This is a genomic window from Mesorhizobium sp. M0011, from assembly GCF_040324155.1.
In the GTDB taxonomy this organism is placed as follows: domain Bacteria; phylum Pseudomonadota; class Alphaproteobacteria; order Rhizobiales; family Rhizobiaceae; genus Mesorhizobium.
This window is the reverse complement of the sequence record NZ_JAMYVQ010000016.1, coordinates 113492-157071: the sequence shown is the minus strand read 5'-3', so window position 1 is coordinate 157071 and position 43580 is coordinate 113492. Positions and strand designations below refer to the sequence as shown.

The following is a 43580-nucleotide window of genomic DNA, read 5'->3' as shown; positions in this document are numbered from 1 at the left end:
AAAAACTAGCCGCACCCTAATTATCAACACTATATTGTCGGGGGGTCCTGGTTTTTTTTATAATCAACCACCCATATAAACCCAACACCCACAAAAAAAAACCCGCGCCCCTTGCCGCCCCCGCTTCCGTCTCGGGAGGAGACTTGTATTTAGGCAGCGGTCTTGGCCTCGATCTGCTTGGCCTTGGCCGAAGACGCCGTAATGGCGATCTTGCGCGGCTTCAGCTCCTCGGGGATGTTGCGCTTGAGGTCGACGAACAGAAGGCCGTTCTTCAGCGAAGCACCGACAACCTCGACGTGGTCGGCAAGCTGGAAGCGGCGTTCGAAAGCCCTCGAGGCAATGCCGCGATAGAGCAGCTCAGAGCCTTCGCCGGTACCCTCGTCCTTGCGCTCACCCTTCACGGTCAGCACGTTGCGATGGGCTTCGATCGAGATTTCCTCGTCCGAGAAACCGGCAACGGCCATCGAGATGCGGTAGGAATCCTCACCGGTGCGCTCGATGTTGTAGGGCGGATAGGTCTGCGCGCCATCCGGCTGCGCAAGCGAATCGAGCATCGTGAACAGACGATCGAAGCCGACGGTAGAGCGATAAAGCGGGGAAAAATCAACGTGACGCATGAGGTGTTCTCCTGTTGAGCAACATGGTTTGCGTATGGCCGGTGCGAAACCCTTGAGCGGCGTTTCGGATGGGCCAGCGGCCCCGACATTGGCGACCGCACGAGACATTTGGGGAGCGCTGGAAAGCATTTCAAGATTTCACCTGGCGGCAAAAGCCACGGCGGCCGGTCCCTTGATGAACGGCAGATGAACCGGCACTTCGGCGCGCGTTCAGGCAGCCGGCGCTAGGGTGCATTTCAGGATCAAGGACTGGCGGCGCCGATTGCACAACAGGCACCGCAACGAGGCCGACCGGGTGTAACGTCCCTTCCTCCCGGATCGACAGAGGCCGGAAGCACGCTTTCGAGCGGCTTCCGGCCTTCCCTGGTGCAGCCTCCCCTTCACCGGGAATTCCTTGGCTTTTGGCGCATGGGCGTCTATCACCTTAGCGGAGCCGGCCAGCGCAGGCGGGCATGCGAGACGCCGAGCACGAAGCGCCGAATGACGGATCTTTTCACCGAAAACTCCCTTTTTCACGAAATCGAGGGCAATCCGCGGCCGGAAAACGCCACCGGCGGCTTCTTCACCACGCGTGACCGCAAGAATATCCGCTACGGCCTGTTCGGCGCAGTCGCTCGCCCGATGAAGGGCACCGTGGTCCTGCTCACCGGCCGCAACGAGTGCATCGAGAAATATTTCGAAACCATCCGCAACCTTGCCGATCGCGGCTTTGGCGTCGCCACCCTCGATTGGCGCGGCCAGGGCGATTCCGACCGGCTGATCCGCGATCACCAGCGCGGCTACGTCAGCAGCTTCCGCGACTACACCGCCGACCTCGAACAATTCTTCGAGGAGATCGTGCTGCCCGATTGCCGCGGACCGTACTACATCCTCGCCCATTCGGCAGGTGCCTTGATCACCCTGCTTGCCGCCCCGTCGATGGTGAACCGCATCCGGCGCATGGTGCTGATCGCGCCCTTCCTGACGCTGCCCGACCTGCCGGTCTCGATCTCGACGGTTCGCCGCGTCTGTTCTCTGTTCTGCGCTCTCGGCCTCGGCCGGCTCTATGCCGCCTGGGGTCCGCGGCCGAAGGTGACGGCCCCTTTCGAGACCAACAAGCTGACGTCTGACCCGGTACGCTATCGACGCAACACGCGGCTCTATGAAGAACATCCGCAACTGGCGCTTGGGGGTCCGACGATCCGCTGGCTGCGGGCAGCCGCGAAAGCCTCCGAAGCTGTCAGCGACCCCGACTTCATGGCAGGAATTCAGGTCCCCCTGCTGATAATCGCCGCCGGCGCCGACCAGGTCGTCTCGACCAGGGCCGTGGAAACCTACGCCAGGCGTCTGCGGCTCGGTTCGCTGCTGATGATCGATGGCTCCCGTCACGAAATCCTGCAGGAAGCCGACATCTACCGCGAGCAATTGCTCGCCGCTTTCGACGCCTTCATTCCCGGGAGCGACGACCCCACAGCCTGACAGGCGCCGGTCGCTGGCCCGCTCCCCAAGGGGTGCCGCCGGCAGTAAAACGACTGCTTCAAGCGGTCGGCATCACCTGAATGGCAGCGGACGCTCGTTTAGCCGCGCAAGGCGGCCATGGCGGCGGCATGAAGCTCCGGCGTCGCCGCCGCGAGCACATCGCCGCCCTGTTCCGCCGGCCCGCCATCGAATGTGGTGACGACGCCGCCTGCCTTTTCGATGATCGGGATCAGCGCCACGATGTCGTAGGGCTTCAATCCGGGATCGGCGACGATGTCGACGCTTCCCGAGGCGATCATGGCGAAGGCATAGCAATCGGCGCCGTAGCGGGCGAGCTGGATCTGTCTTTCGAATGCATCGTAACGGTTGCGCGCCTCGCCCTTGAACAGGGCCGGCGTGGTGGTGAACAGCGTCGCCTGGTCCAACTTCGTCGTCTTGCGGGTCGTCAGTTTTCGCGGCCCGCCTGGCCCCTCATAATGGGAGCCCGAGCCGTTGGCGTAGAACAGCTCGCCGGTGAAGGGTTGCGCCATCATGCCGGCAACGGCGTCGCCGTCGATCGTCAGCCCGACCAGTGTGCCCCACACCGGCAGGCCGGAAATGAACGCGCGCGTGCCGTCGATCGGGTCGATCACCCAGACATGCCGGCTCGAAATGTTCTCGCTGCCATGCTCTTCACCAAGAATGCCATGGTCGGGATACTCAGCAGAGATCAGCGCCCGGATGGCGCGCTCGGCCTCGCGATCGGCCTCGGTGACCGGATCGAAACTGCCCTGTTCCTTGTTGGCGACCGCACCTTGGCTGCGAAAGCGCGGCAAGGTCTCCGCCGCTGCCACCTGCGCGATGCGGCGCATGAAACCGACACTGATGTCCAACTGATTCTCCCGCACTGCAGCATGTCCGAGCCGTGCTCTGCCGCCAATTTCGTACCAAAACAAGAGTGTTCGACGACTTTTCCGTGACGGCATCTGTTGCCCGGATGTCACACGAGCGTCGTCGAAACGCAATTTCCACATCAGAGTGAATTAAAAAAGCCTCAAGGTCGCTTGACATTTGTGCAGCGCACAATACCCTTGATCTCGGACAGGGTTTCCTGTCCATGCCCTCCTTGGGCGTTTCCTCCCTAGACTTCGACCGTATCGTGCAAACGATGCGGTCTTTTTTTACGCCGCGATTTCACTCTGCGGCCAACGGCCGGTCGCTCACTCGGCGGCTAGCGGCAGGTCGATGAAATGATGGTCGGGCATCGACATCAGGTCGGCTGAGAACCGCGTCAGATCATCGGCCAGCGCATCGAAGCCGGCGGCCTTCTCGAATGTCCGCTCGTTCATATAGAGCCCGCGATTGACCTCGATCTGCAGCGCATGCAGATGGCGCGCCGGGCGGCCGTAATGCTCGGTGATGAAGCCGCCGGCATAGGGCTTGTTGTGGGCAACCGAATAGCCCATGGCGCTGAGCAGGCCGATCGCGGTCTCGGTCAGGGCGGCGGTTGCCGAGATGCCGAAGCGGTCGCCGATGATGAAGTCGGGCCGCAGACCGCTGTCGCCGACACGGATGCTCGCCGGCATCGAATGACAGTCGATCAGCACGGCAAAGCCGAACCGCGCATGGGTTCTGGTCAACAGCCGCTTCAGCGTCTCGTGATAGGGCTTGTAGACGGCCTCGATGCGGGCGATCGCTTCGGCCAGCGGCAGGCGGCCGGAATAGATGTCGAGCCCCTCGCCCACCAGCTTCGGCACCGTGCCAAGCCCGCCGGCCACCCGCGCCGAGCGGATGTTGCAGAAAGACGGCACTGGCTCGGCGAACATGCGCGGATCGAGTTCCCACGGCTCGCGATTGACGTCGAGATAGGCGCGCGGAAAATTCGCTGCCAGCAACGGCGCGCCTAGCGCCACGGCGCCGCCGAACAGCTCATCGACGTAACAGTCTTCCGACCGGCGGATGGCGTTGCGGTCCAGCCTTGCCATGGCAAGGAAGCGCTCCGGATAGTAGCGGCCGCTATGCGGTGAGTTGAAGAGGAAGGGGACGCGCTGCTCGACGCCCGACCGGATTTCGAAGGGTGGAAAGACCGAAAAATCCTCGGCTGCCGTCTTCAATTTGAACGAACCCGAAAACACCAGTGCATCATGATGTGAAAGTGCCACCTTGCAAGCCTCGTGTCCAGCATTTCGGCCGCAGCACACGCCCGGCAAATATGGATCATCCCCGTCAGCGTTCACTTGATGTTTACCCTCACCTCCTCATATACAGGATGGTTAACGGGCTTGCCCAACGGCAATCTCGGGCGGGTGATTCGGACGGGATATCATGGCACGCATTCTTCTGGCGGAAGACGACGACGATATGCGTCGGTTCCTCGTCAAGGCGCTGGAGCGCGCCGGTTACCAGGTCAGCGATTTCGACAATGGCGCCAGCGCCTATGAGCGGCTGCGCGAGGAACCGTTCTCGCTGCTGTTGACCGACATCGTCATGCCGGAGATGGACGGCATCGAACTGGCGCGCCGCGCCACAGAGATCGATCCTGATTTGAAAGTCATGTTCATCACCGGTTTCGCCGCCGTTGCGCTGAACCCGGATTCCAAGGCGCCGAAAGACGCCAAGGTGCTGTCGAAACCGTTCCATCTGCGTGACCTCGTCAACGAGGTCGAGAAGATGCTGCAGGCGGCCTGAGCCGTTTTTTAAGCGAGGCGCCGCACCTCTTCGCCACTGCGGCGAGACGACGCCTTCTTTCCTTTTTCCTGCTATTGACGCGCTGGATCAAAAATGGTGTATGCGCGGCTTCGGATGGGCGTGTAGCTCAGCGGGAGAGCACTGCATTGACATTGCAGGGGTCACAGGTTCAATCCCTGTCACGCCCACCATCCAACCAGACGATCAGACTTGAATCGGCATCCTGGCCCGCTCACCCGAGCTGGACAATTTTCGTTCGCCCAAGGGAAGCTGGACACTGGCGAGTTTTTCGAGCGCAACGCGCCCGTCCCGGCGTTTGACCGGAACGGGCCGCACTCGATCAGATCATTGCGGCGCTGGATCAGGCGTATTTCCCGGCCTGTCGCCGCCGCCCTTGCCTTCGCGACAAGGCTCTCCGAGACCGCAGCATTTGCCGTTGTAGGTGACGCCAGGCTTCAGCTTGTCGCATTCCCTGGGAGCGGTTGTCTTGCAGCCGGCCAGCACCGAAACGGCGATGGCGGCCAAAAGGACGTTTCTTGAAACAGTAAACATCAGACGTTCTCCTTGATGGACCATGTTTGGACACATCGCTTGGTCGCGCCTCGAGAGAAATTGGTTCACAAGAAAATTGGTGACGCGAAAACCACCCTCGCGGTCGTTCGACAGCGGAAACACCTGGGCAGGCGCAGCAATCGCGTGGCGACGCGTCCTCTTCGACCGGTCAGCCTTTCCGCGCTTCAGATGCCCGCGACGGTGCAAAGGCTCTTCATTCTGGCTACCGCCAGATCGGGATCAGCGAGCAATCCTGCCTGGTCGGCAAGGCGGAACACGTCGGCATAGTGACGGATGCCGCGCGCCGACTGCATACCGCCAATCATCGCAAAATGGTCCTGATGGCCATTCAGCCAGGCCATGAAGACGATGCCGGCCTTGTAGTACTCGGTCGGCGCCTCGAAGATTTTTCGCGATAGCGGCACGGTCGGCGCCATCAATGTGTCATAGCCGGCGCGGTCACCCTCCGCCAGTTTCGCCAGCGCTGCATTGGCGACCGGCGCAATCGCATCGAAAATACCGAGCAGTGCGTGCGAGTGTCTTTTCTCGTCGCCGGCGATCAGTTCGGGATAGTTGAAATCGTCGCCAGTGAACATGACGACGCCGTCCGGCAGACGGTTCCTCAGCGCGACCTCCTTGCCGGCATCGAGCAGTGAGATTTTTATCCCCTCCACCTTGCCAACGTGGCGTTCGATGATGGCAACAACTGTATCGAGAGCAGTCTCGAAATTCTCGCTGCCCCAATAGCCCCTGAGCGCCGGATCGAACATGTCGCCCAGCCAGTGCAGGATGACCTTGCCGGATGCTTGGGACAGGATGCGGTCGTAGACGCCGACATAGTCGTCCGGCCCCTTGGCCACTGCCGCCAGTGCCCGGCTGGCCATCATGATCGCCTTGCCGCCCAAGCCTTCGATGAAAGCGAATTGCTGCTCATAAGCGGCGATCACATCGTCCAGCGTCCTGGCGGCGGCGGGCGCCAGATGGTCGGTGCCGGCACCCGAGGCGAGATCGGCGCCATCGACGGTGCGTGCCTCGGCGATCGAACGGCGGATCAATTCCTGTGCGTTTGCCCAGTCGAAGCCCATGCCGCGCTGCGACGTGTCCATCGCTTCGGCGATGCGGAAGCCTAGCCGCCACAGATGGTGACGGAACGCCATCGTCCTGTCCCAGTCGACCACCGGCCTGGACCACGGATCGGTCATGGCGAGCGGATCGGCAACGACGTGCGCGGCGGCATAGGCAATACGGGAAAATCGCGCCCCCACCATCGGCTGCACGGGTTCGCCGATCAGCGTGTAGCGGGTGCTGCCGCCACCTTCACCAGGCAAGGAAATGTCCATCCATCTCTCCCTTCGCAACGCTACTAAATGGAACGTTCCAATAAATCAAGAACCTTTAAGATTCGGGCTCCACGGCAGGAAGAATGCTGCATTGCAACACAAATCCTTGTGGAGCAAGCCATTTGAGTACGCACAATCGGCGTTCGAGGCGCGGGAAAATCCCGATTGACTTACGAGCGGAGCGGAGATTAGAACGTTCCAATAGTTTGGGCCTGCAATCGAGGAGGATGCATCTGGATGGCCAACCGGGCCAAGGCGACGATATTCGACATCGCCCGCGAAGCAGGCGTGTCCAAATCGACGGTATCGCTCGTGCTCCAGGGCAGCGGACTGATCCGGCCCGAAACAGCGAGCAAGGTGCGCAAGGCGATCGAGGATGTCGGTTACGTCTACAACCGCGGCGCCGCCAATCTGCGCAAGGCGCACTCCAACGTCATCGGCATGGTCATCAACGATCTGACCAATCCTTTCTTCGCCGAACTGGCGGTCGGCATGGAACGCGTCTTTCAGTCGGCCGGCATCGTGCCGTTCATCGCCAACACGGCGGAAAATCCGGTGCGCCAGGAAGAAGTGCTGAAGTCGCTGATGGAGCAAGGCGTCGCCGGTCTCATCGTCTCGCCGGCTCGCGGCACGACGCCGGGCGCCTTCAGGCGGATCGAGACGGCGGGTCTGCCGGTTGTCTTCGCCATGCGCCGGCTTCCCGAGAGCCGCATCCCGGTGATCGCGCCCGACAATCATCGCGGCGCCTATCTCGCCACCGCGCATCTGATCGGCAAGGGACATCGCCGGCTGGTCTTCTTCGGCGGCTCGTCCGACCTGGTGGTCTATCACGAGCGGCTTGGCGGATTTCGCGAAGCCTGCGAGACGCAGGGCATCGCCGCCCGCGACGCACTTGTCGTCGAGGGCGAGACCAGCCGCAGAGGTGGTATAGCGTGCCTGGAAACCGCTCTCGCTATGGCTGAGCCGCCGACCGCGGCGCTCTGCTTCAACGACGCCGTCGCCTTTGGCGCCATGCTGGCGCTGCGCAAGCGTAGGCTTGAGCCGGGAACTGATTTCGCCATCGTCGGTTTCGACGACGTGGCCGAGGCCGAGCATTACATGCCGGCGCTGACCAGCGTCGCGGTGGACTCGGCCGGCCTCGGCGAACGCGCCGCCCATGTCATGCTGAAAATGATCCAGTCGCGCACCACACGCGCCGAGGACCATATCGGCGCGGTCAATCTGGTCGTCAGGGAAAGCTGTGGCCCGGATCGCCGCACCCGAAACAGGACGGCCGGTTCGGGGAGCATGAATTGAGCAAGGTCGTTTCGGCAGCGCAGGCGGCGGGCCTGATCAAGGACGGCATGGTCGTATCCGTGTCGTCGTCGAGCGGTCTCGGCTGTCCGGACGCGGTGCTTGCCGCGATCGGCGAACGCTTCGATGGGGAAGGCCACCCAAAAAATATCACCACACTTCACCCGATCGCCGCCGGCGACATGTACGGCATCAAAGGCATCGACCATCTGGCCAAGCCCGGCCTGCTGAAGCGTACTTTGTGCGGCTCCTACCCGTCCGGCCCCTCCTCTTCCGAACCGCCGCAGATCTGGAAGATGATCGGCGACAATTCGGTCGCCGCCTACAACGTGCCGTCCGGCATCCTGTTCGACATGCACCGCGAAGCGGCCGCCAAGCGGCCGGGCGTGCTGACCAAGGTCGGTCTCGACACCTTCGCCGACCCGCGCCACCAGGGCTGCGCCATGAACGCCGCCGCCAGCGAGCCGATCGTTTCGGTGCAGCAGTTCGACGGCGAGGAATGGCTCTATTTCCGCTCCATCGTGCCGCAGGTCTCGATCATCCGCGCCACGTCAGCCGACGAGCGCGGCAACCTCACCTACGAGCATGAGGGCGCCTATCTCGGCGGCCTCGAACAGGCGCTCGCCGCTCGCAACAATGGCGGCATCGTCATCGCGCAGGTCAAGCGTGTCGTTGAAAACGGTACGCTGAAACCGCATGACGTGCGCGTGCCGGGCGTCCTGGTCGACCATATCGTCGTCGCGCCCGACCAGTTGCAGACGACGCTGACACCCTATGACCCGGCCATCTCCGGAGAAATCTTCCGGCCGCTGTCGAGCTTCCGCACGCCGGAGATGAACGTCCAGAAAGTGATCGCGCGCCGCGTCGCCATGGAGTTGCGCGACGGCATGGCCGTCAACATCGGCTTCGGCATTTCCGCCAATGTCCCTCGCATCCTTCTCGAGGAAGGACAGCACGGCAAGATTACCTGGGTGATCGAACAGGGCGCGGTCGGCGGCGTGCCGCTGCTCGACTTCAAATTCGGCTGTTCGTCGAACGCCGACGCCTTCATGCCCTCGCCGCACCAGTTCGTCTATTTCCAGGCCGGCGGCTTCGACGCTTCGCTGCTGTCCTTCCTGCAGATCGATCGCCATGGCTCGGTCAATGTCTCGAAGCTTTCGGCGCGCCCGCATGTCACCGCCGGCGCCGGCGGCTTTGTCGACATCACCGCACGGGCGAGGAAGATCGTCTTCTCCGGCTTCTTCAACGCCGGCGCCAAGCTGTCTCTGGCCGATGGCGGTATCCGCATCGAGCAGGAGGGCAAGGTCAAGAAGGTGGTCAACGAGGTCGAGCACATCTCGTTTTCGGGGAAGCGCGCGGTCGCGCAGGGGCAGGACATCACCTATGTCACCGAGCGCTGCGTGATGAGGCTCACGCCGGAGGGCCTGGTCGTCACAGAACTCGCACCCGGCATCGATCTACAGCGCGATGTGCTGGCGCAGTCGGAAATCCCGTTGGGCGTTGCCAAGGACCTCAAGACGACACCGGCAGCCCTCTATCAGGAGCAACCGATAGGCCTGTCACTGAATGGCGGCGCCTCGCTCGGAGGCGCGCATGGCTGAGCCTCTCGTCACCTTCAAACAGGATGGCGCCCTCGGCATCGTCACGCTGCGCCGGCCGGAGAAATTCAACGCACTGGATATCCCCATGCTTCGCGCGCTCGAAACAGCGCTCGACGAAGCGGAAGCGGCCGACGGCGTGCGCGTCGTGCTCATCCGTGGCGAAGGCAAGGGCTTCTGCGCCGGCGGCGATGTCGAGGCGTGGGCGCGGATGAGTGCCGCCGATTTCCAGGTGCAATGGGTGCGCTATGGCCACCGCGTCTTCGACCGCTTGGCGCGGCTGCGGCAGCCGACCATCGCCGTCCTGTCCGGCCATGCGCTGGGCGGCGGCCTGGAGTTGGCTGTGGCTTGCGACTTCCGCGTGGCGGAAACACAAGTGAAACTGGGCTTCCCTGAAACTTCGATCGGTGTCGTGCCCGGCTGGTCAGGCACGCAGCGCGCCGTGCGCCGCTTCGGCGCGCAGACGGTGCGCCGCATGGCGCTCGGCGGCGAGATCTTTCTCGCCCCCGAGGCACTCGCTCTGGGCATCGTCGACCGGGTGGTCGCGACTGGCAAGGCATACGACGAAGCAAGGGCGTGGGCGGAAAAGATCGCCGAGCGCGGCCCGCTGGCGACCGAAGCCGCCAAGCTGATGATCGCGGTCGCCGAAGGCGAGGAAAGTGCCGCCGCCACCGAAGCGCTGGCCAGCGGCTTCATCGCCCTGACCGGAGATCTCAAGGCCGGCGTCGATGCCTTCAAGGCCAAGCAGAAGCCAGCCTTTTCGAGATCCTAGAGGAAAACAGATGAACGCCCCCCTCAAGATCGCCATGCCGGCCGAGGCGGCTGCGGCACCGAAAGCGTACAGACTGCTGATCGACGGCAAGCATGTCGATGCCCGCGACGGCCGCACGATTGCTCGAAATAGCCCCGGCCACGGCTTCACCGTCTCGCACTACGCGCAGGCCGGCGCGGCCGAAGTGGAAGCCGCTGTGCAGGCCGCCCACAAGGCGTTCGAGACCGGTCGATGGCCGCGCATGAAGGCAGCTGAGCGTGCCGCGATCCTGCTCAAGGCGGCTGACCTGATCGAGGGCCGGCTGGAAGACATCGCCCGGCTCGATGCACTGGAATCCGGCAAGCCGATCGCCCAGGCGCGCGGTGAGATTGGCGGCGCCGTCGACATCTGGCGCTACGCCGCCTCGCTCGCCCGCACGCTGCACGGCGAAAGCTATGCCAATCTCGGCGATGCCATGCTGGGCGTCGTGCTGCGCGAGCCGATCGGCGTCGTCTCGATCATCACGCCGTGGAATTTCCCGTTCCTGATCGTCAGCCAGAAACTGCCCTTCGCGCTCGCCGCCGGCTGCACGGCGGTGGTCAAGCCGAGCGAAATGACCTCGGCCTCGACCTTTGTGCTCGGCGATATCCTGCTGCAGGCCGGCCTCCCCCCCGGCGTCGTCAACATCCTGGCCGGGCTTGGCGCCGACGTCGGCGCGCCGATGGTCAGCCATCCCCTGGTCGAGATGGTCTCGTTCACCGGCTCGACCCGCGTCGGCAAGATGACCATGGCGTCCGCCGCGCTATCGCTGAAGAAAGTTTCGATGGAGCTCGGCGGCAAGAACGGTCAGGTCGTCTTCCCGGACGCCGACCTCGAAGCGGCCGCCGATGCGGCGGTGTTCGGCGGCTTCTTCAATGCCGGCGAGTGCTGCAATGCCGGCAGCCGGCTGATCGTGCACGAGGCGATCGCCGACGATTTTCTCAGCGCTGTCAAGGCGCTTACCGCCAGGGTTACGGTCGGCGATCCGCTCGATGACCAAACCAAAGTCGGCGCGATGATCTCGTCCGACCATCTGAAGAAGGTGGCCGGCTATGTTTCTGCCGCTGAAGGCGACGGCAGCCAGGTTTACAGCGGAGGCAAGCAATTGGCCTCCAATGTCGGCCAATATCTCGATCCCACCATCATTCGCGACGTCACCGAGGAGATGGCCATCGCCCGCGAGGAAGTGTTCGGCCCGGTGCTCTCGGTGCTGACATTTGAATCGATTGAAAAGGCGTTGCACATCGCCAACGACACGCCTTATGGTTTGTCGGCGGGCGTGTGGAGCGCCAGCATCGACACCTGCATGTCGGTGGCGCGTGGGGTGCGTTCGGGAACCGTTTGGGTGAACACGTTCATGGAAGGTTATCCCGAGCTGCCTTTCGGAGGCTACAAGCAGTCCGGTCTCGGACGCGAACTCGGCAAACGCGCCGTCGAGGATTATACCGAGGAAAAGACAATCCAGTTTCATCGCGGCCAGCGCACCGGGTGGTGGGTCGGCTGAGTTGAGAAGAACCCGGCGGCATCCGCCGGTCGTGTAATGCAACAAGGGAGGAAGTACATGTTGCGCAAACTGCTTATCGGAACGGCTCTCGCGTCGGGCCTGGCTTTCACAGCCCACGCCGAGGACGTCAAGGAAGTCCAGATGCTGCATTGGTGGACCTCGGGCGGCGAAGCGGCTGCTCTCAACGTCCTCAAGGGCGACCTGGCCAAGGAAGGCTATGCCTGGAAGGACGTGCCGGTGGCCGGCGGTGGCGGCGATGCCGCCATGACCGCGCTTAAGGCGATGGTCGCGGCCGGCAATTATCCGACCGCCTCGCAGATGCTCGGCTACACCGTGCTCGACTACGCCGCTGCCGGCGTCATGGGCGACCTGACCGAAACGGCGAAGAAGGAAGGCTGGGACAAGTCCGTTCCGGCAGCCCTGCAGAAGTTTTCGGTCTATGACGGCAAGTGGGTCGCGGCTCCGGTCAACGTTCACTCGGTCAACTGGCTGTGGATCAACAAGGCCGTCCTGGACAAGATCGGCGGCACCGAGCCGAAGACCTTCGACGACTTCGTTGCCCTGCTCGACAAGGCCAAGGCGGCAGGGGTGATCCCGCTCGCTCTCGGCGGCCAGAACTGGCAGGAAGCCACCATGTTTGACTCCGTCGTGCTGTCGACCGGCGGACCCGAGTTCTACAAGAAGGCCTTCAATGACCTCGATGACGAGTCCCTGAAGTCCGACACGATGAAGAAGTCGTTCGATAACCTCGCCAAGCTCGTCACGTATGTCGACCCGAACTTCTCGGGCCGCGACTGGAACCTTGCCACCGCCATGGTCATCAAGGGCGATGCTCTTGTGCAGGTCATGGGCGACTGGGCCAAGGGCGAGTTCAACGCCGCCAAGAAAACGCCGGGCACCGACTTCCTGTGCTATCGCTTCCCGGGCACCGACGGCTCGGTGATCTACAACTCCGACATGTTCGGCATGTTCAATGTTCCGGACGACCGCAAGGCCGCCCAGGTCGCGCTGGCCACCGCCACCCTGTCGAAGAGCTTCCAGTCGGCCTTCAACGTCGTCAAGGGTTCGGTTCCGGCCCGTACCGACGTTCCGGACACCGACTTCGACGCGTGCGGCAAGAAGGGCATCGCCGACCTGAAGGCAGCTAACGAAGGCGGCACGCTGTTCGGCTCGCTCGCCCAGGGCTATGGCGCGCCCCCGGCGGTCGCCAATGCCTATAAGGATGTCGTCTCCAAGTTCGTCCATGGTCAGATCAAGACCTCGGACGAGGCCGTGACCGAACTGGTCAAGGCGATCGACGACGCCAAGTAAGCGCGACGCGCCAAAAACGCCTTCCCCGCTCCGGCGGGGAAGGCCCAGATCCGCGAACTTAGATCCGCGAAGCTGGTTGGCCGCGAGTCGACGGGAGGAGCCCCATGAGCACGGTAGCAACAAGCCAGATCAAGCTGACGCCGGAGCATGCGCGGCCACGCGCCTCGGTGCGCTCACGCCTGCAGGACGCATTGCCGAAGATCGTGCTGGCGCCCAGCTTTGCCATCACCATCGTCTTCGTCTACGGCTTCATCCTGTGGACGATCTATTTGTCCTTCACCAATTCCAAGACCTTCCCATCCTATGTCATCACCGGCTCGCGCGCCTATCAGCGACTGTGGGGCTGGACCTTCGACACCGACCCGCCCTCGAGCTGGTACACGTCGATCACCAATATGGGCATCTTCGGCTTTCTCTACATCTTCATCTGCCTGGCGCTCGGCCTGTTCCTGGCCATCCTGCTCGACCAGAAGATCCGCGGCGAAGGCGTGCTGAGGCCGATCTATCTCTACCCGATGGCGCTGTCCTTCATCGTCACCGGCGTCGCCTGGAAATGGTTCCTCGATCCCGGCCTCGGCCTCGAGCAGACCTTGCATCAATGGGGCTGGACGAGCTTCCATTTCGACTGGATCAAGAACAAGGATTTCGTCATCTACACGGTGGTCATTGCCGGCGTCTGGCAGGCCTCCGGCTTCATCATGGCGATGTTCCTGGCCGGCCTGCGCGGCATCGACGGCGAGATCATGAAGGCGGCGCAGATCGACGGCGCCACCACCTTCCAGCTCTACCGCCGCATCGTCATCCCGCTGCTGCGGCCGATCTTCCTGTCGGCCTTCATCGTGCTCGCGCACCTCGCCATCAAGTCCTACGATCTGGTCGTGGCGCTGACCAGCGGCGGCCCCGGCGGCTCGGCCTGGCTGCCATCCAACTTCATGTATGAGTACACGTTCAAGCGCAACGAAATGGCCGTCGGCTCGGCCAGCGCCGTGATCATGCTGATGACCATCGTCGCCATCATCGTGCCCTATCTCTATTCGGAACTGCGGGAGAAGCCGCGATGAGCGCCGTCACCACTCCCGCCCGCCAAGCCTCCGGCGGCGTCAACGTCAAGGTTATCAACCGCATCGTCATCTACGGGCTGCTGGCGCTGTTTGCGCTATTTTATCTGATGCCGCTGTTCGTCATGCTGGTGACCTCGTTCAAGACCATGGACGAGATCCAGAACGGCAACATGCTGGCGCTGCCCAGGGCGCCGACCTTCGATCCGTGGCTGAAGGCTTGGGGCGAGACCTGCGTCGGCCTCACCTGCGCCGGCATCAAGGGCTATTTCTGGAACTCTATCAAGATGGTGGTCCCGGCCGTCCTGATCTCGACGATGCTCGGCGCGCTCAACGGCTACGTGCTGACCAAGTGGCGTTTTCGCGGGGCAACGCTGGTGTTCGGGCTGATGCTGTTCGCCTGCTTCATCCCGTTCCAGTCGGTGCTGCTGCCGATGGCGACCATCCTCGGCAGTCTCGGCCGCTTCGGCGTCACGCTGCAGAATGCAACGGGAACCAGCTTTGGCCTCGGCAACCCGACGGTCAACCTCGTCTTCGTCCACGTCGTCTACGGCATCGGCTTCACCACGCTGTTCTTCCGCAACTACTATGAGGCGTTCCCGACCGAACTGGTCAAGGCGGCACAGGTCGACGGCGCCTCCTTCTTCCAGATCTTCCGGCGCATCATGCTGCCGAATTCAATGCCGATCTTCGTCGTCACGGTGATCTACCAGTTCACCAACATCTGGAACGACTTCCTGTTCGCCTCGGCTTACGCCGGCACCGGCGACGCGATGCCGATGACGGTGGCGCTCAACAACGTCGTCAACACCTCGACCGGCGTCGTCGAATACAACGTCAACATGGCCGCCGCGATGATCGCGGCACTGCCCACCCTTCTCGTCTATGTGCTCGCCGGCCGCTACTTCGTGCGTGGTCTCATGGCTGGCGCCGTCAAAGGATGATCTGATGGCTTTTCTGGAAATTGATGGTCTGAGAAAGCGCTTCGGCCAGGTCGAGATCCTCAAAGGGATCGATGTCGAACTCGAGAAAGGCGGCTTCCTGGTGCTGGTCGGCCCTTCCGGCTGCGGCAAGTCGACCTTGCTCAACACCATCGCCGGCCTGGAGACGATCACGTCTGGCGAAATCCGTGTCGACGGCCGCACCATCAACGATCTGCACCCCTCCAAGCGCGACATCGCCATGGTGTTCCAGAGCTATGCGCTCTACCCGAACATGACGGTGGCCGGAAACATCTCGTTCGGCATGGAGATGCGCGGCGTGCCGGCGGCGGAGCGCCAGAAGGCCATCGACAAGGTGGCCAAGGTGCTGCAGATCGGCCACCTCTTGCAGCGCAAGCCGAGCCAGCTTTCGGGCGGCCAGCGCCAGCGCGTCGCCATGGGCCGGGCGCTGGTGCGCGACCCAAAACTGTTCCTTTTCGACGAGCCATTGTCCAACCTCGACGCCAAGCTGCGCGTCGACATGCGCATCGAAATCAAGCGCCTGCACGCCACCACCGGCACCACCATCGTCTACGTCACGCACGACCAGATCGAGGCGATGACGCTGGCCACCAAGATCGCGGTCATGCGGGATGGCGAGGTGCAGCAGTTCGGCACCCCGGCCGAGATCTACAACAACCCGAGCAATCTCTTCGTCGCCGATTTCATGGGCTCGCCGGCGATGAACCTGATCCCGGCGACCATCGGCACGTCAGGCAATGCGCTGTCGGTCGTGCTGCAGCGCGAGGCGCGCGAGCCGATCTCGCTGCCGATGGCGAATGCGCCGGCGGGCCTGTCGGCATTCCAGGGCAAGCCGATTATCTTCGGTGTCCGCCCCGAAGCCCTGACCGATCCGGAAGGTGCCGAGCGCAACGCCTCGCACATCGCAACCGCCGACTGTCACATCGAGGTCGTCGAACCGGCCGGCTCGGATACCTTCGCCGTCACCAATCTCGGCGGCAAGGGCGTGGTGGCGCGGCTGCGCGCCGATGCCAACATCCAGCCGGGCACCAACACGCCGCTCGCCTTCAACCTGACCAAGGCGGTGTTCTTCGATCCGGCGACCGAGACCCGTATTCGCTAATGTATGTCGCCCAAAAGTGGATCCGGTTTTGGGGCAACGACATGCAATCAAAACAAAAAACTAAAGCGCGTCGGGCGCGATTTAGGCCATGACAAATCCGGACATCGTCATCATCGGCTCCGGCATTGGCGGCGCCACGATCGCCTCCGGCCTTGCCGGCAGCGGCGCCTCGATCCTGATGCTGGAGCGCGGCGAGCCTTTGCCGGCGACGCCGCACACACGTGACACGCGCTCGATCTTCGTCGATGGCCATTATCGGCCGAAGGAGATGTGGCGCGAAGCCGGCGGTGCCGCCTTCAATCCGGGAAATTACTACTATGTCGGCGGCAATTCGAAATTCTACGGCGCGGTGCTGATCCGCTACCGCAAAGAGGATTTTGCCGCCATGGAGCATTTCGGCGGCGTCTCGCCGGCCTGGCCGTTTTCCTATGACGAGTTCGAGCCCTGGTATTCGAAAGCCGAACAGCTGTTTCGCGTGCGCGGCACGCTGGGCGAAGATCCGACCGAGCCGTTCCATTCGGTCCCCTACGCCTATAAGCCGGTGCCCGACGAGGCACCGATCGCCCGCGCCCGCGCCGAACTTAAGGGGCTCGGCCTGCATCCCGCCTCGCTGCCGCTCGGTGTCGACATCGAAACCTGGCTGAAGGAGGGCAAGACCGGCTGGGACGCGTTTCCCAACACCGGTCAGGGCAAGGTCGATGCGCAGACCGGACCGCTGACGGCGGCGCTGACCGACCAGAACATTCGGCTCGAGACTGGCGCCTATGTTGAATATCTCGAAGCCTCGGCGAATGGCAAAACCATCGCCGCGATTCACTATCGCCAGAACGGCGAACTGAAGAAGGTGTCGCCGAAGCTGGTCATCCTCTCCGCCGGCGCGGTCAATTCCGCCGTCATCCTGCTGCGCTCGCCCTCGCCCAACAACAGCAAGGGAGATGGCAAAGGCCTAGCCAACCGCTCCGACCAGGTCGGCCGCAATTTCATGAACCACAATTCAAGCGCCATGCTGGCGATCGACCCGCGCCGCCGCAACGATGCCGTCTACCAGAAGACTTTGATGCTGAACGACTATTACCTGTCCGACGGCAAGGGCGGCAAGCCGCTCGGCAACGTCCAGCTTCTCGGCAAGATCGACGGCAACATGCTGCAGGCCAACGTCAAGTATACACCGAAATTCGCGCTCGATTTCATGGCCGGCCATGCCGTCGACTGGTACCTGATGTGCGAGGATTTGCCCGATCCGGAAAGCCGCATCATGGTCGACGGCAAGGACATCGTCATGCAATGGCGGCGCTCCAACATGCAGTCGCTCGACGGGCTGACCAAGGTGATGCGCGAGAATTTCCGCGCCTGCGGTTATCCCATCGTTCTCTCACGCCCCTTCGACAAGCGCACGCCGTCGCACCAATGCGGCACGATAAAGATGGGGGACGATCCGGCGACGGCGGCGCTCGATCCGTTCTGCCGCTCCTTCGATCACCGGAACCTGTTCGTTGTCGATGGTAGTTTCCTTCCGAACTCGGCGGCGGTCAATCCGGCATTGTCGATCGCCGCGCAGGCGCTCCGCGTCGCGGACCACATCCGCAAGACGGACCTCGCCGCATGACCCGCCCCTCCGCCATCGTCACCGGCGGCGCGCGCGGCATCGGCCTTGCCTGCGCCCAGGCGTTGGCGGATGTCGGCTTCGATATTCTGATCGCAGATCTTGCCGAAACAGCCGCTGATGGACTTGCCACCGACATCACCAAGCGTGGCGCGAAGTTCGCCTATGTCCGTTGCGACATCGCCGATCTCGCCAGCCACACCGCACTTGTCGATGCCGCGATGCGCGCCTTCGGCCGTATCGACTGCCTGGTCAACAATGCCGGCATCGGCGCCGTGGTGCGCGGTGACCTCTTGGACCTCAAGCCGGAGAATTTCGACCGCACGCTGGGCATCAATCTGCGCGGCACCGTCTTCCTCGGCCAGGCCGTCGCCAAGGCGATGCTGGCTGCGCCAGGCGATCACCAGAGGTCGATCATCACCATCACCTCGGTCAGCGCCGAAATGGCATCGTCGGAGCGACCGGATTACTGCATCTCGAAAGCCGGGCTTTCGATGTGGGTGAAGAACCTGGCGCTGCGGTTGGCGCCCGAAAACATCGGCGTGTTCGAGGTGCGGCCCGGCATCATCCGCACCGACATGACTTCAGGCGTGACCGCCAAATACGATGCCCTCATCGACAGTGGACTGGTGCCGGCCAAACGCTGGGGCGAAGCATCGGACATCGGTGCGGTGGTGGCGACGCTCGCCGGCGGCAGGCTCGGCTTTTCGACCGGCTCGATCATCAATGTCGATGGCGCCCTCTCCGTGCCGCGACTATAAGTGGACAGTGTCATGACCGACTACATCATCGTGGGCGCCGGTCCGGCCGGCTGCGTTCTGGCCAACCGATTGAGCGAGGATCCGGCAAATTCGGTCCTGCTGCTGGAAGCCGGCGGCAAGGACTGGCATCCCTATATCCACATGCCTGCCGGCTTTGCCAAGATGACCAAGGGTATTGCTTCCTGGGGCTGGTCGACCGTGCCGCAGAGTCATATGAAGGACCGCGTCTTCTGGTACACGCAGGCTAAGGTGGTCGGCGGCGGCTCGTCCATCAATGCCCAGATCTACACGCGCGGCAACGCCCGCGACTACGACGACTGGGAGAAGGAAGAAGGCCTCGCCGGCTGGGGCTATCGCGATGTATTGCCCTATTTCAAGCGCGCTGAGAACAACCAGCGCTACGCCAACGATTTTCACGGTGACCAGGGCCCGCTCGGCGTCTCGAACCCGATTGCGCCGCTGCCGATCTGCGAGGCCTATTTCCGTGCCGGGCAGCAGATGGGCATCCCCTTCAACCCGGACTTCAACGGCGCTGCCCAAGAAGGCGTCGGCTATTACCAGCTAACCCAGAAGGATGCCCGGCGCTCGTCCGCTTCAGTCGCCTATTTGAGGCCGATCCGCGCCCGCAAGAACCTGACCGTCCGAACCGATGTGCTGGTGACGCGCATCGTCGTCCAGAAGGGCCGCGCCATCGGCGTCGAAATTGTCGACAGACCGGGCGGCGAGAAGAAAATCCTTCGCGCCGAGCGCGAGGTGATCGTCTCGTCCGGCGCCATCGGCTCGCCGAAACTCTTGATGCAGTCGGGCATCGGCCCCGCCGACCATCTGAAGTCGGTCGGCGTCACGCCGGTGCACGACCTGCCCGGCGTCGGCTCCAACATGCAGGACCATCTTGATCTGTTCGTCATCGCCGAATGTACGGGCGATCACACCTATGACAACTACGCCAAGCTGCACCGCACGGCCTGGGCCGGCCTGCAGTATCTGCTGCTGAAGAAAGGGCCGGTGGCCTCCAGCCTGTTCGAGACCGGCGGCTTCTGGTACGCCGACCCGACCGCCGCCTCGCCCGACATCCAGTTTCATCTCGGCTTGGGTTCCGGCATCGAAGCCGGCGTCGAGAAGCTGAAAAACCCTGGCGTCACCCTGAACTCGGCTTTCCTGCGTCCGCGTTCGCGCGGCACGGTGCGGCTGAAGAGTGCCGACCCGGCCGACCACCCGCTGATCGATCCGAACTATTGGTCCGATCCCTATGACCGCGCCATGTCGATCAAGGGGCTGCGGCTGGCCCGCGAGATCATGCGGCAGAAGGCGCTTGCCCCTTACGTGCTGCGCGAGGTGCTGCCCGGCCCGTCACTCGCCAGCGACGACGAGCTGTTCGACTATGCCTGCCGCAGTTCCAAGACCGACCACCATCCGGTCGGCACCTGCCGCATGGGCCATGATGATATGGCTGTCGTGACGCCGGATCTGCGGCTGCGCGGCATCGAGGGCCTGCGCGTCTGCGACGCCTCGGTGATGCCGCGCGTGCCTTCATCCAACACCAATGCGCCGACCATCATGGTCGGTGAAAAGGGCGCCGACCTGGTCCTTGGCCGCGAGCCGCTGCCGCCGGCGGTGTTTTCCGGAAACCGGGCTGCTTAGCCACTGAGGAGTAAGACATGATCAGGCACTGTGTTTTCGTCAAGCTGCGCAACGATGTCGACGCCACCGAGCGCACGGCGATCCATGCCGATCTCGAGGCGCTGCGACAGGTGATCGACGGCATGGACGCAGTAAAATTCAGCGCCAATGTCAGCCCGGAGCCGTTCGCACGCGGCTTCACCCACGGCTTCACCATCGATTTCCGCGATGCTGCCGCGCGCGATGCCTATCTTGTGCATGAAGCGCACCAGCGCGCCGGCGCGCGCCTGGTCGCTGCCCTGGAAGGCGGCACGGACGGACTGCTGGTGTTTGATCTCGAAATCTAAACCTACCCTCAAGCCACGATCGAGTTCATCGACAGATGGCACCGGTCGGTCTCATCGCACCTTCCGCCATTCCTGCGGGCGTTCGATCAAATGAGCCACGCGAAAACGTGACCACCGGTCTTCCCTGAACTGGCCGATAATTCCCCCCATCGATGATGATGGAGGAAGATTTGCCCCTTAATTCGCAGCAGAAGAAGACCGTCCTTGCCTCATTCCTGGGCTGGACGCTCGATGCTTTCGATTTCTTCCTTCTGACATTCCTGCTCACCGATATCGCGACCGAATTCCACGCCGACGTGCCCGCGGTCTCCAAGGCGCTGTTCCTGACCTTGGCGACACGCTTCATCGGCGCGTTCTTCTTCGGCATGCTTGCCGACAAATACGGGCGCAAGCCGATCCTCATGCTCAACATCGTCAGCTATTCGGTGATTGGCGCGCTGGCCGCCTTCTCGCCCAATCTCGGCATGTTCCTCGCCCTGCGTGCTTTGTTCGGCATCGCCATGGGCGGCGAATGGGGGCTTGGCAGTTCGCTGGCCATGGAGTCCATTCCGCCGAGCGCACGCGGCATGGTCTCCGGCATCCTGCAATGCGGCTATCCGGCCGGCTATCTGCTGGCGGCGGTGGTCTATGGTCTGCTCTATCAGCAGACGATCGGCGGCTACACGATCGGCTGGCGTGCCATGTTCCTGCTCAGCTTCGTGCCGGCGCTGATCGTGCTCTTCATCCGCTCGCATGTGCCGGAATCGCCGGCCTTCGTCGAAGCGCAGAAGACCGCGAGACCGGGCATGTGGGAAACCCTGCAGAAACACTGGGGCGTCGCGCTCTATGCCGTCGTGCTGATGATGTTCTTCAATTTCTTCAGCCATGGCACGCAGGATCTTTATCCGACCTTCCTGAAGAAGCAGCATGGCTTTGATCCGCACACAGTGAGCTGGATCACCATCGTTGCCAATATCGGCGCCATCGTCGGTGGCCTGGCATTCGGCGCGCTGTCGGAGAAGATCGGCCGCGTCAACGCCATCACGCTGGCATGCCTGATCGCCTTGCCGTCCATCCCGCTATGGGCCTACTCGACCACGCCGTTCATGCTCGCCATCGGCGCCTTCGTCATGCAGGTCGCGGTCCAGGGTGCCTGGGGCGTCATCCCCGTGCACCTCAACGAGCTTTCGCCCGGCGCGGTGCGGGCGACCTTGCCCGGCTTTATCTATCAGGCGGGCAATCTCGCCGCGTCCTATGGCGGCCCCTATCAAGCAGGAATCGCTGAAAGCGCCGGAGGCAGCTATGGCTATGCCCTGGCGCTGTTCGCAGGCGTGGTCGCCGTCTGCATCATCATCGTCATCCGCTTCAGCCCGGAACGACGTGGCCAGGTGATGACGGTCCTGACCTGAGCGGCGCCTAACCAAGCCTCAGCGCGACGACGCCGGCCACGATGCTGAGCGCGGCAGCACCGCGCCAGCCGGTCATTTTTTCGCCGAGAGCGAAGACCGAGATCATCATGGCAAACAGGATCGAGGTTTCACGCAGCGATGCCACCGAAGCGATCGGCGCCTTGGTCATCGCCCACATGACGATCCAGTAGGCGGCACCGCTGAGCACGCCGGTGAACAGCCCTGCCTTCCAGTCGCGCGCCAGCACCGGCAGCGCCTTCGGCCCGCGGAAGATGAGGCACAGCACCAAGGCGCCAAAAGCATCGCAGATGAACAGCCAGGCTGCATAGCTCTGCGCGGTTGCCGCCAGCCGCGCGCCGCTACCGTCGGACAGCGTGTAGCTGGCGATGAAGATAGAGGTGCCCAGCGCGAAGCCGACCGCGCGCAGATTGAGCTTCTCCAGATGCGCGCCGCCGCGAAACGACATCACCAGCGTGCCGGCCGACAACAGGAAGATGCCGAGCATGGCGAACGGGCCGGGGATTTCGGCAACGACGAACATGCCTCCAAAGGCCGAGAGCAGAGGTGCTGTGCCCCGCGCCAGCGGATAGGTCTGTGCGAAATCGCCGGCCTTGTAGGCGCCGATCAGGAACGTCCGGTAGCCCATGTGGAAAATGACCGAGGCGATGATGTAGGGCCACACTTCCGCCTTCGGCACCTCGACGAAAGGCAGCACCACGAGGGCCGCAGCGCCCATGCCGAGCGTCATCAGCGTGATCGACAGGAAGCGGTCGAGATGGACCTTGACCAGCGCGTTCCAGATCGCGTGCATGGCGGCGGCGGCAAGCACTGCGAAGAAGACGAAAAGCGTCATGTGGCAATTCCGGGCGTTTCCAGGTCGATGTCGACCCGCAGCGGAAAATGATCCGACGCAACCTCGCCGATGTCGGCACTGATCGAACGCACCCGCCCGGCGAACATGCCGCCGACGAAACAATGGTCGAGCCGGCGCTTTGCCAGCTTGCCGTCGATGGTCTTCACATGGGTGTGGAAGTCCGGAACCGGCTCCCCGGCAACGGCGGCGGCATCGACGAAACCGTCAAGATAGGCGGCACCCCGATGGTAGGGCGTGCTGCCGACGATGCGGCGATATTCGGCGCTGCCCGGCTCCATGTTGAAGTCACCCATCCAGATCGCCGCCAGCGGGTTTTCCGGCTCCGCTTCGCCGCTGGTCCAGTTGCGCGTGGGCTCGTCGTCGACGCCGCTCCACGGCCCGCCATCGGACGGTGCCCGGCGATGCTCGGCCAGGAGATAGTCGATCTGCTCCAGCCGCTCCTCGGCCGCGATATGGGCGAGATGCAGCGACAGCACCCGCACCGGCCCTGCCGGGGTGCGGATCATGCATTCAAGTGCTGCATTGCGGGTGTTGAGCGGCCGCTGCGTACGGCGCATCGGCAGCGCATGCAGCCGCGACCAGACGATCGGCAGTTTCGACAGCACCATGGTGCCGAACTGGCGGCGCCGGTTGATCAGACGGCCGTCGCGCCTTTCGCTGGCATCCATGTCGAAGGCCGGGCCGTAGACCCAATGATAATCCGGTAGCAGACGGGAAAGCAGCTCCGGCTGGTCGTCGAAATTGCTGCGCTGCCAGTGCCGCTCGACCTCTTGCAGCGCAATGATGTCGGCGCCGGCAACGATGCGCGCGGCGCGCGAAAGATCGTAGCGGCCATCGCCGCCGAACCCGTACTGGATGTTGTAGCTGACCAGCTTCATTGCGTATCCGGCTCAATTTCGGGTTGGCAGTAGCGGTTCGATGCCACGGTTGCAATGTGCAGGAGAATGGATGTGGCTTGGACCAGCCTTGCCCTTCACCGGGATCATGCACCGATTCCGAAGCACTTCGGTATCTTCCGTGCGCCGGAAAACGGCGTGCGATGCCTTAAGTATTCAGCGGCTGGAACCGGCCGGGTGGCGACGCCGCCAGTTCGGTCCAGTCGATCTCTTCCTCAAGGCGATGATAGGCTTCGTCGCCGATCGTCCCATTGCGGCGCAATTCCTCCAGCGCGTCGCGCTGGCTCTTGATCGCATAAAGACGCAAGCGGTCATATTCGGTCGCTGCCTGGGCATCGTCGGGATTTTTGGCGATCTTGCGTTGAGCGGCATATTGCTCGCGCACCGCGGCCGCCGCGTCCGATGTCTTGCCGCTCAATATGTCGAGCGCGGCCTGCATGACCACGACGCGTGCCTGCGCAACCTCGCGGTCGACCGTTTCGTCAGGGTCGAGATTTAGCAGGCGCAGCAGCGGCTTCAGGCTCATGCCTTGCAGCACCAGCGTGCCGAGCACGACCGTGAAGGCAGCGAGCACGATCGGGTCGCGGGCCGGGAATTCAGCCGGCAGGGCGAATGCCGCCGCAAGCGTCACCAAACCGCGCATCCCGCACCAGCCGATCAGCACGCCGCCACGAAACGACGGAGCGTCACGCTGACGATCAGCTACGCCGAAGCGGCCAAACCACCTGATGATCGCGCCGCACCCCAGCACCCAGATGAGGCGTGAAACGATGACGATGGCAAGCACTGTTCCGGCCAGGACGAACACATCGGTTTGCCCCTGCCCGGCAAGCCGGCCGACGATCGTACGCGCCTGCAGGCCCATCAGCACGAAAGCCAGGACATTGAGCACGAACACCGCCGTTTCCCAGACCGAATAAGAGCTGATGCGGTTTCTGGCCGGCATGCGGCGCGGCGCGGTGCGGGCGATCGTCATGGCATAGACGACTATGGTGATGATGGCCGACAGTCCGATCCTGTCGGCCAGGATCCAGACCCCGAATGTGCCGGCAAATTGCACCACGGTGCCGCTCGCCGGGTCCTCGATCCGGCCCAGCGTTATCAGAGACACCCGGCCAAGCAGGTAGCCGGCCGCAAGACTGCCGAGCGTGGACAGCAGGATCATCGGAACGGCGCTGCTCAGCAGAATGGAACCTGCTGCCGCCGAAATCGCCATCCGGTAAATCAGCAACGCGGTGGCGTCGTTGAGCAGGCTCTCGCCCTGCAGAATGGCAGTGATGCGGTGCGGCACCTTGAACTGGCCAAGCACGGCCGATGCCGCAACCGCATCGGGCGGCGCCACGATGGCGCCAAGCGCTATGGCTGCGGCGATCGGCAGGCCTGCCATCGCCCAGCCGGCCAGCGCAACCGTCGCTGTCGTGAAAAGGACGGCGCCAAGCGCCAGCAGCACAAGCGGCACCCTGTAGCGGTTGAGATCGCGCAGCGAGGTATCATAGGCGGCATCGAGCAGCACCGGCGCGATGAACAGGGCTAGCGCCAGTTCCGGATCGATCTCTATGGTCGGGACGCCAGGCACGAAGGCGATGGCCACCCCTGCCAGCGCCAGCAAAGAGGGATAGGGAACCTGCACGCGCCGCGACAGCGCCGTCAGCGCAACGGCGATCAACAGCAGAACGAGTGTCAGTTCGAAAAGCGCCATGGCCTGTTATAGCCGGGAAGCGAGACGCTGGCAGTGGCAAAGCGGCTGGAAACTGTTGATTGGCCAGCAAGCTCGAGCCGATGGGAATATGCCTCGAATTGCCTTCCGCCGATGCCCTGCCAAATCGACAAATGCGCCGACCGCACTGACATCGAAATCACCGATAGAGGGCTCGCTTAAACCCTGCATTGCAGCCCATGCCACGCGGACGGAAGCATCCTCCCGTCTTCGCAGACCGGGATGCAGCCATTCATTTTGAACAAGCGCATCAGCCTAGTGAAGCACCAGCATATCGCTCGACGAGAACGAGATCTCGGCCTTTTCACCGACTGCGGGGGGCGGTGTCGCCGGGCTGTTGAAGGTGTCGAGCGAGACCGTGTTGCCGCCGATGCCGACACGAACCCGGATGACCGAGCCGAGGAAATGCACCTCGGATATCTCTCCCGAAAGGCTGGAATCGCGGCCGGGCTGTCGTCCGAGCGAGATTGCCTCAGGCCGCAACGCCAGCGACAGCGTGTCGCCTGACTTGGAACCGTTGAGCTTGCCCTTAAGCGAGACCTGTTCGGAATTGACCCGCACCGTGCCTGCAGCCGCATCGGTGACGGTGCCTTCCAGCACGTTCAGCGTGCCGACGAAATTGGCGACAAACTTGGTCGCCGGGCGGTTGTAGATCTCGAACGGCGTGCCGACCTGCTCGGCCTTCCCGCCATACATGACGGCGATGCGGTCGGAGATCGACAGCGCCTCTTCCTGGTCGTGCGTCACGAAAATGGTTGTGATGCCGAGCTTCTTCTGGATCGAGCGGATTTCCTCGCGCAGCGACACACGCACCTTGGCATCGAGCGCCGACAGCGGCTCGTCGAGCAGCAAGAGCTTCGGCTTCGGCGCGATGGCGCGGGCCAGCGCGATGCGTTGCTGCTGGCCGCCCGAGAGCTGGTAGGGATAGCGATCCGCCATCTGCGGCAGCTTGATGATGCCGAGCATCTCGGCGACGCGGGCATCGATATCGGCCCTCGGCATGCCGGCGACCTTCAGGCCGAAGCCGATATTCTGCGCCACGGTCAGGTTCGGGAACAGCGCATAGGCCTGGAACACCATGCCGACATTGCGCTGGTTGGGCTTCAGCCTCGTAATGTCCTTGCCGCCGACGACGATCGTGCCCGCGCTCGGCTCCTCGAAACCGGCGACCATGCGCAACACGGTGGTCTTGCCGCAACCGGACGGACCGAGGAAGGAGACGAATTCACCACGCTCGACGTCAAGATTGAAATCCTCCACGACCGTGGTGGCGCCGAAGGATTTTCGAACGTGCTGGATGGAGAGGAAGGGGTCGGCCATGGCGTTCTTCTTTCGATCAGTACTTTTCGATCAGTTGGGACGGTTCGCGGATCTCGGCGCGAAGCGGGACAGTATCTGGATCAGCGACATGCAGCCCCAGGTGATGGCGAAGGCGATGATGGCAAGTGCCGCCGGCTCATAGGCGCGGTTGGCACCAATATTCTGCAGATAAGGGCCGAAGGCAGGCCGGTTGAGCAGGCTGGCCATGGTGAATTCGCCGATGACGATGGCGAAGGTGAGGAAGGCGCCCGAGAGCACCGCGATCAGCACGTTGGGCAGGATGACACGGGTGATGATGGTGCCCCAGCCAGCCCCAAGGATCTGGGCCGCTTCCGTCAAAGTGCGCACGTCGATTGTGCGAAGCCCGGTGTCGACGGCGCGATACATATAGGGCAGCGCCAGTGTCGCATAGCCGATGACCAACAAGGCATTGGTGCCTGTATCGGTCGCCAGAAACGGCAGCGGCGAATTCGACCCGTACATTCTGATGTAGCCGAAGACGATGACGATGGCTGGGATAACCAGCGGCAGCAGGGTAATGAACTCGACGATCGGCCGCAATTGCTGCAGCCGAAGCCGGATCCAATAAGCGGCGGGCACCACGATCAGCACACCGAGAATGATGGTGAAAACGGCGGCCAGTACCGAATAGCCGAAGGTGGCCTGGAAACGGGCGTCGCCCAACACGACCTTGTAGGCGTCGAAGGAGTACTCCCCGCGCCGCATGCGCATCGAGAACTCCACGGTCGCGATCAGCGGGATGAAAAAGTAGGCCGCGCCAAGAGCGAAGACGAGCCAGGCCCAGAACTTTCCCGACTTCATTTCAGCCACCTCTCGGAACGGGTCCGGAACCAGATGTAGAACACATTGGCAAGACCGGTGATGACGATCATGCCGAAGGCGATGGCATAGCCGAGATGGGCATTGTGCAGCACATCTCCACGGATCTGTGCATAAAGCAGGATCGGCACGATGTTGAGCGACGAGCCGGTCAGCGCATAGGCGGTGGCGATGGCGCCGAAGGCGTTGGCGAACAACAGGATCACGGTGCCGAGGAAACTCGGCCAGATCACCGGAATGACCACCATGCGCCAGTACTGGGACATGGTCGCGCCCAGCGTCGCGGCTGCCTCGCCCCATTCCTTCTTCAGCCCGTCGATGGCTGGCACGATGATCACCACCATCAGCGGTATCTGGAAATAGACATAGGTCAGTGTCAGGCCCCAGAATGACAGGATGTTGAAGCCATGCGCGTAGATGTTAAGGCCGAACACGGTGTTCAGGATCACCGTCGCAAGGCCGAGGCGGCCGAGCGTGGCGAGGAAGGCAAAGGCCAGCGGCACGCCGGCAAAATTGGAGGCCACGCCGGAAAACGTCAGTGTCGCCGAACGTATCCAGTCCGGCAGGCCACCGCGCACGATGGCAATGGCAATCGCCAGGCCCGCGAATGCGCCAATCAGCGATGAAGCAAGACTGATCTTGATAGAAATCCAGTAGGCGGCAACGATGGACGGTTGCGCCAGCGCTGCGATGTTTTCGAGAGTGAATTCGCCGGCATCGTTCTGGAATGCACCCAGCATCAGATAGAGCGTGGGCAGGATGAGGAACATGATGGCGAAGATGAAGAACGGTGCAACGCCAAGCCACTGGGTCGGCAGCCGCATGCTGCGTGCCTCGGCGGGAGGCGCGGTCTTCCCGGTAACAGCGTGGTCGGACAATGAGATATCGGTCATGCGCCGGCTACCGTCTTCGAGAGAAGGACCGGGCGGCCGCGAGGCCGCCCGGTATGGTGTGAATTACTTGACGTTGGCGCCGACGACGGCATCCCAGTTCTTGGTGATGGCTTCCTTGGACTTGCCCTGCTCGTCGAGTGTCGGGAACACGGCGGACGCATAGGCTTCGGCCGGCGGCAGCTTGGCTAGCACGTCAGCCGGGATCTTGCCGTTCTTGGCGAGATCGTTGAAGCGGATCGGGTGGCAATAGCCTTTCAGCCAGCCGATCTGGCCTTCGTCCGAGTAGAGGTATTCGAGCCAGAGCTTGGCTGCATTCGGATGCGGCGCGTAGGCGCTGATCGCCTGCACATAGACACCGGCGACAACACCGGTCTTCGGCACGACGACGTCGACGGGCGGATTGCCCTTCAGCGTGTCGCGGCCGGCGAGCGCGTTGTAGTCCCAGGTGACGAGGATCGGGGTCTGGCCCTGGGCGAGCGTCGCGGCCTTGCCGATGACCGGAACGAAATTGCCGGCGGCATTGAGCTTCTTGAAGAAGTCGAGGCCGGCGGTCCCGGCAGCTTCACCAGCGGCGGCACCTGACGACAGGCCGGCGGCATAAACCGCCTGGATCGCCTGGTTCGAGGCGCGCGGATCGCCGGCCAGGGCTACCGAGTTGGCAAATTCCGGCTTCAGCAGGTCGGCCCAGTCAGCCGGAGCTTCCTTGACGAGATCCTTGTTCACCTGGAAGGAAAGCACGCCGTAATAGTCGCCGGTCCAGAAACCTTCGGCATCCTTGGCACTGTCAGGGATCGAGTCCCAGGTCGACACCTTGTAGGGCTGGATCAGGCCATCGGCCTTGGCGGTCGGGCCGAAGGACAGGCCGACGTCGATGACGTCAGGCGCCTGCGGGCCCTTGTTGTCCTTGTTGGCCTTGATCGCCTCGATCTCGTCGCCGGAACCGGCATCGGGATTGAGTTCGTTGACGGTGATTTCCGGATACTTCGCTTTGAAGCCGGCGATGACGTCACCGTAACCGCACCAGTCATGCGGCAGCGCGATGGTGGTGAGCTGGCCTTCCGCCTTGGCGGCCTTGACGAGATCGTCCAGCGAATCCGCGGACGAAATCACCGTCGACGCGAAAAGCGCCGCGGCCGAAAGGGAAAGCACTTTCCCCGTGAATTTGAACATGTGTTCTCTCCGTTGAACTGACGCCGTTGGACGCCTGCGATGCGGTATCGTTTTCATGTGACAGCCAGATGAAAGCTTTGTGAAAGCGGCTGCTCGCAGTGCGAAAAAGTAAACTCTTTTTAACCTGATGTAGCAATCGCTCCGCGATTCTTTTTCCGGCTAACTAGTTTTTGCCTTGCCCGTCATCCTCCCCCTTGTTTTCATAGCCCCTTTTCAGATCACTTTGCGGCGCGGAAAACGCCTCAGATCGTGCCGGCGATGGCGTTTTCGAGCAAGGTCAGCGCCGCCTTCTTGGTCAGCTTGACCGGGTTGCCGCCGGCGGTCGGATCGACCACCGCCATGTCGGCGATCAGCGCCTTACGTTTCTTGTCCATGTCGAGCCCCTTGATAAGGCCCGGCAGCGCATGCGGCACCTTCAATTCCTTGCGCAGCTTGATGATGGCTTTGGCGAAGCCGTCGAAGCCGCCCTTGATGCCGCAATAGGCGGCGAGCCGGCCAATACGCTCCTCGATGGAGTCCCGGTTGAAGGCCAGAACATAGGGCATGAACACCGCGTTGGTCATACCGTGATGGGTGTCGTAGAGCGCGCCGACAGGGTGCGAAAGCGAATGGATGGCACCGAGCCCTTTCTGGAAGGCGGTGGCGCCCATGGCAGCGGCGCTCATCATATGGGCGCGCGCAACGAGATCCCTGCCGTTGGCATAGGCCTTGGGCAGGTTCTCGAAGACCAGCCGGACACCTTCGACAGCAATGCCGTCGGCCATCGGATGGTAGCCGGGCGCGCAATAGGCTTCGAGGCAATGGGCCAGCGCATCCATGCCGGTACCGGCGGTGATGAAGCCCGGCATGCCGACCGAAAGCTCCGGATCGGCAATGACGATAGCCGGCAACAATTTGGGATGGAAGATGACCTTCTTGGTGTGCGTGGCCTCATTGGTGATGACGCCGGCGCGGCCAACCTCCGATCCGGTCCCGGCGGTGGTCGGCACGGCGATGATCGGCGCGATGGCATCCGAGTTGGCGCGCGTCCACCAGTCGTCGACATCCTCGAAATCCCACACCGGCCGCGTCTGCCCGGCCTGGAAGGCGATCAGCTTGCCAAGATCGAGCGCCGAGCCGCCGCCGAAGGCGATGACGCCGTCATGCTTGCCCTTCTTGAACACGGCGATGCCGGCGGTCAGGTTGGATTCGACCGGGTTCGGCCTGACCTCGGAGAAAACGCCGTAAGGGACCTTCGCATCGTCGAGGATCTTCAAGGTCGAGGCGACGACCGGCAGTTTCGCCAGGCCCGGATCGGTGACGAACAACGGCCGCTTGATGCCGGTGGCCGTCAATACCTCGGGCAATTCCTTGATGCGACCGGCGCCGAAGCGGACGGTGGTGGGATAGTTCCATTTGGAGATCAGCTTGGACATTTTTGTCTTTCAATAAATCAGATGGCTTCGCGCAGATGGAATGATTTCGGCCTGGTAAGATTATCGTAGCCGATGGCTGACAAGCCCGCACCCTTGCCGGTGTCCTTGACGCCGGTCCACACCAGTGCCGGATCGAGGTAGTCGCAGCGGTTCATGAACACCGTGCCGGTTTCGACGCGGTTGCCGATCGCCACCGCATGCTCGGTATCGCGCGTCCAGATCGAAGCGGTCAGCCCGTAGGGACTGTCGTTCATCAGCGCGATCGCCTCTTCGTCGTTGCGCACCTTCATGATGCCGACGATCGGGCCAAAGCTTTCCTCGCGCATGACGCTCATCTGATGATCGACTTCTGTCAGCACCTCCGGCGCCAGGTAGGGCGAGCCGGCCTTGTCGTTGGCCACCTTCATGTTGATGTGTGCCGCCGCGCCTTTGCGCAATGCCTCGGCCTTCTGTTCGCGGATCAGGTCGGCGAAACGCGCCTGCGCCATCGGCCCCATCGTCGTCGCCTGGTCGAGCGGATTGCCGACAACATAGTTCTTCGTCTCGGCGATGAAGCCTTCGACGAATTCGTCATAGACCTTTTCGTGCACATAGACACGTTCGATGCCGCAGCAGCACTGGCCGGAATTGTAGAAGGCGCCGTCGACCAGATTGGCGACCGCATGGTCCATCTTGGCGTCGGGCAGCACATAGGCCGGATCCTTGCCGCCAAGTTCGAGGCCGAGCGTCATGAAGGTCCCGGCCGCGGCCTTTTCGATGGCACGGCCGCCGCCGACCGAACCGGTGAAATTGACATGGTCGATCTTGCCCGAGCCGAGCAGTTTCTCGGTCTGGGCATGGTTGAGCACGACATTCTGGAATACGCCCTTGGGCAGGCCCGCTTTGTCGAAAGCCTGCTGAAAGCGCTCGCCGACCAGCAGCGTCTGCGCCGCATGCTTGAGGACCACGGTGTTGCCGGCCATCAGCGCCGGCACGATGGTGTTGACGGCGGTGAGGTAGGGATAGTTCCACGGCGCGATCACCATGACCACGCCAAGCGGATCCTTCTTCACATAGCGACGGAAGCCGTCCTTCGGGTTGGAGGCCGGCACCGCCTTGAGCGCCGCCTCGGCGATCTCGACCATGTAGGTGGTGCGCTCCTTGACACCACCGAACTCGCCGCCATAACGCACCGGGCGCCCCATCTGCCAGGCGATCTCCGGCACGATCTCGTCGGTCATCGCGACCAGCGCTTCCAGCATGGCCAGCATAAACTTGCCGCGCTCGACGATCGGCGTCTCAGCCCACTTCTCCTGCGCCGCCTTGGCACGCTCGACCGCGGCGTTGATCGCTTGGTCGGTCGCGATCGGCCGCTCGGCATAGATCGAGCCATCGATGGGGGATATGAGTTTGACCGTTTCGGTCATTTTGGAAGTCCTCGCATTCTACAACAAAGTCTTGTGGGCTGACGCTGCCCCTAATCCGCCTGCCGGCACCCCTCCCCGCATAGTGACGGGGAGAAGGATGGAGCTCCAGCGTCTTCGCCTCCTCTCCGTTTTCTTCACACGGAGAGGAAGGGTAAGGGACGGCGCCGACGGCGCCGACGAACAGTCGATAACTAGTACCGCTCGAACCCTCTGTGCAGTTCCCAATCTGTAATGCGGCGGTCGTATTCGAACTGCTCCCACTTTGCGGTGTGGACATAGTGTTCGAGCACATCCTCGCCGAGCGCCTGCTTGAGCATCTTCGACTTCGCCAGCGTGTCGGTGGCATCGCGCAGCGTCTTCGGGATCTCCGGCAGGCGAGATGCCTGATAGGCATCGCCGACGAACGGCTTCTGCAATTCCAGCTTTTCGTCGATGCCGGCAAGGCCGGCGGCGATCAGCGCTGCGAACGCAAGATACGGATTCAGATCGGCGCCGCCGATGCGGCATTCCATGCGGATGCCCTTGGTGCCCTCGCCGCACAGGCGGAAGCCGGCGGTACGGTTGTCCTCGCTCCACATGATCTTAGTCGGCGCGAAGGTGCCGGCCTGGAAGCGCTTGTAGGAGTTGATATAGGGCGCCAGGAACCAGGTGAATTCCTTGGCGTATTTGAGCTGGCCGGCGGCCCATTGCTGGCCAAGCGTCGACAGCGTCCAGTCGGCCGTCTTGTCGAAGAACAGCGGTGTCTTGCCGTCGGCGCTCCACAGCGAATTGTGGATGTGGCTGGAATTGCCGGCGAGCCCGTAATTATACTTGGACATGAACGAAATCGCCTTGCCCTCGGACTCGGCGATTTCCTTGGCGCCGTTCTTCAGGATGACGTGGCGGTCGGCCATGTCGAGCGCCTCGGCATAGCGCACATTGATCTCTTCCTGGCCCGGACCCCACTCGCCCTTGGAATTTTCGATCGGGATGCCGGCCGCTTCCATCTCATTGCGAAGCCGGCGCATGACGCCTTCTTCCTTGGTGGTGATGCCGATCTGGTAGTCGCCGATATAGGGCGATGCGGTGTCGAGACCCTGCCAGTGCTTCTTTCGGGCAGAATCGTATGTCTCGTTGAACAGATAGAATTCGAGCTCGGAAGCGAAATAGCCGATATAGCCGCGCTCGCTCAGCCGCTTGACCTGCTTCTTGAGGATGGCGCGCGGCGAGTGCGGCAGGTCATCATGGGTGTGGTGGTCGAGCACGTCGCAGATCACGAGTGCGGTCTTTTCCAGCCAGGGAATGCGCCGCAGCGTGGCGAGATCCGGCTTCATGACGAAATCGCCATAGCCCTTCGACCAGCTCGCGGCCTTGTAGCCCGGCACCGGTTCCATATCGATGTCGGCCGCCAGCAGATAGTTGCAGCCATGCGTTTCGTCATGCGCGGAATCGATGAAGTACTGCGCCAGGAAGCGTTTTCCCGCCAATCGTCCCTGCATGTCGACGATGCAGGCCAGCACGGTGTCGATCTCACCGCTGGAGACCGCTTTCTTCAACTGATCGAACGAGAAATTTCCGGCCATTCCTTTGGCACTCCAGCACTTGTCGATTGAAAGGGATAAACGTAGCCATGGCCGGCGCGAGGCCGGCCATGGCCATATAGGGCGATATCAGGCGCCAGCTTCGCCGATAGCCACCTCGGCTGCCCTGATCGCGGCCTGGCGTTTGGCAATCTGGTCACCGATCGGCGGACCCTGGAAGCGGCGGTTCTCGAAACCGAACCAAAGCACGGCGGTCAGCAAGATGAAGCCTATGGTGATGTAAAGCACCTTGTCGTTCGGCGGCTGGATGGCGATGTAGAAGATGATCACCATGCCGACAATCGACAGCGCACAGAAGAGCTTGAACAGTCCGGCGCCCAGGTTCCACGGGCCAGGATTGGGCCACTTGGCCGTGCCGAATGCGACCATGCCGAGTGCGATCGGGATGGTGAACGACAGGAACAGGAACACCAGCGTCGAATTGACGACGATGGTGTAGATGTTGGTGCCGCCGATCGAAATAAACTGGGCAAGGAACACATAAAGGATCTCGAGGATCGCGGCCGTCCAGATCGCATTGACCGGCGTGCGCCAGGTCGGGTTGACCTTGGCGAGAGCCGCGGAGCCAACAGGCATGCCGCCGTCGCGAGAGAAGGCGAACAGCATGCGCGAAGCCGAGGTCACGGTGGCGAGGCCGCAGAGGAATTGCGAGATCAGGATTGCAAAATAAAGCAGTTCCTTCAGCCACACCGGCAGGATTGCATCCATTGTCGAGAAGAATACGCTCCATCCCTGCTTGGCGCCGGCAGCCAGGTCCGGGATCGCGAGAACGATTGCGCACAGCATCACCCAGCCGATCAGCGACGACCACAGCACCGACGAAACGATCGCCCGCGGGACGGAGTGTGCTGCCTTGACGGTCTCCTCGGAGGTGTGGGCCGAGGCGTCATAGCCGGTGATGGTATAGACGGGCAGAAGCAGGCAGAGCAGGAACAGGTAGCTCATGGAGTCGGTTTGCGGAAAAACACCGCCGCCCGCATCGCCTGAATAGTTGGTGAACGTCCACAGCCGGCTGATGTCGATTGCCGGTGCGAACACCAGGCAGGCCACGATCAGCACTGCTGTTGCGCCCAGGATAAGAAAGCCCGAAGCATCGGTGAGCATTGCCGTCAGTTTGATGCCGAAATGGTTGAACAGCGCCTGCAGCACGGTGATGAAGGCAACGAACCCGACGATTTCGCCCGGCGTGCCGGTGATGCCAAACCAGCTTCCGAACGTTCCAACGAAGAAGAAAGCGGTGCCGATGTTGATGGCGCCGAGCACGGTGATCAGGCCGAACAGGTTTAGCCAGGCCGTCAGCCAGCCGGTGAAGCGGTTGCCGAGGATCGACGACCAGTGATAGAGGCCGCCGGCGGTCGGAAATGCCGAGGCGATCTGCGCCATGGCAAGGGCGAAGAAGCCCGACACGCAGCAGCCGACGATCCAGCCGATGCCCGCACCTGCGCCGCCGATCGACGATGTGGCTTGCGCGAAGGAGTTGATGCCGCCCGAAAGGATGCAGATGATCGAGAACGATATCGCGAAATTCGAGAAGCGGCTCATGCTTCGCGACAGTTCCTGGGCATAGCCCATGCCATGGAGAACCTTCAGGTCCTCCTTCTTGTCAACGTCCGTATAATCCGGTCCTGCCATTTTCATTCCCCTGTGGTTCTAATTGGCCGATTGAACTGACTTTCCGACTGAATGCGATCTGGAATATCCGGCCTCCTCTGGCTCCAGATCCGAAAAAATGCCCGTGAGCAGATCCGCCCATTTCCGCTGCCCGGTCTCGCCGGCGATTTCGTCGTTGCGGATTTCGATCATCGCGCAGGGCAGGCCGCGCGAGCGCGCATGCCGTTCCAGCGTGAAATAGACGCGGTCATCAGGCGAATAAGGCTCGTTGACGCCGACGGTGACGCCGGCAAGCCGCTTCAGCGCCGATATCAGCGGCGCCGCCAGCCGGCGATCCTCGTCGTGGATGATGCCGATATGCCAGGGCCGGCTCATGGACTTGTAGACCGGCGTGAAGGAGTGGACCGAAACCAGCCGGGTTTGCTGACCCTGTGACAGCCTGTTGTCGATGATACCGGCAATCGTGTTGTGGAACGGCTGCCATGACAGGGCAACACGCGCCGCCCGCTCGCTCTCCGACAGGCCGGCATTGCCCGGTATGGCCGTTGTCTCACTGACCGGCGGTACCAGGTCGGGCGCGTCGAGTGGCCGGTTGCAGTCGATGACAAGGCGAGAAATACGAGTTTCCACCAGCGTCGCGTCGAGCGCCTGCGCCATGCGGCGGGCAACCGGCAGCGCGCCGGGATCCCAGGCGATGTGACGGGACAGGTCCTCGGCGGCAAGGCCGAGCGTACCGAATTCGGCCGGCAGGAAGTTCGAGGCGTGATCGCAAGTCAGCACGAAAGGGCTCGATCCGCCGGGGTTCGTCACCCTTACGGTATCAGACGATGCAAGGCTGGCGGGCCGTGCTTTCTCCATACTGTGCCGTCCCCGGGGAGCGCTGTATCGTATGTTACGTATTTTGCCTCATTGCGTCCCTGTGGATGATTTCATACAGTTTGTCCGGCTTTGTCAAATGCGATCTCGGAAAAGGCCTTCGGCCGGGCCAGGGGTGGGGAAAAGATGATTTCCAACATTGCCGAACTGATCGCCGACCGCATCGGCACGATGCCGGCCAGCGAACGGCGCGCGGCTCAGACGCTGATCGCTTCCTATCCGATGATCGGCCTGAAGACGGTGGCCGAATTCTCGGCCGCGGCCGGGGTTTCCTCGCCGACGATCCTGCGTTTCGTCGCCCGGCTGGGCTTTCAGAACTATCCGGAATTCCAGTCGAGCCTGCAGGACGAACTGGCGGCGCAACTGCAATCGCCGGCGACAAGGACACTCAACCCGCCCTCGCCTGGCGGCGGCACGGTGTCGCCGATGCTGGAAGCGACGCTCGACAACATGCGCGAGACGTTCAGACACCTGTCCGACAAGCAGCTTGCCGACATCGCCGCCCGGCTAGCGGACCGGCGCGGCAAGACCTTCCTGATCGGCGGCCGCTTCACCGATCCGCTGGCGCGCTACATGGCCGCCCACCTCGCCGTCATCCAGCCGGATGTCTTTCACCTCGCCGGGCAGGAGAGCATGTGGCGCGACCGATTGATCGACATGGGCAAGCGCGACGTGCTGGTGATCTTCGACATCAGGCGCTATCAGGACAGCCTCGTCCGCTTCGCCGAGAAGGCGCATCAGCGTGGCGTCCAGATCGTGCTGTTCACCGACCAGTGGCTGTCGCCGATCGCCCGCTTTGCTCGTCATGTTATCGCCGGACGAACCGCGGTGCCGTCGGCATGGGACTCTTCGGCTGCCCTTTTCGTCGTCGCCGAAACGCTGATCGGCGCCGTCACCAGGCAACTGGAAGCAGAAGGCGCCAAACGCATTCGCGAGATGGAAAGTCTGCGTTAGCGCCTGTGCGATGATCCAAAGCGTTACGCATATTTTCTCAAACGTTACATATATTTAATGTGCGCAGCCCCCGGAGAATTGTCATAAGACGCGATATCGAGGCGGCTTCTTTGCCTTACAATAGCCTCGCTGCGTCTGCTTCATTTCGGGAAACTGGTAGACGGAAGGATTGTTTTACCAACCGGAGTGCCGATGGCCGCCTGGAAACAGATACTTTTTGCACTCGTGGTGCTGGTGGTGGCGGCAGTCGCCTGGCTGCGCTTTTATCCCAGCGCGCCGGACGTGCTGGCACGTTGGGGCATCGACTGGGCCTACGCGGCAACGCCCCCGGCTGCAAGCGGCGCCGCGAACGCGAGGCAGGCAGACGGCCGCAACGGCAACCAGCCGGTGAACGTGGTCGCCCTGGCGGCCACTTCGGCTGTTATCAACGACCGCCTGCAGGCGATCGGCACCGGCCGTGCCAACGCCTCGGTGACCGTCAATCCCTACAGCTCCGGCCGCCTCGCCGAACTGCTGGTCGAATCCGGCAGCCATGTCGATAAGGGACAGATCCTCGCCACCCTGGATTCCGAGACCGAAGTGATCTCTCAGGACCGCGCCAAGCTCGCCTTGCAGGATGCGCAGGCCAAGCTCGACCGTGTCAGGTCGCTTCGTGCCTCCAATGCCGCGACACCAGTCGCAGTGGCTGACGCCGAGGTGGTGCTGGCGGGCGCCAAGCTGGCGCTTCAGGATGCGGAACTCGCACTGCAGCGCCGGTCGATTCTGGCGCCGATCGCCGGCACCGTCGGCATCCTGCCGATCTCGGCCGGCAATTATGTCACCAACCAGTCGGCCATCGCCACGCTCGACGACCGGTCCTCGATCCTGGTCGACTTCCTGGTGCCCGAGCGCTTCGCTGCCGCCGTCAAGATCGGTGCACAATTGACGGCGACGCCGATCGCCAATCCCAGCAATGCTTATAGCGGCACCGTTTCGGCCATTGACAACCACATCGATGAAAAGAGCCGCACCCTGCTGGTCAAGGCCAAGATCGCCAACCCGGCGGATTCACTGCGCGCCGGCATGTCGTTCGGCATCACCATGAAATTTCCGGGGCAAACCTATCCGGCCGTCAGCCCGCTGGCGATCCTGTGGGGGGCGGACGGCGCCTATGTCTGGCAGATCGAGGACGGCAAGGCCAGGCGGGTCCCGGTGCGCATCGTACAGCGCAACACCGAGACCGTGCTGATCGACGCCGAGATCGACAATGGCGACATGGTGGTCACAGAAGGCACCCAGAGCGTCAGCGAGGGCGGCGCGGTCCGCCTCGCCGGCGAAGAGCAGCGCGCCGCGGACGCCGCCGCAGGCACATGACCAGCCCCGCCAACACTGCCAGCGAGACCGGCTTCACCGCCCTGTTCATCCGCAGGCCGGTGATGGCCTTCGTGCTGAACACACTGATGCGGTCGCCGGCCTGGCCGCCTTCTACGGCGTCGAGATCCGCGAACTGCCGGACGTCGATCGCGCGGTGGTCACCGTTTCCACCACCTTCGAGGGCGCGGCGGCCGAGACCGTCGATCGCGAACTGACCGACACCATCGAGGGCGCCGTCGCCCGCGTCTCCGGCGTCAAGTCGATCTCGTCGTCTTCCTCATTCGGCTCGAGCCGCGTCACCATCGAGTTCAACGATGGCGTCGATCTGAATGTCGCCGCCTCGGACGTGCGTGATGCCGTCGGCCGCATCGCCAACCAGATGCCGGACACCGCCGATCCGCCGCGCATCGTCAAGGCCGACGCCAATTCCGACGCGGTGATGCGACTGGCGGTGACCTCGGACAACATGTCGATCCAGGACATGACCGTGGTGGTCCAGGACCAGATCGAGGACGAGCTGGCCGCCGTGCCCGGCGTTGCCGACGTTCAGGTCTACGGCGACCGCGACAAGATCTTCCGCATCGATGTCGACCAGAACAAGCTGGCCAGCCTCGGCTTCACGGTCGCCGACCTCAGGGCCGCCCTTGCCTCGGTCGCCTTCGATTCCCCCGCCGGTTCGATCACCACGACCAACCAGGACCTGATCGTCCGCACGACTGCCGACGTGACCACGCCTGAAGAGTTCGAAAACATAATTGTCGGCGGCACGACGCGCATCCGCGATGTCGCCACCGTCACGCTCGGCCCCGACGTCGGCCAGACCACGTTGCGCTCGGACGGCAAGACCGGCATCGGCATCGGCATCATCCGCCAGGCGGAATCGAACACGCTGGACATCTCGACCGGCGTCCAGGCCGCCGTCGCCAAGCTGCAGGAAAACCTGCCCGAGGGCATGTCGATCAAGATCACCAGCGACGACGCTGTCTTCGTCAAGGGGGCGGTGCACGAGGTCGAGATCGCGCTCGGCCTGTCCGTCACCATGGTGCTGATCGTCATCTACATGTTTCTCCTCGACTGGCGTGCGACGCTGATCCCCGGCCTGTCGATGCCGGTCGCCATGATCGGCACCATCGCCGCCATCTATCTGGCCGGCTTCTCGGTCAACATCCTGACCTTGCTCGCTCTGGTGCTGGCCACGGGACTGGTCGTCGACGACGCCATCGTGGTGCTCGAAAACATCGTGCGACGGCGCAACGAAGGCATGGGGCCGCGCGCCGCCGCCGTGCTCGGCGCGCAGGAGGTGTTCTTCGCCGTCATCGCCACCACCTTGACGCTGGTCGCCGTCTTCGTGCCGATCTCGTTCCTGCCTGGCCAGACCGGCGGCTTGTTCCGCGAATTCGGCTTCGTGCTTGCCATGTCGGTGCTTTTGTCCTGCGTGGTGGCGCTGACGCTGTGCCCGATGCTCGCCTCGCGCATGCTGACCAGCGCATCGCTCCACCACGAAGGTGGCCATGGCATCGGCGCCCGCATCGGCGGCGCGCTCAATACCGCCTACAAGCGCAGCCTGCACGCCTGCCTCGACGCGCCATGGATCGTGCTTCTGGTCGCGGTGCTGTTCGCCGGCACCGCCTTCACGCTGTTCGGCACCATCCGCCAGGAGCTGACGCCGACCGAGGACCGCGCCGCCGTGCTTCTGCGCATCAGCGCCCCGCAAGGCGTCAGCCTCGACTACACAACGCAGCAGATGCAGAAGATCGAGAGACTGATCCAGCCGATGCGCGATTCCGGCGAGATCCGCAGCACTTTCGAAAATGCCGGCCAGAACGGCTCCTACAACTCCGGCTTCATGGTGATGACGCTGGCGCCGTGGAACGAGCGCAGCCGCAGCCAGCAGGAGATCATGGCCGAGATCAGCCAGTTGACCAGGCAGGTGCCGAGCGTGCGCATCTTCCCGGTGCAGCCCAACAGCCTCGGTATCCGTGGCGCCGGCAACGGCCTGCAGTTCGCGCTGGTCGGCAACGACCGCAAGGCACTCGGCGATGCCGCCGTGAAGATCATCGCCGAGATGCAGAAGGACCCGCGCTTCCAGACACCGCGCCTGTCCATCGACCCGACGCAGCCGCAGCTAGCCGTGGCCATCGACCGCGAGCGCGCCTCCGACCTCGGCATCGACATATCAGGACTGGCCAACACCTTGCAGGCCATGCTCGACGGCAACGACGTCGTCGACGTCTACATCGCCGACCGCAGCTACGGCGTGAAGCTGGTCTCGACCACCAATCCGATCAACGATCCGACGGATCTGGAAAACATCTTCCTGAAAACAGCCGACGGACGTTTCGTGCCGATGTCGACCATCGCCACGCTGACCGAACGCGCCGTGCCACCGTCGCTGTCGCGCGAACAGCAGCAGCCCTCTGTGGCGATCACCTCCAACCTCAGCGGCGACTTCGCGCTTGGCGACGCGCTCACCCGCGCCGAGCAAATCGCCACACCGCTGCTGCCGCCAGGCAGCCGCATCCTGCCCCTGGCCGAGGCGGCGACGCTGGGCGAGACCAACAGCGCCATGGTCACCATTTTCGGCTTCGCGCTGGTCATCATCCTTTTGGTGCTGGCCGCCCAGTTCGAAAGTTTTGTCAGCGCCGTCATCATCATGGCGACGGTGCCGCTCGGGCTGGCCTGTGCGATTTTCGCGCTTCTCCTCTCGGGCACCAGTCTCAACGCCTACAGCCAGATCGGCCTGGTGCTTTTGGTCGGCGTCATGGCCAAGAACGGCATCCTGATCGTCGAATTCGCCAATCAGTTGCGCGACCGCGGGCTTGGCGTGCGCGAGGCGATCGAACAGGCCTCGATCATCCGCGTGCGGCCGGTGATGATGACGATGATCTGCACCGTGCTCGGCGGCCTGCCGCTGGTGCTGGCGAGCGGCGCCGGTGCCGAGGCGCGCGTCGCGCTCGGCTGGGTCATCGTCGGCGGCCTGGGGCTGGCCACCGTCTCGACGCTGTTCCTGACGCCGGTCGCCTATCTCCTGCTTGGCCGCTTCGTCACGCCGAAGACCCACGAGGAAGCCCGACTGAAGCGCGAGTTGGAGGAAGCCGCCTACACCAATGTGGAGCCGGCAGAATAGAAATTCCAGGAAAGTGTGTAGCGGTTTTTCGTCCGGAATTTCGTAAGAAAAATAATTCCGCCTATCTCAAGAACCGGCCTTCGATCGACCAGCGCGCGGCGAGGAAATTCAGCACCGCCGCCGCCATGACGCCGCCGATTTTCGCCGGCCACACCCCGATGATGCCGGCGAACAGCGCGATCGAGAGGCTGGAGACACCGAGCGAAATCAGCGCTCCAAGCGTGGCGAAACGAAGGAACGCGTCATGCAGCCGGATGGCTCGATTGCGCTCGAACGACCACAAGCCGTTCGCCGCGAACGAGAAGGTGACGGCGATGAACCAGGCAGCGATGTTGGCGAGCAGCGGCGAGACCCCGAGCTTGAGCAGCAGGAAGAAGCTGGCAAGGTCGATGGCCGTGTTCGCCAGTCCGACAATGGCGAAGCGGACGATCTTGCTGCCGGCCGAACGCTGGGGCCGCTCGGCGTCGCTCATCCCCTGCCATCCATGATTGCGACATTGGCGCGGGCCAGGCTGGCTCCGAACGCGTCCGATGCCAGGGCCGCGAATTCGACCTCGCGCACATCTTGCATGGTGTCGCGCGCGCGCAGCGTCTCGTCGACATGGCCGGGATGACACATGAACAGCCCTCGCTCCGGCAACCCTTCGACGGCGGCCTGCAGAACCGCAGCGAACTTTTCGGGCTGCCGCCAGTCATAGATGCCGGCGAGCGGCTGGAAAACGATGAAGCCCGCGCGCTGCATCGAACGGTTGAACCCGGCAGCCAGCGCGGCAATGGCGGCGACTTTCGACCCTGCGGCCAGCGCCGGGGCGCCGCGCAGGGCCGGCCTGTCGGCGCCTTCTGGAAACCGTGCGCGCAGCCATGTGCGCACAACGGGAAGGAAATGCACATGCTGGTGCCCGTCGACGAAATCGGGGCGGCGGCCAAGCGCCTCGACGAAGCGGCCGTACTGGGCGTCAAGCTCGGCATGGACATGGCGGTCGCCGATGCGGCCGCGCAGAACAGGCAAGGCCAGTGCGCGGAGCGGTGGCAGCCGGCCTTCCGGCGCCAAGGCCGACCGGCCGGTGGCGGCCAACTGGTCGGTCAAGGTGAGGTGCAGCCCAACCGCGGCCCGGCCGCACAGCGGTTTTATGCGCTCTGCCTCCTTTGCCCACTCGGGAAAGCCGGTCATGCAGCTGGTGCCGGTCAGGCGTCCCCGATCGAGAAGATCGAGAATCCCGGCGGAAACGCCAGGCGCCAGGCCGTAATCGTCAGCGATCAGGCGAATGCGCCGCGTCATCTGTTCGAAGAGCCCGGCTCCGGCCGGTCGCCGGGGGCCACGCTGCGCACGACATCGCGCACGAGATAGACCGGCCGATTCTTGCTCTCGCTGAGCGTGACCCAGACATATTCGCCGATCAGGCCAAGCAGGGTCAGGTTGAGGCCGCCGAGCAGAACGACGGCAACCAGCAGGCTGGGGTAGCCCGGAACGGCAATGCCGTAGAAGATCACCTCGAAGAACACCTTGGCGCCATAGAGCGCGCCGGCCAACGCCGCGAGCAGCCCGCTAAGACTGATCAGGCGCAGCGGAATGACGGA

37 protein-coding genes, 1 tRNA gene and 1 pseudogene (1 of these 39 cut by a window edge) are annotated in these 43580 nt (G+C 63.0%); 19 read left to right on the top strand and 20 right to left on the bottom strand.

Annotated features, from left to right (window positions below; genetic code table 11):
* Positions 1 to 149: 149 nt before the first annotated feature.
* A complete protein-coding gene (locus tag NKK51_RS18840) occupies positions 150 to 617 on the bottom strand; it encodes an Hsp20 family protein (protein WP_013529716.1) in 468 nt (155 codons plus the stop codon).
* A 480-nt stretch (positions 618 to 1097) separates the two neighbouring features.
* Here NKK51_RS18840 and NKK51_RS18835 point away from each other — a divergent pair, with 480 nt between their 5' ends.
* Positions 1098 to 2075 (top strand): alpha/beta fold hydrolase, encoded by a 978-nt coding sequence (locus tag NKK51_RS18835; protein ID WP_352440930.1) that lies wholly within the window; start codon positions 1098 to 1100, stop codon positions 2073 to 2075.
* A 98-nt stretch (positions 2076 to 2173) separates the two neighbouring features.
* Here the strand turns inward: NKK51_RS18835 and hisN are convergent, their stop codons facing one another.
* Both hisN and NKK51_RS18825 read right to left on the bottom strand, forming a co-directional pair.
* Entirely contained in the window at positions 2174 to 2947 is a 774-nt protein-coding gene (hisN, locus tag NKK51_RS18830) for a histidinol-phosphatase (RefSeq protein WP_023810077.1), read from the bottom strand.
* A gap of 327 nt (positions 2948 to 3274) precedes the next feature.
* A complete protein-coding gene (locus NKK51_RS18825; protein ID WP_128303129.1) occupies positions 3275 to 4216 on the bottom strand; it encodes an N-formylglutamate amidohydrolase in 942 nt (313 codons plus the stop codon).
* A gap of 163 nt (positions 4217 to 4379) precedes the next feature.
* Between NKK51_RS18825 and cpdR the strand changes: the two genes are divergently transcribed.
* Positions 4380 to 4742, top strand: coding sequence for a cell cycle two-component system response regulator CpdR (gene cpdR / locus NKK51_RS18820; RefSeq protein WP_006199474.1), 363 nt, complete (start codon positions 4380 to 4382; stop codon positions 4740 to 4742).
* 116 nt (positions 4743 to 4858) lie between these two features.
* Positions 4859 to 4933 (top strand) — tRNA-Val (locus NKK51_RS18815).
* 154 nt (positions 4934 to 5087) lie between these two features.
* On the opposite strand, the gene NKK51_RS18810 is transcribed toward NKK51_RS18815, so the two are convergent.
* The gene (locus NKK51_RS18810; RefSeq protein WP_023810079.1) at positions 5088 to 5294 is read right to left on the bottom strand and encodes a hypothetical protein; all 207 of its coding nucleotides are present in this window, start codon (positions 5292 to 5294) and stop codon (positions 5088 to 5090) included.
* A gap of 185 nt (positions 5295 to 5479) precedes the next feature.
* Positions 5480 to 6634 (bottom strand): dihydrodipicolinate synthase family protein, encoded by a 1155-nt coding sequence (locus NKK51_RS18805; RefSeq protein ID WP_352554240.1) that lies wholly within the window; start codon positions 6632 to 6634, stop codon positions 5480 to 5482.
* Positions 6635 to 6871: 237 nt separating this feature from the next.
* On the opposite strand from NKK51_RS18805, the gene NKK51_RS18800 reads away from it, so the two are divergent.
* The 13 genes from NKK51_RS18800 to NKK51_RS18740 all read left to right on the top strand — a co-directional run bounded on the left by NKK51_RS18800 (position 6872) and on the right by NKK51_RS18740 (position 21971).
* On the top strand, positions 6872 to 7930 hold the full coding sequence (locus tag NKK51_RS18800) for a LacI family DNA-binding transcriptional regulator (RefSeq protein WP_023810081.1): 1059 nt from the start codon (positions 6872 to 6874) through the stop codon (positions 7928 to 7930).
* Entirely contained in the window at positions 7927 to 9528 is a 1602-nt protein-coding gene (locus tag NKK51_RS18795; RefSeq protein WP_352554239.1) for an acyl CoA:acetate/3-ketoacid CoA transferase, read from the top strand. Before NKK51_RS18800 ends, NKK51_RS18795 begins: the two co-directional genes overlap by 4 nt.
* Positions 9521 to 10297 (top strand): enoyl-CoA hydratase/isomerase family protein, encoded by a 777-nt coding sequence (locus NKK51_RS18790; protein WP_128303133.1) that lies wholly within the window; start codon positions 9521 to 9523, stop codon positions 10295 to 10297. Before NKK51_RS18795 ends, NKK51_RS18790 begins: the two co-directional genes overlap by 8 nt.
* 10 nt (positions 10298 to 10307) lie before the next feature.
* Complete coding sequence (locus tag NKK51_RS18785; RefSeq protein ID WP_352554238.1) at positions 10308 to 11819, top strand: aldehyde dehydrogenase family protein; 1512 nt, start codon at positions 10308 to 10310, stop codon at positions 11817 to 11819.
* A 57-nt stretch (positions 11820 to 11876) separates the two neighbouring features.
* Complete coding sequence (locus tag NKK51_RS18780) at positions 11877 to 13130, top strand: ABC transporter substrate-binding protein (protein ID WP_352554237.1); 1254 nt, start codon at positions 11877 to 11879, stop codon at positions 13128 to 13130.
* Between the two features lie 104 nt (positions 13131 to 13234).
* Complete coding sequence (locus tag NKK51_RS18775; protein WP_127290550.1) at positions 13235 to 14191, top strand: carbohydrate ABC transporter permease; 957 nt, start codon at positions 13235 to 13237, stop codon at positions 14189 to 14191.
* Positions 14188 to 15132, top strand: a complete 945-nt coding sequence (locus NKK51_RS18770) for a carbohydrate ABC transporter permease (protein ID WP_023810088.1) — start codon at positions 14188 to 14190, stop codon at positions 15130 to 15132. The genes NKK51_RS18775 and NKK51_RS18770 overlap by 4 nt, the downstream gene beginning before the upstream one ends.
* 4 nt (positions 15133 to 15136) lie before the next feature.
* A complete protein-coding gene (locus NKK51_RS18765; RefSeq protein WP_023810089.1) occupies positions 15137 to 16252 on the top strand; it encodes an ABC transporter ATP-binding protein in 1116 nt (371 codons plus the stop codon).
* Between the two features lie 88 nt (positions 16253 to 16340).
* Entirely contained in the window at positions 16341 to 17858 is a 1518-nt protein-coding gene (locus NKK51_RS18760) for a GMC oxidoreductase (protein ID WP_352554236.1), read from the top strand.
* Positions 17855 to 18616, top strand: a complete 762-nt coding sequence (locus NKK51_RS18755; RefSeq protein WP_352554235.1) for a 3-ketoacyl-ACP reductase — start codon at positions 17855 to 17857, stop codon at positions 18614 to 18616. The genes NKK51_RS18760 and NKK51_RS18755 overlap by 4 nt, the downstream gene beginning before the upstream one ends.
* A 12-nt stretch (positions 18617 to 18628) precedes the next feature.
* Positions 18629 to 20257 carry a GMC family oxidoreductase gene (locus NKK51_RS18750; protein WP_023810092.1) on the top strand — a complete coding sequence of 543 codons (1629 nt, stop codon included), beginning with the start codon at positions 18629 to 18631 and terminating at the stop codon, positions 20255 to 20257.
* Positions 20258 to 20274: 17 nt separating this feature from the next.
* Positions 20275 to 20583 (top strand): Dabb family protein, encoded by a 309-nt coding sequence (locus tag NKK51_RS18745; protein WP_023810093.1) that lies wholly within the window; start codon positions 20275 to 20277, stop codon positions 20581 to 20583.
* A gap of 152 nt (positions 20584 to 20735) precedes the next feature.
* Positions 20736 to 21971 carry an MFS transporter gene (locus NKK51_RS18740; RefSeq protein WP_128303140.1) on the top strand — a complete coding sequence of 412 codons (1236 nt, stop codon included), beginning with the start codon at positions 20736 to 20738 and terminating at the stop codon, positions 21969 to 21971.
* Positions 21972 to 21978: 7 nt separating this feature from the next.
* Here NKK51_RS18740 and NKK51_RS18735 read toward each other — a convergent pair whose 3' ends face one another.
* The 12 genes from NKK51_RS18735 to NKK51_RS18680 all read right to left on the bottom strand — a co-directional run bounded on the left by NKK51_RS18735 (position 21979) and on the right by NKK51_RS18680 (position 36551).
* Positions 21979 to 22824: an EamA family transporter gene (locus tag NKK51_RS18735; protein ID WP_013529691.1), complete on the bottom strand. Its 846-nt coding sequence runs from the start codon at positions 22822 to 22824 to the stop codon at positions 21979 to 21981.
* Positions 22821 to 23723: an endonuclease/exonuclease/phosphatase family protein gene (locus NKK51_RS18730; RefSeq protein WP_352554234.1), complete on the bottom strand. Its 903-nt coding sequence runs from the start codon at positions 23721 to 23723 to the stop codon at positions 22821 to 22823. Before NKK51_RS18730 ends, NKK51_RS18735 begins: the two co-directional genes overlap by 4 nt.
* Positions 23724 to 23889: 166 nt before the next feature.
* Entirely contained in the window at positions 23890 to 25440 is a 1551-nt protein-coding gene (locus tag NKK51_RS18725) for a cation:proton antiporter (protein WP_352554233.1), read from the bottom strand.
* Between the two features lie 273 nt (positions 25441 to 25713).
* Positions 25714 to 26778, bottom strand: a complete 1065-nt coding sequence (locus NKK51_RS18720; RefSeq protein WP_023810097.1) for an ABC transporter ATP-binding protein — start codon at positions 26776 to 26778, stop codon at positions 25714 to 25716.
* A 30-nt stretch (positions 26779 to 26808) separates the two neighbouring features.
* On the bottom strand, positions 26809 to 27600 hold the full coding sequence (locus NKK51_RS18715; protein ID WP_352554232.1) for an ABC transporter permease: 792 nt from the start codon (positions 27598 to 27600) through the stop codon (positions 26809 to 26811).
* Positions 27597 to 28511, bottom strand: a complete 915-nt coding sequence (locus NKK51_RS18710; protein ID WP_023810098.1) for an ABC transporter permease — start codon at positions 28509 to 28511, stop codon at positions 27597 to 27599. The genes NKK51_RS18715 and NKK51_RS18710 overlap by 4 nt, the downstream gene beginning before the upstream one ends.
* Before the next feature lie 63 nt (positions 28512 to 28574).
* Entirely contained in the window at positions 28575 to 29681 is a 1107-nt protein-coding gene (locus tag NKK51_RS18705) for an ABC transporter substrate-binding protein (protein WP_352554231.1), read from the bottom strand.
* A 242-nt stretch (positions 29682 to 29923) separates the two neighbouring features.
* Positions 29924 to 31096: an iron-containing alcohol dehydrogenase gene (locus NKK51_RS18700; protein WP_352554230.1), complete on the bottom strand. Its 1173-nt coding sequence runs from the start codon at positions 31094 to 31096 to the stop codon at positions 29924 to 29926.
* A 17-nt stretch (positions 31097 to 31113) separates the two neighbouring features.
* Complete coding sequence (locus NKK51_RS18695; RefSeq protein ID WP_352554229.1) at positions 31114 to 32502, bottom strand: aldehyde dehydrogenase family protein; 1389 nt, start codon at positions 32500 to 32502, stop codon at positions 31114 to 31116.
* Positions 32503 to 32693: 191 nt separating this feature from the next.
* Positions 32694 to 34064, bottom strand: coding sequence for a glutamine synthetase family protein (locus NKK51_RS18690; RefSeq protein WP_352554228.1), 1371 nt, complete (start codon positions 34062 to 34064; stop codon positions 32694 to 32696).
* Between the two features lie 87 nt (positions 34065 to 34151).
* The gene (locus NKK51_RS18685; protein WP_023810103.1) at positions 34152 to 35714 is read right to left on the bottom strand and encodes an amino acid permease; all 1563 of its coding nucleotides are present in this window, start codon (positions 35712 to 35714) and stop codon (positions 34152 to 34154) included.
* 18 nt (positions 35715 to 35732) lie between these two features.
* On the bottom strand, positions 35733 to 36551 hold the full coding sequence (locus NKK51_RS18680; protein ID WP_023810104.1) for an N-formylglutamate amidohydrolase: 819 nt from the start codon (positions 36549 to 36551) through the stop codon (positions 35733 to 35735).
* Positions 36552 to 36695: 144 nt separating this feature from the next.
* On the opposite strand from NKK51_RS18680, the gene NKK51_RS18675 reads away from it, so the two are divergent.
* From NKK51_RS18675 to NKK51_RS18665, 3 genes and pseudogenes are all read left to right on the top strand, one after another.
* A complete protein-coding gene (locus tag NKK51_RS18675) occupies positions 36696 to 37523 on the top strand; it encodes a MurR/RpiR family transcriptional regulator (RefSeq protein WP_128303149.1) in 828 nt (275 codons plus the stop codon).
* 192 nt (positions 37524 to 37715) lie between these two features.
* The gene (locus NKK51_RS18670; protein WP_352554227.1) at positions 37716 to 38876 is read left to right on the top strand and encodes an efflux RND transporter periplasmic adaptor subunit; all 1161 of its coding nucleotides are present in this window, start codon (positions 37716 to 37718) and stop codon (positions 38874 to 38876) included.
* Positions 38873 to 42003 (top strand): annotated as a pseudogene (locus NKK51_RS18665) (efflux RND transporter permease subunit). The gene NKK51_RS18670 and the pseudogene NKK51_RS18665 overlap by 4 nt, the downstream one beginning before the upstream one ends.
* Before the next feature lie 61 nt (positions 42004 to 42064).
* Here NKK51_RS18665 and NKK51_RS18660 read toward each other — a convergent pair.
* The 3 genes in view from NKK51_RS18660 to NKK51_RS18650 are tightly spaced (each overlapping or abutting the next) and all read right to left on the bottom strand, a layout consistent with a single transcriptional unit that may run on beyond the window.
* Positions 42065 to 42475 (bottom strand): GtrA family protein, encoded by a 411-nt coding sequence (locus NKK51_RS18660; protein ID WP_352554226.1) that lies wholly within the window; start codon positions 42473 to 42475, stop codon positions 42065 to 42067.
* A complete protein-coding gene (locus tag NKK51_RS18655) occupies positions 42472 to 43281 on the bottom strand; it encodes a ChbG/HpnK family deacetylase (protein ID WP_352554225.1) in 810 nt (269 codons plus the stop codon). The genes NKK51_RS18660 and NKK51_RS18655 overlap by 4 nt, the downstream gene beginning before the upstream one ends.
* A protein-coding gene (locus tag NKK51_RS18650) for a glycosyltransferase family 2 protein (RefSeq protein WP_352554224.1) crosses the window boundary here: on the bottom strand, positions 43278 to 43580 show its end. The gene runs 687 nt beyond the window's last position; the window shows 303 of its 990 coding nt (coding positions 688-990); its start codon lies beyond the right edge, outside the window; its stop codon occupies positions 43278 to 43280. The genes NKK51_RS18655 and NKK51_RS18650 overlap by 4 nt, the downstream gene beginning before the upstream one ends.

Excerpts from the sequence above, each read along its gene's own strand:
- NKK51_RS18840 (WP_013529716.1), bottom strand. The coding sequence starts at position 617 with ATGCGTCACGTTGATTTTTCCCCGCTTTATCGCTCTACCGTCGGCTTC.
- NKK51_RS18835 (WP_352440930.1), top strand. The coding sequence starts at position 1,098 with ATGACGGATCTTTTCACCGAAAACTCCCTTTTTCACGAAATCGAGGGC.
- cpdR (WP_006199474.1), top strand. The coding sequence starts at position 4,380 with ATGGCACGCATTCTTCTGGCGGAAGACGACGACGATATGCGTCGGTTC.
- NKK51_RS18810 (WP_023810079.1), bottom strand. The coding sequence starts at position 5,294 with ATGTTTACTGTTTCAAGAAACGTCCTTTTGGCCGCCATCGCCGTTTCG.
- NKK51_RS18805 (WP_352554240.1), bottom strand. The coding sequence starts at position 6,634 with ATGGACATTTCCTTGCCTGGTGAAGGTGGCGGCAGCACCCGCTACACG.
- NKK51_RS18800 (WP_023810081.1), top strand. The coding sequence starts at position 6,872 with ATGGCCAACCGGGCCAAGGCGACGATATTCGACATCGCCCGCGAAGCA.
- NKK51_RS18790 (WP_128303133.1), top strand. The coding sequence starts at position 9,521 with ATGGCTGAGCCTCTCGTCACCTTCAAACAGGATGGCGCCCTCGGCATC.
- NKK51_RS18785 (WP_352554238.1), top strand. The coding sequence starts at position 10,308 with ATGAACGCCCCCCTCAAGATCGCCATGCCGGCCGAGGCGGCTGCGGCA.
- NKK51_RS18780 (WP_352554237.1), top strand. The coding sequence starts at position 11,877 with ATGTTGCGCAAACTGCTTATCGGAACGGCTCTCGCGTCGGGCCTGGCT.
- NKK51_RS18775 (WP_127290550.1), top strand. The coding sequence starts at position 13,235 with ATGAGCACGGTAGCAACAAGCCAGATCAAGCTGACGCCGGAGCATGCG.
- NKK51_RS18770 (WP_023810088.1), top strand. The coding sequence starts at position 14,188 with ATGAGCGCCGTCACCACTCCCGCCCGCCAAGCCTCCGGCGGCGTCAAC.
- NKK51_RS18765 (WP_023810089.1), top strand. The coding sequence starts at position 15,137 with ATGGCTTTTCTGGAAATTGATGGTCTGAGAAAGCGCTTCGGCCAGGTC.
- NKK51_RS18760 (WP_352554236.1), top strand. The coding sequence starts at position 16,341 with ATGACAAATCCGGACATCGTCATCATCGGCTCCGGCATTGGCGGCGCC.
- NKK51_RS18755 (WP_352554235.1), top strand. The coding sequence starts at position 17,855 with ATGACCCGCCCCTCCGCCATCGTCACCGGCGGCGCGCGCGGCATCGGC.
- NKK51_RS18750 (WP_023810092.1), top strand. The coding sequence starts at position 18,629 with ATGACCGACTACATCATCGTGGGCGCCGGTCCGGCCGGCTGCGTTCTG.
- NKK51_RS18745 (WP_023810093.1), top strand. The coding sequence starts at position 20,275 with ATGATCAGGCACTGTGTTTTCGTCAAGCTGCGCAACGATGTCGACGCC.
- NKK51_RS18740 (WP_128303140.1), top strand. The coding sequence starts at position 20,736 with ATGATGATGGAGGAAGATTTGCCCCTTAATTCGCAGCAGAAGAAGACC.
- NKK51_RS18735 (WP_013529691.1), bottom strand. The coding sequence starts at position 22,824 with ATGACGCTTTTCGTCTTCTTCGCAGTGCTTGCCGCCGCCGCCATGCAC.
- NKK51_RS18730 (WP_352554234.1), bottom strand. The coding sequence starts at position 23,723 with ATGAAGCTGGTCAGCTACAACATCCAGTACGGGTTCGGCGGCGATGGC.
- NKK51_RS18725 (WP_352554233.1), bottom strand. The coding sequence starts at position 25,440 with ATGGCGCTTTTCGAACTGACACTCGTTCTGCTGTTGATCGCCGTTGCG.
- NKK51_RS18720 (WP_023810097.1), bottom strand. The coding sequence starts at position 26,778 with ATGGCCGACCCCTTCCTCTCCATCCAGCACGTTCGAAAATCCTTCGGC.
- NKK51_RS18715 (WP_352554232.1), bottom strand. The coding sequence starts at position 27,600 with ATGAAGTCGGGAAAGTTCTGGGCCTGGCTCGTCTTCGCTCTTGGCGCG.
- NKK51_RS18710 (WP_023810098.1), bottom strand. The coding sequence starts at position 28,511 with ATGACCGATATCTCATTGTCCGACCACGCTGTTACCGGGAAGACCGCG.
- NKK51_RS18705 (WP_352554231.1), bottom strand. The coding sequence starts at position 29,681 with ATGTTCAAATTCACGGGGAAAGTGCTTTCCCTTTCGGCCGCGGCGCTT.
- NKK51_RS18700 (WP_352554230.1), bottom strand. The coding sequence starts at position 31,096 with ATGTCCAAGCTGATCTCCAAATGGAACTATCCCACCACCGTCCGCTTC.
- NKK51_RS18695 (WP_352554229.1), bottom strand. The coding sequence starts at position 32,502 with ATGACCGAAACGGTCAAACTCATATCCCCCATCGATGGCTCGATCTAT.
- NKK51_RS18690 (WP_352554228.1), bottom strand. The coding sequence starts at position 34,064 with ATGGCCGGAAATTTCTCGTTCGATCAGTTGAAGAAAGCGGTCTCCAGC.
- NKK51_RS18685 (WP_023810103.1), bottom strand. The coding sequence starts at position 35,714 with ATGGCAGGACCGGATTATACGGACGTTGACAAGAAGGAGGACCTGAAG.
- NKK51_RS18680 (WP_023810104.1), bottom strand. The coding sequence starts at position 36,551 with ATGGAGAAAGCACGGCCCGCCAGCCTTGCATCGTCTGATACCGTAAGG.
- NKK51_RS18675 (WP_128303149.1), top strand. The coding sequence starts at position 36,696 with ATGATTTCCAACATTGCCGAACTGATCGCCGACCGCATCGGCACGATG.
- NKK51_RS18670 (WP_352554227.1), top strand. The coding sequence starts at position 37,716 with ATGGCCGCCTGGAAACAGATACTTTTTGCACTCGTGGTGCTGGTGGTG.
- NKK51_RS18660 (WP_352554226.1), bottom strand. The coding sequence starts at position 42,475 with ATGAGCGACGCCGAGCGGCCCCAGCGTTCGGCCGGCAGCAAGATCGTC.
- NKK51_RS18655 (WP_352554225.1), bottom strand. The coding sequence starts at position 43,281 with ATGACGCGGCGCATTCGCCTGATCGCTGACGATTACGGCCTGGCGCCT.